This window comes from Subdoligranulum sp. DSM 23681 (assembly GCF_057005535.1).
The window spans coordinates 57672-115342 of record NZ_CM168050.1; the positions used below are offsets into that span (position 1 = coordinate 57672).

A 57671-nucleotide genomic window follows, 5' to 3' on the forward strand; every position below is an offset into this window, starting at 1 on the left:
ATGGCGCGGCCAAAGCCGCGCATGAACGTGGTGATAATTATACTATACCCGAGCGGAAAATCAAGCAGCTGAAAAAATAATTTTTGCTTTGCGGCGAAAACAAAAACAAAAACAAAAAAGCCTGACCAAGATGGTCAGGCTTTTTTGGCAGGGGTAGAAGGATTCGAACCCTCGGCACGCGGTTTTGGAGACCGCTGCTCTACCAACTGAGCTATGCCCCTACATAAAAGACCCACAGTTTTGCAGCTGTGGGTCTTGCGCTGGAGCTGATATCCAGATTCGAACTGGAGACCTCATCCTTACCAAGGATGCGCTCTACCGACTGAGCTATATCAGCAAATGGCGACCCGAATCAGGCTCGAACTGACGACCTCTAGCGTGACAGGCTAGCGTTCTAACCAACTGAACTACCGGGCCATAACCAGCGGTTGCTTTTGCCTTTGGCGCTTGGCCTTGGCGGCTGCAACGTTGATAATTATAGCCGAGGAATACCAAAATGTCAACAGGTTTTTTGCATTTTTTTGAAAAATATTTGGATTTTCTTATTTTTGTCTTTATATCGAAGTTTTATGTTCAAAATAGTTTGAAATTTTCGGTTTTGCAATTCAACCTACAGCATGGTATGATGATAACAGATGCCTTATGGCTGATGGAAGCGCCCTTTTTCCAATCCCCGAGCCATCAAGAACTGCTTCAAGCAAAGGGAAATCGCTGCTCCTAACAGTACAAGTCCTCCTTCCGGACCAAACTGCAGAAGAGCCATCGGTGCGCCCAATACCAATATGGCCAGACCTGCCACAGTTGACTCCCCCGCCGCGAGAACCAGCAGGCTTCCGCCCAGGCAGGCCAGCATTCCGGTAAAGGGTAAATACAGGACAAGCCAGATGCAGATCAAAGGCAAGGATCCTTCCGCCTTTCCGGGCTCCAGGACAATGTGCGCCATTAGTAATCCCAATCCTGCGTATAATATGGGAGAGGGATGCCGGCAATGCTTTCACAGTCACCGCTGCCGCCGCACAGCATACAACCATCTTTGTTACGCCTAGCATCAGGTGCACCAGCTTTCCCAGACCTGTTTCCCGCTGGCACAGAAAACCTTTGATATTCCTATCCGACAGCAGCACCCCAAACAATGCACCAAACGCAAGGCAGCCCAAACGAAGCAAAATCGTACTGCGCTCCATGTCATATCCCCCCTTTGTATATAGTATATCCATTTCCTGACCGGCAACCACTGTCACGGTCGGCAGATTCTGAATATCGAGGTACCTTTTATGGATTTTGAAACATTGAAAGCCGAATGTCTTGCCTGCCGCCGGTGCGGCCTTTGCGAAACACGCAAAAACGTGGTATTCGGACAGGGAGTTCCCAACGCCGAAGTACTGTTTGTGGGAGAAGGGCCCGGTGCCAACGAAGATGAACAAGGTCTTCCCTTCGTCGGACGAAGCGGAAAACTGCTGGATAGTTACCTGGAAGCCATCGATCTGGACCGTAACCGCAACATCTTTATTGCCAACATCGTCAAATGCCGACCGCCGGAAAACCGCGATCCTCTGCCGGAGGAATCCGCCGCCTGCATGCCCTGGCTTCGCCAGCAGTTTCAGCTGCTGCGTCCCAAGATCGTGGTTTGCCTGGGACGCATTGCCGCACAGCAGATGATCGACAAAAATCTGTCGGTCACCAAAGATCACGGAAAATTCTTCAACAAGCAGGGAACCCTGTTCATGGCGACGCTGCATCCGGCTGCGCTTCTGCGCAATCCGCACAGCAAGCCCTCTGCCTTCGAGGACTTCGTCGCCCTGCGGGACAAGATCAGCGAAGTCTGTGAACACACTTATTGAGCCGCTGCTGTTCCCGTATTTTAAGTAAGGTGAACGTCCTTTTTTTCATCTTCCCTGCACCAAACCGCTTCTTTTTGCATAGCATAGCTCAGATTCTTACCCACAAAGGAGGTTTTGAGTTATGCAATGTAAACCTGTCCTGGACTTCTTTTTAGGCGCACTTTCCCCTTCCGGCTTTACCGGATGGTTTGCCGAAGCCGCCGCTGACCCCACTATCACGCCCTGGCTGATCAAAGCCGGCCCGGGATGCGGCAAGTCCACCCTTATGCGTCGGCTGCTGGAACGGGACGCTGCCGACTGTCGTCGTGACGGCAGCTGGATCGAGCGTATCCACTGCTCCAGCGATCCGGAGAGTCTGGACGGTGTTCGGATGAGCGATGTGAAGGCGCTGGTGCTGGATGCTACCGCTCCTCACACGCTGGATTGCAAGTTTCCCGATGCCGCCGAGCGTCTGATCCCGCTGTATGACGCCCTGGATCATGGCTATCTGGTATCGCATCGGGAGGAGGTACTGCAGATTGGCCGGGACCACGCTCGCCTGATGCAGCAGGCTTCCGCCCACTGGGCCTTGGCCTGCGCTGTCCTGCTGCGACGCCGGATGCTGGCAGCCTCCTATCTGGATGAAAAGAAGCTGCGCGCCTTTACCGGCCGCCTTGCTGCACGTACCATGCCGGTCCGCCGCGGCACCAAACCCGGGCTGCAGCATATCCGCGTTCTTTCGGCCCCTACCCCCAAAGGGCTTGTCCTGTTCCGTGAAACCATAGCCCAGCTGGCCTGCAAAAAGTTATACGTCGTCCACGATCCCTATGGAGCTGCGGCGTCCTGCATGATGTGCCAGCTGGCCGATTACGCCCGTCTGAACGGGTATGACGCCTATATTTGCCGCTGTGCCAGTGACCAGCGCGGAAAGATCGATCACCTGTTTATTCCTGCCCTCGGGTTGGGGTTCGTGACCAGCAACCCCTGGCATACCATGGATTTCCCTGGCCAGACCAACATTCACGCCGCACGATTCACCGTCGGCACCCCCGATGCACGGCAAAAAAGGCTGCTGGCTTACCACAAAAAGCTGGCTTTCAGCCTGCTGGAAAAAACCTGTGAGGCCCAGGCAGCTGCTAAAACCATGCATGATGCATTGGAGCGGTATTATGTGCAGGCATCGGATTTCCAAACCGTAGACCGCATCCGCGCCCGGGTGGAGCAGGAATTGTTCGAAGAATAAAAAATATGGAAGGAGCCATAAACCGTTGATGTCTGCCCAACTTTCTGACAACCAGACACCGCTGGCCGTCGCACTGTCCGTGCGGCGGCTTGTTGAATTTCTTTTAAGGACCGGCAGCATTGACAGCCGTTTTTCCGGATTCGACCGCGCCAACGAGGGTGCCCGAATCCACCGTCGGCTGCAGCGCGCTGCCGCTAAAGAGCATGAAGATTACAAAGCCGAAGTGGCACTGCGGCAGGAGTATCTCTGCGACAGCATTGCCTATACCCTGGAAGGTCGTGCCGACGGCATTTTTACCCGAGAGGGCATTCCGGTGATTGAAGAGATCAAATCCACCACTTTGCCTGTGCCGGACATCACAGAAGATCACGCCCCTGAACACTGGGCACAAGGACAGCTGTATGCAGCCATCTATACCCTGCAGAACAACCTGCCCCAAGCCACAGTCCGGCTGACTTATTTCCAGGTAGACGAAGAGCTGACTGTACGTTTTGAGCGCACCTATACAGCTGAAGAGCTGGATGCCATTGTGCACGACTTACTGCATCAATATGCCCCCTGGGCTCGTTTTTCAGCAGACTGGAAGCAGAAAAGCCGCTCGGCGCTGCAGACGCTTGCCTTTCCTTTTGCCGGCTATCGCCCGGGGCAGCGGGCTATGATTACCGAAGTATACAAGATCTGTCAGGATGGCGGCCAGCTGCTGTGTCAGGCGCCTACAGGTATCGGCAAAACCATGAGTGTCCTCTTTCCGGCGCTGAAAGCAATAGGCAATGGTGTGGAAGGCCCCATCTTCTACCTGACAGCCCGCGGGACCACCCGCGCTGCCGCCGAATCTGCCTTGGCATTGCTTCGCGCCGGTGATACGGCGTTGCCCCTGCGCAGTGTGACACTGACGGCCAAAGACAAAATCTGCCTGTGCGAGAGCCGGGAATGCACCCCGGATGCCTGTCCTTATGCCAACGGTTATTTTGATCGGATCAAGGATGCCTTGTGGGATGCATTGCAGGACCCGTCGGGGGCGCTGGGCGCCGCCCTTCTGCAGGAATACGCCCGGAAGCATCGGGTATGTCCTTTTGAGATGGGTCTGGATTTGTCACTGTGGAGCGACGTCATAATCGGCGACTACAACTATCTATTTGACCCGGTGGTACGTCTGCAGCGCTTTTTTGAATCACGGGGAGATTATCTTTTTCTGATCGATGAGGCCCACAATCTGCCGGATCGGGCCAGCGAAATGCACAGTGCCACATTGGAAAAGACCGCTTTTTATCAGGCCAAAAAAGACTTGGGCCAAGGCAAGAGCTCTCTGAAGACAGCACTGAGCAAGGTCAATTCCCATTTCATCGAGTGGCGGCACCGGTGCGAAGAGGAGGCCGCAAAGCCAGGAGCCCAGTTTGGGCAGACAATATTTGAGACAGCGTCGGACCAGACCTTTGACCGCCTGCTGTCCAAACTGTGTGAGCAGTTGGAAATCTGGCTGGACGAACATCGTGAGCCAGATGAGCTGCACGCCGAGTTGCTGCAGCTGTACTTTGATTCCCGAAGCTGGCTCCGGGTGTCCGAAACATTCGATGAACATTTTGTCCTTCAAATCAATTCTTATGGCTCCAAAGTCCGTGCATCCATGCTCTGCCTGGATCCCAGTGACTTCTTGGCCGCCGACTTTTCGCTGGGACGGGCCGCGGTCCTCTTCAGCGCCACGCTGACACCTGCTGCCTATTACAAAGACCTGTGTGGATTAAGGCAGGCACGGGCCGTAGCCCTGCGCAGCCCCTTTTCCCAAGATCATATGACCCTGTTATGCGCACAGAACGTAAGCACCCGGTATCGCGACCGGGAAGGCAGTGCTTCCACTATTGTTTCCTATCTGGCTGCCATGGTACGGGCTCATACAGGCAACTATCTGGCTTTTTTCCCCAGCTATGCCTATATGGAAAAGGTCTATGAAAGTTTCTGCACGGAGCACCCTGATCTTACGGTTTGCAAGCAGGAGAGCACCATGAACGAGGAGCAGCGAAAAGCCTTTCTGGACCAGTTTGTCCCTCATCCTGCCCAAAGCTTGTTGGGGTTTGTGGTCCTGGGCGGGGTGTTCGGAGAGGGCGTGGATCTGACAGGGGACCGACTGGTCGGGGTGGCAGTGATCGGGCCCGGCTTGCCTCAGGTCAATTCCCGACAGGAACAGCTGCGCGACCATTTTGAAAAAACCAGAGGCAGCGGCTTTGATTACGCCTACCGTTTTCCCGGTATGAACAAAGTTTTGCAGGCTGCCGGCCGCCTGATTCGCACCCCGGAAGATCGTGGCGTGGTACTGCTGTTCGACGACCGCTTTCTCTCGCCGGATTACCTGCGTCTGATGCCGCCCCATTGGTCTCACCTGCGCACCGTATACGCAGAACAGGACCTGGAAGACGCGTTACAGGCGTTTTGGCAGGATGGAACCACCGATACTCCCAAATAAAGAAAAGCCGTACAGCCCCCCTTATGCAGGGCCGTACGGCTTTTTGATTTTATTGTTCTGCCTTTTGCATGCGCAGCAGGCTGTAAGGCATCAAAGGTGCTTCGCAGGGGATGGTATAGTGCATCAGCGGATGCGGTGTGGCATCCACATTTTCGCCCTCCTCATTCTTGATCCAGGCAGGAGTCAGCATCACCACCGAACCATCCGGCTGCAGCACTTCCAGGGTATCTCCCAGGTTGAACTTGCTGCGCTGGGTACAGGAGGCCACGCCATTTTCCCAATTGTCCACCGTTCCGACGAAGTCCCAATCCCGCACATAGCTATGGCTGGGAGTCTGCAGGGCTTTTTCCTTGCCGAAATAGAAGCCCGGAGAGTAATGGCGGTGACTTGTACGGTTGAGTTCCTCAATGACCGCATCGGGCAGTTCAAAATTATCACTGCGCGGATCGGCCAGATACGTATCCAAAGCACGGCGATATGCGCTGGTCACCGACGCCACATAATAGAAGGTCTTGGCTCGTCCTTCGATCTTCAGACTATCCACGCCTGCCTTGCAGATCAGGTCAATGAACGGTGCTGTGCAGAGATCGTTCGCATTCAGAATGTAGCTGCCATCCTCGTTTTCGCCGATTTCCATATACTGCCCCGGCCGCCGCTCCTCCATCAGATAGTATTTCCAGCGGCAAGGCTGGGCGCACTCGCCCCGGTTGCCGCTTCGCCCGGTCATATAACTGGACAACAGACAACGGCCGGACACGCTCATGCACATAGCGCCGTGCACGAAAGCTTCCAGTTCCAGCTCCGGCGGTGTGTTATCCCGGATGATGGCAATATCAGTCAGACTCAGTTCCCGGGCAAGAACCACCCGCTTGGCACCCATCTTGTAGGCCTGGGTGGCGGCAGCATAATTGGCAATACCTGCCTGGGTAGAAAAATGTACTTCCACACCGGGGGCATATTTCTGGGCCAGAGCCAGTACGCCAAGATCGGCAATAATAAAGGCATCCACACCGGCATCGGCAGCGTCCTTCATGGCTTGGGGCAACCGGTCCAGTTCTTCATTGGTCGGCAAGGTATTCAGGGTCAGGTATACCCTGCGGCCGCGGGCGTGGGCAAAAATGCAGCCCTCCCGCAGTTCGTCATTGGTCAGATTCGGCGGTGCGGCACGCATGCCGAACTGCGGCAGCGCGCAGTATACGGCATCCGCTCCGTACAGCACCGCATATTTCAGTGTTTCCAGGCTGCCCGCCGGGGACAGCAGTTCAGGCTGTGAAAGCATATACGTTTCCTTTCTGCTTTTTAACTACGCCAGCCAGCCTTAACACAATTTTGTTCGTGTTCGTCGGCGGTTTTGGCGTAGAAATACTGCCCCGCATATTCGGTATCCGGGTGGCCTGTGACAAAGAAGTAATAGCCTTCCGCCATGAATTCCTCATCCGGGTTCAAAGCAGCATCAATGGCATCAATCCCAGGGTTGGAAATAGCCCCGGCCGGCAAGCCGCTGATGCGGTAGGTGTCATACGCGGCCAGTACTTCCTCCGGAATGGCACCGGCTTCCGGCCAGCCCATATACTCCGCCATAGGCGAATTCCACAGATAGTTGTTATCGCCATCCTGCATGATATCACTGCTGGCATTGGATTCCAGCTTGTGTTCCGCCCACAGGGGATCATCCGATTCCAGACGGTTGTGGAAACAGGCGCTGACCTTGTAATCCTCCGAAGGAAGACCGGCTTCTTCCTGAATGAAGGAGGCCAGAATGACCACCTGGTCCAGGGTAGTTCCCTTTTCCTCAATGGTGGACATCAGACCGGAGGTTTTGGAGTCGAAGGTCGAGTACAGTTTGTCTACGATATCATAGACGCTGGCGTCAGAGAAGAATTCATAGGTGTCCGGGAAAAGGTAGCCTTCACATTTGAGCAGGCGGCCCTCATTGTCCGGAATCTGATTCCAGAATTCGTACTGGCTGAAATCAGAGCCGTCTTTGCCTTCGGCGCAGTTCAGGAAGGTTTCCACGCTGTCTACCAGCCCCTGGTCCACAAAAATCTGGGCCACGCCCACAGCTGTGGTGCCCTCGGGGATGGTTACCCGTACCGTCTCACGGAAGACTTTCTGTTCCGACAAGGTCGTGATGATATCGTTGTAGGACATGCCGGCATGTACCTGGAAATCGCCATACTGCAGTCCGCCGGCACGGCCGCTGTACTTGGTGTACAGCTTGAAGAGCCAGTCATATTTGATGACATTGTTCTGCTTCAGCACCTGGGCAATATCCCCCACGCTGGAGCCTTGTTCCACAGTGACGGTCACTTCCTGCCCGACCGTACCGTGACCATCCACTTCTCCATAAAATTGCAGCATGTTCCAGCCTGCAAATGCCACTAAAGCCAGAATGATCACAACTACCAGCAGACCAACCGGGAAGCGGCGTTTTTTGACCACCACTTCCTCTTCTTCCTCCGGTTCCGGATCATCAAAGCCACCGTCCTGGGTCACATCATAGGCACGATGCTGCGGCTGTTCCGGCACAGGTTCACGACGGGTCGGCCGCTGGCTTTCCGGTTTAGGAGAAGAAGACGGTCCCGTTCCACGATTGATTTTCATCTTTTTCGCTCCTTTTCGCCTGTGCATAGGCAGGCATTTTGTACAGGGCCCCGCGATTACTGCAGCAGCCGGAAATATACGTCCGTGATGGGAAACGGCTTTGACAGGAAACGGATCATACCATATCCGCACCGCTTCCCTGCTCCCAGGTATAAGGTCTGGTTTTCTGCCAGAAGGATGCTGGCATATTCGGCGCCGGTCTTCTCCCGTGCTGCCTGCAGCAGGATATCGGCACAGTGATCATTGTCCGCCTGCAGTTCCATCACTTGCAGCACATCCCCCTGCTGACAGAAAAGGCCATATCCCCGATGATTGGAAACAATGGTCATTCCTTTTTGGTACAGCCGGGTCACCATCTCTGCAACAGTCGTTTCCGGCAGGGTGATGCAGGCAGGTTGATACCGCATGCGGGCATCGATCAGCCGGCGCACCGTCATATTATCAAATTCCGCCACGGCGCGCAGATTGTGTTCGATGGGTTTTCGTACCACACGCAGCGGAAAGGCATTCTTGAAATCCAGTTGTTTCAAGGCCTGTCCTGCATGAGGGGATTCCGGAACGGTGACGGCAAAGTCATATCCGCCCGCCGCGTAAGCCCGCAGGCATGTATCCAAAAGATGGCTCATCAGCCCCCGGCCGCGCAGCTCTGGACGGGTGAGCATCCCGCAGAACCAGACCCCCCTTCGGTGTCCGCATTCCACCGGCACAGCCCCCAGCAGGGCAGCTGGAACGCCGGGTTTTCCATCCGTTCCGGCCCGTTCCAGGACCAGCACATTCTCCAACCCGGCCATATTCCGGAGCCACGATCTGGCTTCCTGCATATCAGTGCCAAAGGATTGTGCGCGCAAATCCGCCAATGTATCCACATCCTGCGCAGTGGCTTTGCGCAAAACAGCAGCCATTCCATCTGCCCCCTTTCCCGCCGGCTTTCAGGCCGTCACAGCACGTCTGCCAGCTTGGAAAGCACTTCGGCGTGGATATCTTCCACACTGCGCATGGTCTTGACACCATTTTCTTCCTTGGTACAGACAATGCGCCGCCATCCCAGTTTCCGGGCACAGTATTCAGCCGCCGCCCGTGACCGGGCCAGATACTCCGCATCCTTTTCCTGGATGTCCATCTTGTTTTTGTCTCCGTGGTAGCGCTCGGCAATCAGTTTCTGAGAAATATCCACGTCTACAGACAGGTATACCACCGCATCCGGCGCCGGAATGCCCATCTTTTTATATTCAAAATCGAACAGCCATTCCAGGAAACCATCCCAGTGCATGGGCGGCAGTTTGGAACACTGGTGCACAGCATTGCTCGTGGTATACCGGTCCGAAATGACCAGTCCTCCACGGCGGTAGAAATCGCCCCAGTTGGTCTTGTAGCTGGCAAAGCGGTCCACCGCATAGAAGGTGGAGGAAGCAAATGCATTGACATCATCCGGTTTTTGGCCAAACTTGCCGGACAGGTACATCTTTACCAGCGCAGAAGAATCGCTTTCATAATCCGGAAAAGTGATCTGCCGCAGTTCCTGCCCGCGGTCACGCAGAGTCTTGCACAGCAGGTCGGTCTGCGTGCCTTTGCCGGAACCATCCAGCCCTTCAAAGATGATCAGTTTACCCATGGTTGAGTACCTTCTCTTTCATTTCGGAGTATTGCTGCCGCACCTGCGCCTGTCGGCCGCAGCACATGCGGCCTTCGGGACAGGGACCGGTCAGACAGCGCGGCCCTGCTGCCGCAAAAATGTGCGGTGCCAACGGCAGAACCAGCTCCAGCATCCGGTCTGCCACAGCACGGATTTCCCATTGTGCCCGTTCGCAGCAGCGCAGCTGGAAAAAGTTGATCAGGCTGCGGCAGTTCATGGTCATTACCATTTTTGTCTCGCAGGCATTGGGTAATACAAACCGGGCATCCTCATTTGCCTTTTTGGACGCCTTGGCACGGGCAGCCTTCTCATCCAGCCCCTCCGCCATAAAGGTTTTGGTATGGGCGTCTTCCAGGGTTCTGACCAGTTCCAGATACCGGCGGGCATCCTCGTTCATGGAATCAATAAACTGCGTCTTCGCCTCCGGAATGGCTTCGATCTCCGGCGGAATAACATAGCGGAAATCTTCCAGGCGGACATACCGCTGACTCTGCACGCTGAAAGAAGCGATGCGATGGCGGGTGACCTGTGCCAGGAACGTGCGGCTGACCCCTTCGATGCCAAATGTGAAGGAGGCATGCTCAATGGGGCTGGCATGGCCCACATCATTCAGCCGCTGCAGAAAAGCGGCTGTTTTTTCCGGCGTCAGGCCGTCCAGCAATGTCTCAATATGAGCATCGGAATAGCAAAGTTTGGCCGCTGCGGCCACCGTTTTTTCCGGGTCGTTGGTATGTGCGATCAGGTTGACCAGCATGGTGCATCTCCCCCATTTATTCCTTGGATAGTTTTGTGAGCGGCGCATAATTGGCCATCGTCTTTTTGACCCCCACACGGTCGAACTGAATTTCTACAATGCAGTCTCCCGCCACAGGGGTGACTTTGAGAACCTTGCCGCGGCCAAAGACCTTATGGTCCACAAAATCGCCAGGTTCAAAGCCCACCGCCTTCTTTTTGGATGCAGAGGGCTGGTCCAGCAAGGTAGAAGAACCGGCTCCGGCAGGCGCCGCCGAACGGGAAGAACCGTATCCGGCTCCGAATCCGCTTGCGGGAACCGTATGATGACCGATCCCGCGGGGACTTTCATGGCCTCCGGTGGCTGCAAAACCACTGCGGAAACCGCCGCCGGAGGCATACCGGCTGCCAAAGCCGGCATTGTACTCGTTGTTCAGGTAGCCGCGGGATGTGCCGGAGTATCCGCTGCGGCCGCCGGGTACGTTGGCGGAATACGTGCCGTATCCGGCTCCGAATCCGCTCCCCATGGCGGCAAGCTCAGGACTCTGGGTTTCCTCCAGCAATTCGGGGTCGATCTCATTCAGGAACTCCGACGGCGGATTGCGCCGGGTCTGTCCGAAGATCATCCGGCTGCGGGAAGAAGAAAGATACAGTTCCTTCTTTGCTCGCGTAATGCCCACATAGCAAAGACGCCGTTCTTCCTCCATGTCCTCCTCGTTATAACGGGCCAGGTCTCCGGGAAAAACACCATCCTCCATGCCGATGATAAAGACATACGGAAATTCCAAGCCCTTGGCACTGTGCAGGGTCATCAGCGTAACCGAGTCGGCATCTTCGTCATAGGAATCGATATCAGCAATCAGGGCTACTTCTTCCAGGAATCCGGACAGCGTTGCATCCTCCCCGTTCTGGTCTGCATAGGTCTTGACCGAGTTGACCAACTGACCCAGGTTTTCCAGACGGGTCTCTCCTTCTTCCTTCTGGGCTTTCAGCATGGCTTCATATCCGGTTTTACGGATCACCTCGCCTACAAACTTATCCAAAGGCAAAGTGACGGACAAATCGCACAAGGTACGATACATGTCATAGAACGCGCCCAGCGCGGAAGCGGCGCGGGCCAGTGCAGGATAGGTAGACGCCTCAGAGATGATCTGCAGCATGGGCACCCCGCGGGAGGCCGCCAGTTCGGCGATCTTATCCACTGTGGTGGCACCGATCTTGCGGGCCGGTTCGTTGATGATCCGGCGCAGCCGTACATCATCCCGGGGGTTGACCACAATAGCCAGATAAGAGTTGATATCCTTGACTTCCTTACGGTCAAAGAAGCGCTGGCCGCCCACAATGCGGTACGGAATACCAGCCCGGGCAAAATAAGCTTCCACAGGGCTGGACTGGGCATTCATCCGATACAGCACCGCATGATCCCGCAAGCTGGCGCCGCTGCGCAGATTCTGTCCGATGATATCGGCAATGTGACTGACTTCGTCCTGCTCGCTGGACGCCGTATAATGATGGATTTTGGCCCCGGTACCGTTTTCGGTCCAAAGGGTCTTGCCCTTACGGCCGTTGTTGTTCTTGATAACGCTGTTTGCCGCGTTCAGGATGTTGGAAGTGGAGCGATAATTCTGCTCAAGACGAATGGTCCTGGCCCCGGAAAACACTTTTTCAAAGTTCAGAATATTTTCGATGGTAGCGCCGCGGAATTTATAGATGGACTGATCGTCGTCGCCAACTACGCAGACATTGTTTGTTCCGCCCGCCAGCAGCCGGACGAGATGGAACTGCGCCACGCTGGTATCCTGGTATTCGTCCACCACGATATAGCGGAACTTGTTCTGATAGTATTCCCGCGCCTCCGCGTCCTTCTTCAGCATCTGCACGGTGTGGAAGATCAGGTCATCAAAATCCATGGCGCCTGCCGTCTTCAGACGTTCGGCGTAGGTAGTATAGATCTTGCTGACCAGCGCCGCCTTTGTATCCTTGGGCGGTTCGGAAGCCACATCCCTGGCTGAAAGCAGTTTGTCCTTGAACGCGCTGATCCGTGCGATTGCCTGCTTCGGGGGCAGGAACTTATCATCGATCATCAGTTCCTTGTAGATTTGTTTGACAACCCGCTGCTGGTCGTCGGAGTCATAAATGGTAAAGCTGGTGGGAAATCCGATGCGCTCGGCATCCCGGCGAAGAATCCGCACACAGGCAGAGTGGAACGTGGAGGCATGTACATCACTGCCCACGGTTTCTCCCAGCATAGCCTTCAGGCGATCCTTCAGCTCTCCGGCCGCCTTGTTCGTGAAGGTGATGGCCAGCACATCCCAGGGACGGGCCGGTTCCACCGCCAAAAGTCGGGCCTGATCGGCGGAAGGATTGCGGCCGCTTTCCATGGTATTGCGCAGATAATCCACATCTTCCTGGGTCACCGGCCGGCAGACCTCCCGGCTGCCATGGGCTCTGCCGAACCGGATGATATTGGCAATGCGGTTGACCAGCACGGTGGTCTTTCCGGAACCGGCTCCTGCCAAAATCAGCAGTGGACCTTCAGTGGTAAACACCGCTTGGCGCTGAACCGGGTTCAGACGGGTAAAGCAGGATTCGATATACCGATCCCGCAACTGTAAATATTCATTCAAAATGGCGTCAGGCATAGGTGATTTCTTCCTTCGCTCCTGCAGTCTCTTAAAAGATAAAATTCTGATTTTCCAGTATACCACAAATTTTTATTCATGGAAAGGGTCGCGGGGGCCCATGATCCGACTTTTCCAGATCTTGGGAGTCGCGTCCCGGAAACCGGCCGACAGGTATTTTCCCATGGACAGACTGGCGGCAGTACCACGTGCCACACAGTTGAGTGGATCAGGCGCAATGGCCACATCCACATGCAGTTCCCCGGCCAGATACCCGGCCAGTCCCCGCAGCATGGAACCACCGCCTGTCAGCAAAATGCCGGTCTTGCCCACGTCTGCTGCCAGTTCCGGCGGGGTATTTTGCAGTACATTATGGGCCGCCGCTGCAATGCGGGCAGCCAGTTCCCGTACCGGTGCATACAAATCGCGGGTGTAGATCAGACGGCGCGCCGGCAGATTTGTCTCCCAGGAATGGCCCCGTACTTCCATCACGCCTTCAAATTCGCTCTGGGAACAGCATGCCACCTGCTTTTTGAGTGCTTCGGCGGTCAAAGGCCCGATGGCAATGCTGAACTTTTCCTGCACATACTGCGCAATACAATTGTCAAAAGCGTTGCCGGCCACCGGAAGACTGGCGGCCTGGACACGCCCGCCCATGCTGATGACTGCTATGTCAGTGGAGCCGCCGCCGATGTCAATGACCATACAGCCGCGGGGCGTGCGTATATCCAGCCCCGCACCAAGGGCAGCCGCCACTGGTTCATCCACCAGATAGACCTGTTTGGCTCCCGCAGCCATCACCGATTCCACCACGGCATCAGCTTCAATACCGGTGATGGCCGCCGGCACGCAAACCGCCACCCGGGGTCGGATCAGGCGGGACGGGCATACCTGGTTGATAAACCGTACGATCAGTTCGTTGGTCATCCTGTGGTCCTGAATCACGCCGTCTCGCAACGGGCGCACAATGTCAATATAGCGGGGGGCGCGCCCTACCATGCGCAGAGCGTCCTCCCCCACCGCGATGACCGTATTGGAACGGGTATCCACCGCACCGACACTGGGCTGGCGGAAAATAACCCCCTGCTGTTCGGTAGCAATAATGATGGTGCTTGTTCCTAAATCAATGCCAATATCGTATTGCTTCATTTGCTTTGTTTCTCCTGAGGCTGCTGTTGTTTGGGCACCCGTTTTTCAGGGGGCAACTCCTCTTTGGCGGCAACACTGACTGCAAATACCGAAACTGCGCCGCCCTGCAGCAGGGCCAGCGCACAAGCCGAGACCGTTGAACCGGTGGTGATAATATCATCTACCAGCAAAACACGAGCCCCCGAAAGGTCCGTGCCGGATCGGCAGGCATATGCATCCTTTGTGTTCTGCAATCTTCCGGCCAGATCCAGCCCCTTTTGGGGCTTCATTTCCCGTGTGGTGTGCAACGGGCAGGACAAGGGAATTCCCAAGATCCGGGAAAGTCGTCTGGCCAGCAGATACGGCATCCTTCCGCTTCCGCGTCTTCTCGGCGGGACCGGAACAATCACGGTGTACGGAAGAAGTCCGCCGGGAGCATGGTAAACCGGAGTTCCGGACATATATCCGGACGCTTCGGCTCCAAAAACCATCACTGCCATCATGTCCGCAAATTCCTGTGCATACCAGGGATGGCCGTGCTCTTTGCATCGCAGGATCGCATGGCGTACCCCATCGCTGTAATAAAAGGCACTGGCCGCACCTGAAACGGCATAAAACTCATGTTCCGTATCCGGCAGCCGGGGTGGCTCATGCGTCAGCCGCTTTATTTCCGGAAGACATTCCCGGCAGATACATCTCATAAAGGCATCCTTCGGCAGGACGCGGTCACAGAACGGGCATCGCCGCGGCCAAAGCAGCGCGGCAAGGCGTTCCGGAACCCCCTTCATGATTTATGGCCGACGGCGTCCGCCAGCAGATAGCGCAAACCGCTGTAACGAAGATTTTGGCGCACATTCTGAATCATGGTCTGTACAGTGCGTCCTGTTCCGGTAATAATGCACAGCTTGCGCGCACGGGTCACACCCGTATACAAAAGATTGCGGTAACAAAGGCGGGACGGCACATCCGCCGCCGGGATGATCACTGCCGGGAATTCCGAGCCCTGGCTCTTATGGATCGTAACCGCATAAGCCGGTTCCAGTTCCGCCAGCTGGTCCGCTCCGTATACATACTTGCGGTCATCCATCAGCACGGTGACGCTGCGGGCCGAGGGATCCACCTCGGTTACGATGCCAAGGTCCCCGTTATAAGCCCCCACGCCGGCCTCTGCCCCTGACCGCTCATAGGGAATGTCATAATCGTTTTTGATCTGCATGACCTTATCCCCCAAACGCAGCACCCGACCGGTCTGTTCCCAGACAATCTGGGGCTTATCGGGCGAAGGGGGGTTGAGTACCGCCTGCAAGCGGTGATTCAATTCGGTGCTTCCGGTAGGTCCCTTCTTTGTAGGGCACAGTACCTGGATGTCCCGTACCGGGTCCAGCCCATAGGTGCGCGGCAGCCGGTTGGATACCAGATCACACACCAGGCGCTGGCATGCCAGACCATAGGATTCAATCATGAAGAAATCGTCATCACGGCCACCGGCGCGGGGCATTTCCCCATGAACGATGCGGTGAGCGTTCTGGATGATCAGACTTTTTTGTGCCTGACGAAAGATTTCTGTCAGTCGCACAGTCGGCAATATTCCGGCCCGCAGAATCTCGCTGAGAATATTGCCGGGGCCAACACTGGGCAGCTGATCAGCATCTCCCACCATAATAATGCGGCAATGGGGACGCGCCGCCGCCAGCAGTGCCTGAAACAGCTTGACATCCACCATACTCATCTCGTCCAGGATGATAACATCAAAAGGAAGAAGATTTTTTTCGTTGTGGATAAAGCGCACAGTCCCGGTGGAGTAATCCACTTCCAGCAGACGGTGGATCGTGGAGGCGCTGTGCCTGGTCAGTTCGCTCAGCCGTTTGGCTGCCCGCCCGGTAGGAGCACAGAGGGCCACCCGATCATACATGCCCTCGTACAGAGTGAGAATGGCATTGACCGTGGTCGTCTTGCCGGTACCGGGACCACCCGTCAAAACCATCACACGATTGGACAATGCCATGCGGATGGCTTCTTTCTGCAACGGTGCATAGGAAAAGCCCTGGGCCATTTCCAGTACCCGGATATCGTTATCCAAAGTAGGTGGTGCTTCCGTGGGAAAGGTCGAGATTTCCCCAAGGCGTACCGCAATATCTTCCTCCGCACGAAGCAGGTCCGGCAGATAAATGTATTCTGTCCCGTCATAGGTACGGGCACGCAGCTCATCCCCGGACAGCATTTCCCGCAAGTTTTTCTCCACCAGGTCAGGCTGCTGGCGCAGGAACTGAGCGGTAGCATCCACGAGTTTGGTACAAGGCAGGCAAGTATGACCATTGCCGGAGTTATGGCGCAGTGTATACAAAAGGCCAGCCGCAATACGCAGGCGACTGTCCGCCTCTACCTGCAGGGTGTTGGCAATCCCATCCACCTGAGCAAATTTCAGATTCAAGGGCTCACCACACAGCATATACGGGTTCTGGTTCAGCGCCTCCACCGTGTGCGGTCCAAAAGCCCGGTACGCCGATACCGCACATTGGGCCGAAAGGCCGAACCGGGCCATCCAGGCAATAACTTCCCGTACACCATACAGGCGGCGGAATTCATTGGAGATAGCCGTCGCCTTCTGGGGAGTAATGCCTTTGATTTCACACAGACGATCCGGTTCCTCTGCAATGACGGTCAGTGTTTCCGCCCCAAACTTTGCCACAATCTTTTTGGCTGTGGATGACCCGATATACGGCAGAACGCCGCTGGCCAGATAACTTTGGATGGCTGCCGTGTCCTGCGGCAGGGCGGCCTCGCACGTCTCCGCACGGAACTGTTCCCCGTAGTTGGGGTGGTTGGTCATCTGCCCATACACCACCACCGACATACCATTGTCAATACTGCCCACATTGCCGGAAACAACCACATCGGTGCCACCGGCGTCCACTTCGAACACCGCGTACCCGGTTTCCGGATTTTCAAAAATCACATGTTCCACAATGCCTTCCAGCTTGAGCAGTTCTCCGGCCATGGTCGTTTCCTCCTTTCTTGGATTTGGGGACAGAATCACCCAATATACCTTTATATTATATCCAACTCCCCCTTTTTTGGCAATGGCATTGGCAGTCCTTTTCAGATAGTCTGCTCCGTTGTTTGGCGTTATATCGCTTTCATCTCCGACCCAGACCCGATCATCAAATCGCCTTCGGCGGCCGGCAATCGAAAACGGTCAGTTCCTGAAGCCGTGCGGAATGATACAAGCCTGCAGGATCCCCCGTCGGGAGCCACTGTCCTCCCCTAGCCTCATTTTATAAAAGGAGTCCCCGCTGCTCTGTCAGAGGCAGCGGGGACTCCTTGCACCACAATAATAATTAAAGGATGATTTCCATACCGGTTTTCAGCGGCTTAAATCCGCAGGATTCATAAAAGCCCTGGGCCCTGTCGTTGCCGGCCCACACATTCAGCGTCACATTGTAGCAACCATGTTCCCGGGCGTAGGCCAGGACCGCCTCATACAGTGCACGACCAATATGCTGCCCACGGCAAGCTTCATCCACACACAGATCATCAATATACAGAGTTTTCACATCTGTCATGATATTGTCGTTCAGATATTGCTGGAAAATGCAGAAGGCATAACCAAGCAGATATCCGTTGTCATCCACTGCCACCAGGATGGGGCGCTCATCATCCGCGATGATGGCGGCCAGCTCTTCATCCGTATATTTGCGCCCGCCGTTCTTGAACAGGTCGGGGCGGATGCCGTGATGGACCAGTTCTACCTGCAGAAGCAGGTCATTGATGCGGTCCATATCGCGGGTTTCAGCTCTGCGGATCTTCATGTTTCATGCGCTTCCCTTCTAAATATTTTGCTTGACAAAAAGACTATATATGTAAAATTATACATCCGTTTTCTCATTTTTCAAGTTTTTGCCTTTTCATCAAAAAAGCAGGCTCTGCTTTCCCGTAATGCCGATCGGGCATTGTCCGGGCACAGAGCCTGCTCTATGAATGATCCGATAAAAATTACAGGGAGGCGACTGCGGCTTTCAGTTCTTCCACACGGTCGGTGTTCTCCCATTTGACACCCAGGTCCTCCCGGCCCATATGACCATAGGCCGCCAGTTTGCGGTAAATGGGCTTGCGCAGATCCAGATCGCGGATGATTGCTGCGGGGCGCAGATCAAAGACCTTTTCCACCGCTGCTTCCAGCTTTTCGTCTGCCACCACACCGGTACCGAAGGTATCCACAAAGATGGAAACCGGCTCGGCCACGCCGATGGCATAGGCCAGCTGGACTTCGCACTTGTCGGCCAGACCGGCGGCCACCAGGTTCTTGGCCACCCAGCGGGCTGCATAGGCAGCGGAACGGTCCACCTTGGAGGGATCCTTGCCGCTGAAAGCGCCGCCGCCATGGCGGGCATAGCCGCCGTAGGTATCCACGATGATCTTGCGACCGGTCAGGCCGCTGTCGCCCTGGGGACCACCCACCACAAAACGGCCGGTGGGATTGATGAAGTACTTGGTGTTTTCATCCAGCAGATTGGCGGGAATGGTATCCTTGATGACATGCTCCATCACGTCGGCGTGGAGCTGCTCCTGGCTGACTTCCGGGCTGTGCTGGCTGGAAATGACCACGGTATCCACACGGGCAGGCTTGCCGTCCACATACTCGATGGTGACCTGGCTCTTGCCGTCCGGGCGCAGATATCCCATGGTGCCATCCTTGCGCACCTCGGTCAAACGCTTGGCCAGCTTGTGAGCCAGAGAAATGGGCAGGGGCATCAGTTCGGGGGTCTCATTACAGGCATAGCCGAACATCATACCCTGGTCACCGGCACCGGCCACCTCATCGTTGGTGCCCAATGCGATGTCCGGGCTCTGGCCGTCGATGCTGGTCATCACACCGCAGGTATCACAGTCAAAGCCATACTTGGCACGGTCATAGCCGATATCCTTGATGACGCCGCGGGCAATACCGGGCAGATCCACATAGCAGGTGGTGGTAATTTCACCCATGATGTGGACCAGACCGGTGGTGCAGGTGGTTTCGCAAGCCACGCGGGCGCCGGGGTCCTGTGCCAGGATAGCGTCCAGGATGGCATCGGAAATCTGGTCACAGATCTTGTCGGGATGCCCCTCGGTAACGGATTCGGATGTGAACAGGAATTTGGACATAGTAAGCTGCCTCCTATTGTAGGAAAATATTGCGGGTCAGAAAGGCAACTTGACGAAAACCATGCAACGCATTCCGTCACGGCGGCAAACACAACAAAAAGCGCGTTTCCCACACACGGCGGGAAACGCGCGCAAACGCTTATCTTCCGGTTTCCCGCAGGACTTGGCACCTTACGCATGCGCAGGTTGCCGGGCTTCACAGGGCCTGTTCCCTCAGCCACTCTTGATAAGTCACCTTATTCTGATGTCGAGGAGTATAATAACACAACACCTGGTAGTTGTCAACGATTTTGCGACAACTTTTTCAGGAATTCCGTCAAAGAATCAGCGGCGGCCATGCAGGATTGGAGACAGAGGCTTGTAAATCAGGAAGCAGAGCACCGAATCGAGAAGGCCTTTTACAAAAGTGAAAGGCAGGTTGAACATGACCAGGCAAAACAGCAAGCTGGTGGCATTGGGATTCAGTTCCTGATAGGCCCCCAGAATCAGGTCCATGCCGCCGAACATCTGGGCATACACAGGATAGGTGAAGAAGTAGTTGACCGGCACGCTGATCAGCGCCATGACAACAGCACCCACCAGTGCACCAATAGCCGCCATCTTGCGGCTCTTGTGGTACTTGTAAATCAGTCCGGCCGTAACGGTAAAGGCCGCACCCAACAAAAAGTTGCACACTTCGCCGATCCCGCCGGTGGAGCCATGGAAAATCGCCGCCAGAATGTTTTTGACCAGGCAGACTGCCGCACCATACACGGGGCCCAGGCTGAAGGATGCCAGCAATGCCGGCAGTTCCGAAATATCCATCTTGACAAAGAAAGGGATGAACATGGGCAGGCTGAAATCCACCATCATCAGCACAAAGCCGATGGCTGAAAGCATGGCAGTCACAGTGAGTTCACGAATATGCGTTTTGGTTTTCATAAAAATACCTCCCGGCCTTGCGGCCCTAGCAAAATAGTGAAAGCCGGTTGCCACAGCTGTCGGGAGGCTTGTTTTCCTGCCAAGCAAAAGTGCCCTGCCGCAAGGACGCAGCAGGGCACGGAATGCAAGTCAAATAAAGCGAGCTTCCGTTTCTTCCATCCGGACTATACCGTCGGCCTCGGAATTTCACCGAATCAGCGGCTGCCTTGGCAGCCGGTCGCGGGCTTTACCGCCGGTGGGGAATTTCACCCCGCCCTGAAACAGACTTTCTGTGCAACAGTATAGCACAGTTTACAGAGAATGCAAGCAGTTTTTTTGCAGTATGTCCCGGCCTTGACACGCGCGGTATTTCACGGTATCCTTACCACATACGCAATTGATCGTACACAGGTGCAAATCACCTGTTTTTCTGTCTGTACAGGAGTAACATGCAAAATGGCAATTCGGGAATTCTGGACCCTCTTCATGGGTTTTATCAATACCCATAACGATATTCTCCGTATTCTGCTGACCGCAATTCTGGCCCTGGCTGCCGTATTTGGTACACGTTTGTATCGCAGTCTGATCCAGAGTCTGCGGAAAAAGCTGCTGCGTTTCATGCCGGAATGGCTGCGGATCCTGTACGATGGATTTTACGGCTCACTGGTCTTACTGCTGCGCACCTTTCTGATTTACCTGGCGGTGCTCGCCTTTCCCCTGCCGCTGACGCCCCGGCAAACGGAGCTGTTGGCCGGACCGGTGTTCGGTTCCATCTCCATTGCACTGCTTGGGCTGGGATTCTGGCGCAGTGAAGCTTTGTGCGGTCTTCTGCTGCGCAGCGCACAGAATCGCCTGGATCTGGAAAGCAACAAAACCATGACCCATTTTTTTGAAAAGATTTATCGGGCCATGGTCGTTGTGATCACCATTCTGGCTATGCTGGAACTGTTCGGCGTACCGGTAGCCGGTCTGATGGCCGGTGCCGGCGTAGCCGGTCTGGCGGTGTCTCTGGCAGCACAATCCACCCTCTCCAACCTGATTGCCGGGATTACCCTGGTCATGGAACGTCCCTTTGGCATCGGAGACTATATTGTCCTGGGGAGCTTTGAAGGCACCGTCGAGGAGATCTCTTTCCGCTCTACCAAGCTGCGCACCCCGGACAATTGCCAGATCACGGTAGAAAACTCCAAGGTCAGCGCCGAATACATCCAGAACGTGACCGACCGCAACAGTCGTCTGTGGAATTTCGTCATCGGAGTCACCTACGATACATCCCGTGAAAAAATCGAGGCCTTGTGTGCTGCCCTGACCGAACTGTGCAAAGCCGATCCTGACGCACAGCCGGATACCGTGCAGGTGTGCCTGACAAACTTCGGTGCTTCCAGCATTGATATTGATGTGCGCATGTACGTAACGGCGCTGGGTCTGGCAGATTTCCGCGCTATGAAAAACCGCGTGAACCTGAAAATCATGGATCTGATGGAAAAGGAAGGATGTTCCTTCGCCTTTCCGTCCACCAGCGTGTACCTGGAAAAAACGCCGGAAAAGTAACCAGACAGCCAAGAAGCCCGACCAAAAGAGGTCGGGCTTCTTTATTATATGATTATATGTCACGTCTGGCATCCAGCAGAAAGCGGTCCGTTCCCTGGTCGGTGGTAACCGTGATAATGAAGCTGTACGCTGTGTCAAAACGATACTGAAGTGAATCTTCTCCTGCGTCCTGCGGACAATAGTCTACCTTTTCAATGGGCTTCGAAGTGCTGTATCCCTGATAACCGCCCTCATTGGGCAGGACAAACGCAACTTCCACGTTCTCCGCCGTCACATGATACCATGTCAGCGTAGGCACGTCCGTCACACGGAGAAGGCAAAGTTCCTGCCCCGGCGACCCATCTTCCGGGTACCAAATATCGGTAGACTCGCTGACTTCACAGCCGGACAACTCCACGGACACTCCCGTATTGGGCAGTATCGTCTGCCAGGTCGTTTCCGGCTGCTGCTTTTTGCAGCCACACAGAAGCACCATCACAGCCAGGACGGCGATCATCAGACGTCCCCGGTGTTTCATGGGCAAACATCCTTTCTTACTCATAAGGGTCATAAGGTCCCAGCGGTATTTCCCTGCCCAAATCCAGGACACGAGGGCACAGCCCCGTGGCAGCCTGTACAAATCCCATCAGCATCCCCAGATGAAGGTGCAGATGCCGGTACTGCGCCAGGATCAACGTCATGCGGGTCCATTCGCAGCCTTCCGGACGCTGCAGAAGATCCTCATCATGCAGGGCCGGCAGATACAGCGAAAGTTTTGCCTTGATGGTATGGAAATAATCGTTGATCTGGCGGCGGTTCAGATGGGTGGCCGGATAGATGGCCAGATCCTGCAGCAGCGGCGTATGGATCGGCGGCTCCACAAAATCCCGGTCCCGGGGATTGATGAACCATTGGTCCAGCCCATGCAGCATGTGATAAATGTGCTGCCACATCGGAGCACCGCCATAGGGTTTATCCCACAGATCATCGGGGATACAGTCAATGACGTTCTGTGTCTCCCACAGAGCACGTACCGTCATTTCTGTCAGAATGGCATGATAAGATGATTCCCGCATGAACTGTGCCCCTTTCCCGATCAGGTCGGTCTTTTGGCTAGTATCCGCAGAAACTGGGTCTGTCATTCATCCGCCACGAGCAAGGTCGGCAAGGTCTTTTCGCTGTACTGGGAGGAGATAATCGGGGTGAGCGACACGCGGGAATATACGCCTTGCGCCACACCGTCATAGGTATAGATGCCGGTCAGGTTATAGTACCGATTCAGGCCGAATTTTTCCCCCTTCAGACCATAGTTTTCGGTCACATAAGGGGTATGGAATTCCTGCAGCAGATATCCGGTATAAGGCACAGTGCGAACCACTTCGGCCCAGCGGTCAGCATCGTATTCAACTCCGGCATAGACCCCACGGGAACCGTACGAATCCGTCGGTTTCAGGATCCAGCGATCCTTATCTTCCAGCACCATGGGCAGGTGCTCCGCTGCGAACTCTGCGGTATAAGGCACATGCGCCTGCACGTAGTCCCGCTGCTCGTCTGTGAGCATCTGCATGGTACGCGGCAGATGCAGCACCCGGAACAGCTCCTTGTTGTGCACAATCTGGGTATGAAAATCCCCTACCAGCAAAACAGCATTATCTCTGGCAGCCTGCAGCAGAGCGCCGCTCTCCTCGTAATGATTCAGCACATCACTGGTGACGGCCCGACGGTAAATCATATCGATTTTTGCTCCGGCAGGGCCGGTCAGGACATACCCGTCATACTGCAGCGCCCGCACGTCACAGACCTCCGCCGGGATTCCCGCCTTTTCAAAATGCTGCCGGAAGACCTCAAACTCATTGACCGTTCCGCATTCCATATAGTCCACGATGGCCACCCGCGGGGTTCCATGGCCGCCGGCGCGCTGCCAGATGCGTTCCATGGTCGCGACCCAGCTGTCAAACAATTCGCAGCGGCGTGTTTTGTGGGCTGCCGTGAATTCCCGATACACGGACGAAAGCTGCTGGGCATTGTGCAGTTCCCGGTCTTCGTTCATGGCACTGGCGCCGTCCGTGTTGAACTCACAGAACGTATACGCGCCCGTTTCTTCATTATAAAAGAAGTCGATGCGCGCCATGGGGAGCAGCGAGGGAGCCCTGTTGGCCCGCAGAATCAGTTCTTCGATGCGGGGATCAAATCCGAAAAGAGCTCGATAAGAAGCGTCGGATTCGTACTCCGTCATAACCCGGTCAAAGATGGAATACAACACTTGCATATCCGCCTTGATCTGGGAGAACTGGCTTTCGGTCAGAAGTTTGGGCTTGAAACAGGTACGGACATACTCTCCATGGTGAATTGCCGTAGAATGTTTCATATAATCTACAATGGCATCAAAATTCTGGCGCAGTTCCTGCGGATTCCGACGGGCCATCTCCAGATATTCGGCATCCAATGTCAGGGCATTCTTAAAATGATTCATTTTCAGTCACCGTTTCGCGGATGGTTTTCTTCTGTGCAGCCAGAGCCGCCAGCGGCTCCAGGTTGCGGCGCCCTTCAGGGGTCGTAACACGGCTCTTGGCTTGTGCCATCAGCCACGCGACTTCGTCGGCCACCGGGCGTCCATAAACCTGCGCCTTGTAACCGTTGCAGCAAATTCCCGTCTTGGCCGCTTCAATGTCTTCCACCGTTGCGCCTGCATAATGGCGCAGGATGCCTTCCTGTGCGGCAGGGCTGGACAGAATGGCTTTGACCATTTCCGCATAGCCAGCCACATAAGCGGCCGGCATGCTGTCCGCAACCCGGATCTCTATATAGCTTTTCAGGCGCACGTCAAAAAAGAACATGGACAGCACATGCTCTATCTCGTCCCGCCCCATGGCGGAAGGATATACTTCAAAAGCAGATTTTCGGCCGACGCCTTCGGTTCGAGGACCCCGGCGGGACACCACCAGGGGTTTTTGCAGGATATAGTCAGCGTACTTTTCAAACCCGAAATCCGCATCCATCAAAATCGGCGGAATGCCGCAGCGGTCGGGGTCCACATCGTTCCAGACAGAAGTGCGCACACTGTAGGCATGGTTGGGCTGCCCCTCATAAACGGGCGCATTATCTGTCAGCAGAGCCAGCAGCGGCGCCATCAGGCATGCCACGCGGTACTTGCGTACAAAGTCCTGTTCACTGTAATAATCCACCGAAACCTGGGTAGAGGCGGTAGCACGCATCATCTGGATGCCGTGATGTCCCCGCTTTTGAAAATACCGGTCCATCACTTCATACCGCTTTTTGGGAATCAGCGGCAGCGCTGCGGCCCGCCGGGTGGGATGATACCCCAGATTGTACCCGCGCAAGCCTTGCTGGGCCAAAGCGCGGTGCATACGCGCCGCAAAGCCTTCATACACCGCCATCAGACGACTGACGTTGGGCTGGGGCAAGATGCTGATTTCTAGCTGGCAGGCGGGTTCCAGGGAAACCGCATAAGCATCATTGTAAAACCCAACATATTCGCCGTCCATCACCACAGGCACATCACCGGTCTGCTGCAGTGCCTTCATGACCTGCTGAACTTGCTCGAAATCAATAGGGCTTCCATCTGCCCCGGTAATAAAATGTTCTACTTCCAACCCGACCGTCAATTTTCCCACAGGCTTGCAGCCTGCTTCAAAATAATTGACCAGGGCTTCTTTTTGCTTTCTCAGGTTTGCCAAAATACCCTCCTGTTTCCGCGCACGCCACAGCAGGAGCTTTCCCCTGCCTCATATGGCATGCACATGGGTATTGTACACCCAACCTTTTGCAAAAGCAATGGGCACAAAACAGTTGCACCGGGCCAAACACAGACTTTTACAACAAAGGTAAAACGTACCCCCATGTCAGTTTTGGTATCCGATGCCATGGATATGCCGTTATCTGAAAAGGCATGCAAAAATCCTCCGCCAACCTGTAAAATTTCAGTTATGGCGGAGGATTGATCCTTTATTCAGCCTGCCCAAGGCAGGTACGTATGTATTCCGGTGCGTCCTCACGGTTCATGCCCAGTGCAAAGGCCAGCTCGCCGTACAGCTGGTCTTCTGCCGCATGAAAATAGCGTTCATCCACACTGGTGGCACGCCGCCCCTTTTGCTGCCGCTCGGCACGGCGGCGATGCAGTGCTTTCAGCAGACCGGCCAACGCCCGACAATCGCAGCCGTGCTGAATCTGGCTGTACAATGCTTCGCGGCCTTTTTCATCGGGGATTTCCAGTTCGGGAACCTCCGGGAGTTCCTTGACGATCTGCTCTGCCTGTTCCCTGGTCACCGGCGGCCTAATCACCACGCGCTCGTTGTCAATGGGCGCATAGATGACCAGTTCCGGCTGGTAATACGGACGCAGCGTATAATACAGTCGGTCACCTGGTCCGCCCAGGTTCAGCGGGCCAACCGCTGCCACACGGCAGATGCCATGTTCACCATATACAATGATGTCCCCAACGTTATACATGATACCCCACTTTCTTTCTTCGTCATTGCTTCGTATATTTTTATTATAACACAAAAAATCAGCCCCGACAAAGGCATTTTTTCGTCTGTGCGTGATTTTTGTTGATTTTGCTCCACATGTCCCCGGCAAAATTTATGCGTTTTTGTGTATCACTGAAACTCACGAAAAAGATTTTTTCATTTGCGTTGTTTATGCAACGGCTATTTGGTGTCTTTTCAGATATAATCAATGCAAATCCATATGATCAAAGGAGCTCTTCATGATTCGGAAAATCATTCACATCGACCAAGAAAAGTGCAATGGCTGCGGTGCCTGCGCTCGGGCCTGCCACGAAGGCGCCATCGGAATGGAGAATGGCAAGGCTGTCCTGCTTCGGGATGACTACTGTGATGGACTGGGGGATTGCCTGCCCACCTGCCCCACCGGTGCTATCAGCTTCGTGGAGCGGGAAGCAGCGGCTTACGATGAAGCTGCCGTTGCCCAGCACATGCAGCATAAACAGGTTCCTGCGGGCTGTCCCGGTCAGCGTATGCATCAGATGGCACCTGCAGCGCCGGCAAATCAGCCTATGCGTGCTTCCTGCCTGGGTCAGTGGCCGGTACAAATCAAGCTTGTCCCGGTGAATGCTCCGTTCTTTGCCGGGGCGGATGTACTGGTGGCGGCCGACTGTACTGCGTTTGCCTATGCCCGCATGCACCAGGAATTCATGCACAACCGTGTGACCCTGATCGGATGCCCCAAATTGGATGCTGTGGATTACAGCGAAAAGCTGACCGCCATTCTGCAGGCGAACAAAATCGCTTCGCTGACCGTAGTACGCATGGAAGTTCCCTGCTGCGGTGGATTGGCCAATGCCGTACAGAGGGCCCTGCTTGCCAGTGGCCAGACCGTGCCCTGCCGGGTCGTAACCATCTCCATTGACGGACGGGTATTGGAAAATTGAGTGTGCTGTTTCTGCCCTGACTTTCCAACCTTCTCCAACAGTTTTCTTTCCCGAGGCAATCTGCCTTTGGCTGGAAAACTGTTTTTCTTTTTGTAAAGCAGTTTTACTTGTCATTTCCTGCCATACCGTTTTTCCCGGAATATGAAATTTTCACCGGTCGCCCCTCCTTTTTTGCCGGATTCTCTGCTTTCCGAATCCGTTTTACCGGCAGGCAGAACAAGAAAAATGCTTGACGCCGTTCCTTTATTGCATAAAAAAGAGAAAATAGCCTTCTTGCTTACCTTTTGGTCAAAAGCTGTGGGAGAACGCGCCAATCTCTGTTATAATAATTCTGTTTGCCATATTGTATACCAAACGGGAGGAATAAGATGGAAAAGACACAACAGTACGCGACTCCCTACGAATTTGAGGGGAAGCTGCCGCTGCGGCAGGCCATTCCCCTGGGACTTCAGCATGTGCTGGCCATGTTCGTAGGAAACCTGACCCCCATTTTGATTATCACCAGCCTGTGCGCAGCCGGCGGTGGCGCAGAAGAATTTGCGGCCATCCAGGTATCCCTGCTGCAGAACGCCATGCTGGTAGCCGGCCTTGTAACCTTGGTCCAGCTTTTTGCCATCGGACCTGTCGGCGGCAAAGTTCCTATTATTATGGGTACCAGTTCCGGCTTTATCGGTGTTTTCCAGAGCGTTGTCAAGGTTATGGGCGGCGGTATTGTCGCCTATGCAGCCATTATGGGAGCTTCCATTCTGGGCGGTCTTTTTGAGACGGTCTTGGGAGCTTTCCTGAAGCCGCTTCGCCGTTTTTTCCCCGCCGTGGTTACCGGTACAGTGGTTCTTTCCATCGGTCTGTCCCTGATCAGCGTGGGTGTTGGTTCCTTTGGCGGCGGCACCTCCGCTGCTGACTATGGCTCGGTGGAGAATCTGCTGGTTGCCCTGGCCGTGATGATCATTGTGCTGGCTCTCAAGCATGGAGCCAAAGGTATGGCCAGTTCTTCCTGCATCCTTATCGGAATCATCTGCGGGTACGTGATCTGCGCCATTCTGCCGTTCTTCCTTTCCACCACCGGGGTGACCGCCGACAGCGTTGCGTATACCAAAGCCTGGGTATTGAACTGGGACAAAGTTGCCCAGGCAGATTGGTTTTCCATCCCGCAGCTGATGCCGGTAAAACCGGTCTTTGATCTGCGCGCTATTATTCCTGTAATGATCATGTTCATTGTAACTGCCGTGGAGACTGTCGGCGACATTTCCGGCGTGACTGAAGGTGGTATGGACCGTGAAGCGACCGACCAGGAACTGGCCGGCGGTGTCATGTGTGATGGTCTGGGCTCCACCTTTGCCGCCCTGTTTGGGGTGCTGCCCAACACCTCTTTCAGCCAGAATGTCGGTCTGGTCACCATGACCAAGATTGTAAACCGTACTGCTCTGGCCTGCGGCGCTGTTTTCCTGGTACTCTGTGGTCTGCTGCCCAAGCTGGCAGCGATCGTTTCCATCATGCCGCAAAGCGTGCTGGGTGGTGCTGCCGTTATCATGTTCTCTTCCATTGTCATGAGCGGCATCCAGCTCATCACCCGCGAGCCCCTGACTGCTCGCAGCATGTCCATTGTTTCGGTAGCGCTGGGCCTTGGATACGGCCTTGGCGCCAACAGCGCCGTGCTGGCCGGCCTTCCACAGGCTGTACAGCTGATTTTTGGCGGTTCCGGTATTGTTCCCGCCGCTTTTGTGGCCATCATCATGAATGTGCTGCTGCCTAAGGAAAAGACTGAGGAAAAAGCCTGACGGTAGGTCGTTACATAAAAAAGCCCGTGATGCCTTATGTGGTATCACGGGCTCTTTTATATAGATTCACTCTTCCTGATTTAAAGCAGCTCGTGCCGCTGTATCCAAAAGCCGACGGAAGTTTTGACGGTCTCCTTCCGACATGGTTTGCGTCATTCGACAGAAACAGGCTTCCACTTGCTCTCGTATATGCGGGTAAACCTGCCAAGCCTTTTCTGTTGGATGTATATCATAGGTCCTTTTATCTTTTGGATTGGTGGTACGCTGAAGGAAGCCTCTCTCCTCCAGTTTTGTCACGGTCTTGGCAATAACACTTTTATCCAGGGAAAGCCGTTTGGTGATTTCATCCTGGGTCAACGTGCTGAAGTCGCATACAATCATGATCACAATCGCCTGCGCTGCCGTAAGGTCACAGGGAATACAGCCCTCGTTGAGCCATATATGCGATTTTCGATATAAGATAGAAATTGATTTGAACGGGCTGTCCGCTGCAAAGGACATTTCCGATCACCCCCATTGTTTCGTATTATACTTTATTTTAGTGGCAATTGCAACCATATATTGACGCGCCACGGGTTCCGTGTCACACTAAAAAGGTGGCAATTGCCACCTTATTTTTTGTTAATGACTTTTATAAAAGAAAGGAGTATGTATGCATGGAGAAAAATGAAAAAATCTGATAGCGTATAATCGAGTTCGCAAAAGCAAATAAAAAATAGACAAGCCATTAGGGCTCCTGTAAAATGAAAGTTGTCCAGACAATCACGATACAAAGGAGAAAACCCTAATGGCTCAAAAGAATCATACCACAAATCTGACCGAATTGCTACTGCAATGTGTTGTAGCACAACCGGATCCCATGCTGAGTATGCTGGAATGGCTGTGTGCCCAGCTCATGGAGGCCGAAGTAAGCCAGCAGCTGGGAGCGGAGAAAAGCGAACGCGCCGAAAGCCGCAGCGGGTATCGCTGTGGCTACCGGCCTCGCAGACTAGATACCCGAATGGGCACCATGTATCTCATGGTGCCGAAGGTACGTCAGGGCGGTTGCATACCGTTCTTTGTTACGGAGCGCAAACGCAGTGAAGCGGCACTGATCCAAGTGGTGCAGGAGGCATTTGTGCAGGGCGTATCCACTCGTAAGATGGAAAAACTGGCCAAGAGCCTGGGAATTGAAAGCCTGTCCCGCAGTCAGGTCAGTGAGATGACAAAAGGCTTGAACGAGCAGGTAAATGCTTTCCGCAGCCGCTCTCTTTCCCAAAGCAGTTATCCCATTTTGTGGGTGGATGCTCTGTACGAAAAAGTTCGTATAAACGGCAGAATTGTAAGTATGGCGATACTGGTGGTCTGTGGTGTGGATGAGCATGGCCAGCGAGACATTCTGGCGATAGAGCCCATGTTGGAAGAGTCGGAAGAAGTGTATCTTCAGCTTTTTCGAGGATTGCAGGAACGAGGACTTTGTACGCCTCGACTGGTTGTTTCAGATGCACACGCCGGACTTGTTGCGGCTATCCGTAAAGGCTTCCCAGGAGCAAGCTGGCAACGGTGCAAGGTTCATTTCATGCGTAATATTCTGGCGCATATTCCTCACAAGGACAACGATGCCTTTGCTCAGAATCTCAAGACTATCTGGCTGGCTCCCACCAGAGAACAAGCTCGCAAACTGGCTGAAGAAATCTGCAGGCGGTACGAGCACCGTTTTTCCAAAGCCATTTGCTGCCTGGAAGACGGTTTGGAGGACTCTTTGTCGTTCTATACTTTTCCACAGTTGGATGCAAGAAAGATTTCTTCTACCAACGTGTTGGAACGGCTGAATCGGGAGATCCGTCGCCGTACCAGTGTGGTAGGAATATTTCCCAGTGCAGATGCTTACACCAGACTGGTTACTACTTACCTCATGGAATATGCGGAAGACTGGTCCGTCTCCAGAGCGTACCTCAGCGAACAGTCTGTTCAAGCCATACTGCAACCGGCGGCTTAACTTCTTGTTTTACAGGAACCCTTTTTGCGAACAATACTTGACGCAGCCAAAAATCTGGAACAGAAGATTTATCCTTCTGTTTATCACCAATCTGCTTGTTTTAGCCGCTTTCTACGCATCGATCCCCATAATTCCCATCTACTGTCAGGAGATCGGTATCACCGGGTCCAAAATCGGGATTGTTCTCACCGCTATGTCTGTAGCCACCATTTTGTTCCGCCCTGTAGCCGGGTATCTGCTGGACAACTTCAACCGTTATCGGGTTTATCTGCTGTTCCTTGCTTTGTTTTGCCTTTCTTTCCCGGCTTTCATCGCCTTCCGATCTTCGGGGTTCTGATCATCATTCGGCTGTATATGGGCGCTGTATACTCGGTCTGTGGTTCGGCTACCATGACATTGGCTGGAGATGTTCTGCCCGTTCAGAAAATCACCGAAGGTATCAGCCGCTTTGCCTTCACTGTATCCATCGGCATGGCTGTTGGCCCCTATGTGGGATTGCAGGTACAGAGCCACATGAGCAGCAAGGCCTCTTTTCTGACCATCTTCGGCATCTCGGTGGCCGCACTCATCTGTGTTTCCTGCTGCCGTATTCGGTATCCGAAAGTCGCCCGCAAAAAGTTTTCTATCCGCGATTCCATTTACACGCCCGCACTGCCTTTCATGTTCAACATGATGTTTCTGATGATTCCTTACGGAGCTGTCATTGCCTATTCTTCCATCTTTGCTCAGGAAAAGGGACTTTCCGCCTATCTTCCCTATTTTTACATCTTTCTGGTGCTGGGTATGTTGGTTTCCAAATTGTCCACTCAGAAAATGATCGATGCCGGCCGCCACAAGATTCTGGTTTGCCTGAGTCTGATTGTTTTGATCCTGACCATGCTGAGCTACCTGTTTATGACCACCGGCATTCATCTGCTGGTTTCCGGCTTTCTGTTTGGCCTTGGATATGGAATCCTGCAGCCGCTGTTTCAATCGTTTGTGACCGGCACCACCGACGCCCCCAAACGTGGTGTGGCCAATGCCACATACATGCTTTCCTATGACATCGGAATCGGTATTGGCTCTCTGTTGATGGGCTTTCTGCAGGAGACCTTGGGTTTGCCTGTCGGTTTTGCCTTGACAGCCATTGCTTATATTGTCGGAGCTGCCGTGTATCTGTTCTATGTGGATGGCTATTATCGCCGCCTGAAAAAATCTGATATTCGTGTGTGATATTTTTTGCACCACTAAAACAGCCGGGAGATCTGTGACCAGTTTCGCAGATTTCCCGGCTTATTTGTATCTATATTACCACGTGTTCTTCGTTGTTTCCTAATAGCTCCCTTTTCTGACTTCTGTCCGGTGCAGTTTATTGAGCTCTGCTGCAAGATTGCTCATCACCGGAAGTTTGAATTACCAAAAACTTATAAAAAAGTATCTCCACACTTTGATTTTCGCGCAGTCTTAAAAAGTGCTTTGTCTTTTTTTGTAATGGCCCGCGTCTCAATAGAAGATGATTGCGTGCATAGTTGTAGTGTAATTCTGCCAGATTCAATTACCGGATGCCTTAAGATACGTGATTTTTTCTTTCCGCTCTGCGCCCTCGAAAAAACCAGGTAAGAGTATTTTTCATCTTCAAAAGGTGCTTCGCCGCCTTTGAGAAGTTTATGTAATTTGGTGCGCGATACGCGACTCGTAAAATGGCACCAGTCTCCAGCGGGCAATGGGCATTCCGCGTTATGGGGACAAGGGGCCACCACACTGGCTCCTTGCCTTATCAAGCATTCCCGAATAATTTTCATATGCTCAAATGCGGTAGGTGTCCCCGGCTCAACTATCAGCAGATACTGATTGGTACACGACCATAATTTCTCAATTAGTTTCATACGGTCGGCTTCCGCCAGCTCATTTAAAGAATACGAGGCAATCACCAAATCATACTGACCGCTGAAATCAAACGTGCTCATATCCCCTTGCAGCCAAGTGACCTCGTCCTTAAGTGGCATGCTTTGCATTAAAGTTTTGGCGACTTCAATCATCTCCGGCTCTCTCTCAAGGCAAGTAACCGTCTCAATACCTGGGATGCATTCATACGCGGCCCATACTGCCGTTCCCGTACCGGATCCAACATCGAGCACGGTCTTGATGTTCGCAGAGTCCACCATTTCTAACAGGTAGTTTATTGCGGAAGAGACCGCACCATAAGTGGCTGGCATTCGTACAATTGCGTACACGATAGTTTCGGCCTTCTCTTTTACAAGCCTCTTTCCTTGTCCGCTTTCATTCTTGTATTTGCTCGAGATATCCGCAGATGTCTCAAGTAATTTGCCGTGTGGAACGCCAACGGCCAACTGTTCAATCGAATATTTCAAATCATTAGGTAAATCCATTTTATCCAAACCCCAATTTGCGTTATTATGTTCTGAACAGACATAAACAAGAAACACACCAGAGTGGCAAAGAATATCCGGCAGCGCAAATAGTGTTATAACCTCTGTTCATTGTAATGCTTCCTTGATAATTCCCGATATCAAATAGGATCATTCCAATTTAGGCAATGGGCACAGCATTCTCTGCACATTTATTGCTCTTCTTGAAATATGCCAAATTTAGTTTATCATCTTTTTTCTAAAATGCAATTTCATTTTAGCAAGTAGCAGGCATCACTTCACCCAGGATGTATCCCCTTCAGATTCTGCTCATAGATTTGAGCCACCGATATTCTTTATCCCAGTCAGTTTGGAGCTTTGCTCTCCAAGTCACCACGGTCCGGCTCCTTTCCAGGTCAGGTCGGTCCCGTTGAGTTGTTTTTGATCTATTCCCAGGCTTTGATGCTCCGCTTCTGGGTTTGTATGTGACCACTGTTCCATTTGTTATAACGGCAGCCCACCTGACAGGTCTTCATGTGCTCGCATTTATGTCTCCTCAAGCCCCATCTTGCTGCAATAACACTTCTTTAAGGTCCCTATAAATCTTTAGTTTTAGTGTCTTTCCCATTTTGCTCACTTGCAGGTCACTACAAGACCCGGTTGTTACCTAAAACCACAAAATTCAAAAAGCAGTCAGGCCCCCCGGCTAAGCCGGGGGCTTGTGTAAGCCCTAGAAGGGCATAATACGGACAACGCCCCTCAAGGGGCCACGAATGGGTCGGCCAACTGCATTGCTGACTCATGGCGGCCCCTTAAGGGGCTTATTTTTATGCCTTGGAATTCTTGCTACCCGTAAACGGGTCCACAAACTCTTTCAAACTCATTTGATCCGCTATCTTATCTTCCTCCAGTTGGTGCTTGATGTACTCTTGTATTTGCTTTTTGTTTCTTCCCACAGTATCAACGTAATATCCCCTGGCCTAGAAATGCCGATCTCCATATTTGTATTTGAGATTTGCGTGCCTGTCGAAAATCATCAAGCTGCTTTTTCCTTTGAGATATCCCGTGATTTGTGCTACACTGTATTTTGGAGGGATATTCAACAACATATGAATGTGGTCTGGGCATGCTTGTGCTTCTATGATTTCCACACCCTTTTGTTCGCACAGCTTTCGCAGAATTTGTCCGATATCTTGTTTAATTTGGCCGTATATCACCATCCGACGGTATTTCGGTGCAAATACTATATGATATTGGCATCTCCATGTTGTGTGTTGTAATGTTTCGATGTCCTTCTCTTTCATGTTAAAAGACCTCCTGGTTTTATTGTTGCAGTTGGCCGACCGCAACTTTATTCTACCAGAAGGTCTTTTTCACTATATAATTTCTTTACACTCCCCGGCATAGCCGGGGGTTGTCCTTACGCTTAAGCTAACAAAACGAAAAATGTCTAACTGATCAGCAAAAATCAGTTAGACATTTTCTCTTAGAATAAAAATCCTGCGTATTCGCAAGCCACCCAAATCACCAGAATAACTCTGAATTTGACGGGTGCTATCAATCTGCTATCAAAGGGGAAATCTGAAATCCGAAAACCCAGTGTTTATGCGGGTTTGCGGGCTCTCATATCCACTTTTTACTTATTCGAACTCAATGGTGGCCGGCGGCTTGGTGGTGTAGTCAAACATAACACGGTTCACATGCTTGACTTCATTGACAATGCGGTTGGCCGCGGTGGTCAGAGTTTCGGTGGGCAGCAGAGTGACTTCTGCCGTCATAAAGTCGGTGGTGGTCACCGCGCGCAGTGCAATAGCGTAGTCATAAGTACGCTCATCCCCCATAACGCCCACGCTCTGCATATTGGTCAAGGCAGCAAAGTACTGGCTGGGACGCTGCTCCATAGGCAGCTTGTCCACTTCCTCACGCCAGATAGCGTCGGCATCCTGAACAATGGCAATCTTCTCCGGTGTAACCTCCCCGATAATGCGGATGGCAAGGCCGGGGCCCGGGAAGGGCTGACGGGAAACCAGATACTCAGGCAAACCCAACTCACGGCCGGCCTGCCGCACTTCATCCTTGAACAGGTTCCGCAGGGGCTCTACCAGTTCTTTGAAATCCACGGTATCCGGCAGACCGCCCACGTTATGATGGCTCTTGATGACGGCAGATTCGCCCCCAAGGCCGCTTTCGACCACGTCCGGGTAGATGGTTCCCTGTGCCAGGAAATCCACAGCGCCGATCTTTTTGGCTTCATCCTCAAACACGCGAATGAACTCTTTGCCGATGATCTTGCGTTTGGCCTCCGGCTCAGTCTTACCTGCCAGCTTGTCATAGAAACGCTGACGGGCATCCACACAGATAAAGTTGATGTCGAACGCACCGCCTTCACCAAAGACCTGACAAACTTCTTCCCGTTCGTTCTTGCGCAGCAGACCGTGATCCACGAAAACGCAGGTCAGCTGCTTGCCAACCGCCTTGGCCAGCATAGCCGCACAGACGCTGGAATCCACACCGCCGGACAAAGCGCACAGAACCTTGCCATCGCCAATCTCTTCACGGAGCTGCTGTACGGCATGTTCCACAAAAGAATCCATTTTCCAGGTCCCGGCACAGCCGCAAACCTTGTAAACAAAGTTATGCAGGATCTGAGTACCGTTTTCGGTATGCAGAACTTCCGGGTGGAACTGAACGCAGTACAGACCGCGAGCGGTATCCTGCGCTGCCGCCACCGGACAGTTGGGCGTATGCGCCACAATCGAGAAGCCGGGAGCCGCCTCCTTGATGTAGTCGTTATGACTCATCCAACACACATTCTGATCCGGCAGTCCGGCAAACAGCGGGCTGGTGGTATCCAAGTCAACAACCGTCTTGCCATATTCCCGTTCCGGTGCCTTGCAAACCGTGCCGCCCAGGTTGTGCATCATCAGCTGGCTGCCGTAGCAGATACCCAGGATAGGCACACCCCAGGTATAGATTTCCGGATCAATGGTGGGAGAATCCGAAAGATAAGCACTGTTCGGGCCACCAGTAAAGATGATTCCCTTGGGATTCTTTGCCTTGATAGCGGCCAGGTCGGTACGGTAGGAATAAATTTCGCAATAGACATTGCATTCGCGGACGCGGCGCGCAATCAGCTGATTATACTGCCCGCCGAAATCCAGTACAATGACGGTTTCCTGCTGCATATACTGCTCCTTTCCCCTGTTAACGATAAAATCCTATTTTGTGATTATAGCATACTGTGCAAACTTTCACAAGATATAGCATCCGTTTTCCACTCATCCGAATCACTTTTTATGAAATAAAAAAGTCGGAAAGTTTTCTTGCCAACATAAAAACAAAAAAGCAGAGGCAGACTTTGACATCTGCCTCTGCTTTGTAAGCGTATCAGACTGTGCCGCAAGGGCAACAGCAAACCCGTTCACAGGAAGGAGAAATTACTTCTCGATCTTGGAAACAACGCCGGAACCAACGGTGTGGCCGCCTTCGCGGATAGCGAAACGCATGCCTTCTTCCATGGCAACGGGGGTGATCAGCTCAACATGCATATCGACGTTGTCGCCGGGCATGCACATCTCGGTGCCCTCGGGCAGGGTGATGATGCCGGTAACGTCGGTGGTGCGGAAGTAGAACTGAGGACGATAGTTGTTGAAGAACGGGGTGTGACGGCCGCCTTCTTCCTTCTTCAGGACGTAGACATGGCCATCGAACACGGTGTGGGGATGAACGGAGCCGGGAACAGCGATAACCTGGCCACGCTCGATCTGGTCGCGGTCAATGCCACGCAGCAGAGCGCCGATGTTGTCGCCAGCCTGAGCGTACTCCAGGCTCTTGCGGAACATTTCCAGACCGGTGATGGTGGTGGTCAGCTTCTCTTCCTTCAGGCCAACGATTTCCATCTGGTCGCCGACATGAGCGGTACCACGCTCAACACGACCGGTAGCAACGGTGCCACGGCCAGAAATGGTCATGACGTCCTCAACGGGCATCAGGAAGGGCTTGTCAGCAGCACGGTCCGGAGTGGGGATGTAGCTGTCGACAGCGTCCATCAGTTCCCAAATGCACTTGTACTCGGGAGCGTTGGGATCGGTGGAAGTGCTCTCCAGAGCCTTCAGAGCGGAACCACGGATAATCGGGGCATTGTCGCCGTCGAAGTCCTGGCTGCTCAGCAGCTCACGGATTTCCATCTCGACCAGGTCGAGCAGCTCTTCGTCATCGACCATGTCGCACTTGTTCATGAACACAACGATCTTGGGCACGCCAACCTGACGAGCCAGCAGGATGTGCTCACGGGTCTGGGGCATCGGGCCGTCGGTAGCGGCGACAACCAGGATAGCGCCGTCCATCTGAGCAGCACCGGTGATCATGTTCTTGATATAGTCGGCGTGGCCCGGGCAGTCAACGTGAGCGTAGTGACGCTTCTCGGTGTGGTACTCAACGTGAGCAGTGTTGATCGTGATGCCACGAGCCTTCTCCTCGGGAGCCTTGTCGATGCTGGAGTAGTCCATGAAGTCCGCATCGCCCTTCAGAGCCAGAACCTTGGTGATGGCAGCGGTCAGAGTGGTCTTGCCGTGGTCGACGTGACCGATGGTGCCAATGTTGACGTGCTCCAAAGAGCGGTCAAATTTTTCCTTTTCAGCCATTGGAAGTATCCTCCTTTGTTTAAGACAAATAGATGCCTGTTATAAGGCTATCATACTAAATTGTTTGAGAAAAATCAAGCAATTTTGCATGATTTTTTCCGGTTTGTGCGCAGATATTAGTTGTTCTTCGCACGCTCGGTCATGATCTTGTCCGCGATGTTCTTCGGGACCTGCTGGTAATCGGCAGGCTCCATGGAATACTGACCACGGCCCTGGGTCTTGGAACGCAGGTCGGTGGCGTAACCGAACATTTCGGACAGAGGAACCATTGCGTTGATACGCTGGGTGCCGGCCATAGCCTCCATGCCCTGGATCTGGCCGCGGCGAGAGTTCAGGTCGCCGATAACGTCGCCCATGTATTCATCAGGCACGATAACCGCAACCTTCATGATGGGTTCCATGATGACCGGATCGCACTTCTTCATGGCTTCCTTGAAAGCCATAGAGCCGGCGATGGAGAAGGCCATTTCAGAGGAGTCGACTTCGTGGTAGGAGCCGTCCCACAGAGTGACCTTGCAGTCAACAACCGGGTAACCGGCCAGAACGCCAGCCTTCATAGCGCCCTGGATACCGCTGTCAACAGCGGGAATGAATTCCTTCGGGATCGCGCCGCCAACAATGCCGTTGACGAACTCGTAACCCTTGCCGGGGTTGGGCTCCAGCTTGATCTTGACGTGACCATACTGGCCCTTACCGCCGGACTGGCGGGCGTACTTGGTCTCCTGGTTGGCGGACTTGCGAATAGTTTCACGGTACGCAACCTGAGGAGCACCAACGTTGGCTTCGACCTTGAACTCACGCAGCAGACGGTCGACGATGATCTCCAGATGGAGTTCGCCCATGCCGGCGATGATGGTCTGGCCAGTTTCTTCGTCGGTCCAGGTACGGAAAGTCGGGTCTTCCTCAGCCAGCTTGGACAGAGCAATACCCATCTTCTCGGAACCGGCCTTGGTCTTGGGCTCGATGGCCACGCGGATAACCGGCTCGGGGAAGTTCATGCTTTCCAGAATGATCGGGTGCTTTTCGTCGCACAGGGTGTCACCGGTGGTGGTGTTCTTCAGGCCGACGGCAGCAGCGATATCACCGGCGTAGCAGATGTCAATATCCTTACGGTTATTGGCATGCATCTGCAGGATACGGCCGATACGCTCGTCCTGATCCTTGACAGAGTTGTACACGGTGGTGCCGGCTTCCACGGTACCGGAGTAGACGCGGAAGAAGCACAGCTTGCCGACGTACGGGTCGGTCATGATCTTGAACGCCAGAGCGGAGAACGGAGCGTCATCGCTGGATTCGCGGTGCTCTTCTTCGCCGGTTTCGGGGTTGGTGCCCTTGATGTTCTCGACGTCGGTAGGAGCCGGCATATAGTCGACAATGGCGTCGAGCAGCTTCTGAACACCCTTGTTGCGGTAAGAAGAACCGCAGACAACGGGAACGATCTCGTTGGAGATGGTAGCCTTGCGCAGAGCAGCCTTGATTTCTTCCTTGGTCAGCTCTTCGCCTTCCAGGTACTTCATCATCAGGTCTTCATCGGTCTCAGCAACAGCTTCAATCAGCTTGTCGTGATATTCCTGAGCCTGCTCCTTCATGTCCTCGGGAATGTCTTCCACGCGGACATCGTTGCCCATGTCGTCGTAGTAGACGTCAGCCTTCATATCGATCAGGTCGATAATACCCTTGAAGGTGTCTTCCTGACCGATAGGCAGCTGGATGGGCACACCGTTGGCATGCAGGCGATCATGCAGCATCTGCACGCAGCGGAAGAAGTCGGCACCCATGGTATCCATCTTGTTGACGTAAACCATGCGGGGGACCTTGTACTCGTCAGCCTGACGCCAAACGGTCTCAGACTGAGGCTCAACGCCGCCCTTCGCAGCCAGAACAGTAACGGAACCGTCCAGGACGCGCAGAGAGCGCTGCACTTCGACGGTGAAGTCGACGTGGCCCGGGGTGTCGATGATGTTGATGCGGTGGCGGTTCTTTTTGAAAGCTACGGGATCTTTCTGGGTCTCGGTATGGCTCCAGTAGCAGGTGGTAGCGGCGGAGGTGATGGTGATACCACGCTCCTGCTCCTGCTCCATCCAGTCCATCGTGGCAGCGCCGTCGTGCACCTCACCAATCTTGTGATTGATGCCGGTGTAGTACAGGATACGCTCGGTGGTGGTGGTCTTGCCTGCGTCGATGTGGGCCATGATACCGATATTTCTGGTCATTTGCAGAGAAACATCTCTCGGCGTTGCCATGGCTTTAACCTCCTAGGTCTTGCAAAAAGAATCAATAACGGTAGTGCGCGAAAGCCTTGTTGGCCTCGGCCATCTTGTGGGTATCCTCGCGCTTCTTGACCGCGCCGCCGACATTGTTGGTGGCGTCGATGATCTCGGCTGCCAGACGCTGGGACATGGTCTTTTCACCACGGTTGCGGCTGTACAGAGTCAGCCAGCGCAGGCCGAGGGTCTCGCGGCGGGCAGGGCTGACCTCCAGGGGGACCTGGTAGGTGGAACCGCCGACACGGCGAGCCTTGACTTCGAGGCTGGGCATGATGTTCTCCATGGCCTTCTCGAACATTTCGAGAGGATCATTGCCGGTCTTTTCCTTCACGATGTCGAAAGCATCGTAAACGATCTTCTGAGCAACGCCCTTCTTGCCATCCAGCATGATCGAGTTGACCAGGCGGGTGACGATCTTGGAATTGTAGATAGGATCAGCCAGAACTTCGCGTTTAGCGACATTACCTCTTCTGGGCATCTTTCTTCCCTCCTTCACATAAATGATATCATCGGTACTCGAAAGTTTAGAAACTCCCGTCATGCCACAAAAGGTCAGCTGACCATTTTATGGCGAAAAGATGTTTCCTTACTTCTTGGCACCGGCCTTGGGGCGCTTCGCGCCGTACTTGCTGCGAGCCTGGTTACGGTTCGCAACGCCCTGGGTATCCAGGGTACCACGGATGATGTGGTAACGCACACCGGGCAGGTCCTTAACACGACCGCCGCGGATCAGGACGACGCTGTGCTCTTGCAGGTTATGGCCGATACCAGGAATGTAGGAGGTGACCTCGATACCATTCGTGAGGCGGACACGGGCAACTTTACGCAGAGCAGAGTTCGGCTTCTTGGGGGTCATGGTACGCACAGCAGTGCAGACGCCGCGCTTCTGGGGGCTGTTCAGGTTGGTGTACTGCTTCTTCTGGGAGTTGTAGCTCTTCTGAAGGGCAGGCGCGGTGCTCTTCTGAACCAGGACCTCACGACCTTTGCGCACGAGCTGGTTAAAAGTAGGCATTTCTTTTCTCCTTTCTTTCGTTATTCTGCGTGGCTTGTCCCGGATCATCTGCCGCCAAAAGGCCGCACTGACCCCTTTAGGACATCACGCATTTGTTATTTTAAGGCATAAACAACGGGATGTCAAGACATTTTCCAAAAAAATTCCGGAAGATCTCACTTTCCCAGCTGATCGGCGCAGGCTTCGGCATCATCCAGCAGCCGGCCGAATTTTTCCAGCGCTGCATTCACCGGGGCAGGAGTGGTCAGGTCCACACCGGCATGGCGCAGTTCATCCAGAGGCCAGACGCTGCCGCCCATGGAAAGGAATTCCAGATACCGCTTGCGGGCGCTCTCCCCTTCTTTCAGGATGCCTTCGGACAAAGCAACCGCCGTAGAATACCCCGTGGCATACTTATAGACGTAGAAGGGGCGGTAGAAATGAGGAATGCGGGCCCATTCCAGTTGGACCTCCTCATCCATGACCAGCTCCGGTCCGAAGTAATCCCGGACCAGATTGCCGTACAGCTGGTTCAGCGCGGCCGGACTCAGGGCCTCTCCCCGCTCCCGCATGGCATGAGCTTCCCGCTCGAACTCCGCAAACATGGTCTGACGGAAGACGGTACCTTTGAAGTTTTCCAGATACTGGTTCAGCAGGAACAGCCGTGTATCGGGACGTTGTTCAGTCTTGAGCAGCTGTTCGATCATCAGGTTTTCATTGACGGTGGAAGCCACTTCCGCCACAAAAAGAGTGTAGTCGGCATACTGGGCGGGCTGGGTACGGCGGGACAGCAGACTGTGCATGCTGTGTCCCATCTCATGGGCCAGGGTGGAAACACTGTCCAGCGTACCGGTAAAGTTGGTCATGATATAAGGTTCGGAATCATAGGTGCCGGTGGAGTAGGCGCCCCCGCTCTTGCCCTTGTTGGGATAAACATCCACCCAGCGCTGGGCAAAGCCCCGGCGCACCTCGGCGCAGTATTCCTCCCCCAACGGCGCCACCGCGTCCAGAACCATCTGCTTGGCCTGATCGTAGGTGTAGCGGGCGGTGGACTCCCCGGTAAGCGGCGCATACACATCATAATAGTGCAGCTCCTGAATCCCCAGCAGCCGTTTACGCAGTTTTACATAGCGGTACATCAGGGGCAGATGGGCCCGCACCGACGCCACCAGATTATCATACACTTCCGCAGGAATGTTCTCCCCTGCCATGGACATGGCCCGGGAGGATTCATAGTGCCGCGCGGCCGCTTCGGCGGTGGCGGCTTTCACCGCACCGGCATAGGTAGCGGCAAAGGTGTTGATATGGTTGCGATAAGTCTTGTAGAAGCTGCGGAAGGAATTTTCCCGCAAAGTACGGTCGGAGGAAGTCTGCAGCAGAATGTAGTTGGAACCGGTGACTTCATGCTCCTCCCCCACCCCGTCTTTCACGCTGTCGAAGGTCAGGTCGGCATCCTGCAGACTGTCGGCAATGTCGGCCGGGGCCCCCATCACTTCACTGAGGGATGCCAGCAGTTTTTCTTCCGGGGCAGACAGGGTATGGGGCTTCTGGCGGACCAGATTTTCCAGCACAAAACGGTATTCCTGCAGGCAATCATCTTCCTGGATTTCCCGCAAGGTTTCCTCCGGCAGAGCCAGAATTTCCGGCTCCGCAAAGGACAGGGCAGCCACTGCCCCGGCGTATGCTGCCGAGATACGGGCGTACATACTCTGGGCCGCCTCAGCGCGGGTGTCTTCACTGCGGCGCATGGAAGCGTAGCAATAAAGATTGGACAAGGTACGGGACAGCGTCACCGACGCATCCAGATACTCCCGGATGGTCTTTGCCTCCTTCAGGCGTCCGGCAAATGCCGCCACCGTCTGCACCTGCCGGTTCAGGCCGGCCAGTTCCTGTTCCCATGCGGCATCATCCTTGTACAGTCGGGTCAGATCCCATTTGTACTGCGAGTCGATCTCGCTGCGGTCTTTCAATGTATCGGGCATGGATTTCCCTCCTTGGTCTTCTTTCTAGTATGGGCGGAAAATCCGCCCTCATTCTCCCCTGCCGACGATCGGCAGCACACCGACCAACAGGGCACTTTCTTATTATACACGCATCAGGCTCCACATACAAACAGCCCCGCCGCAGAAACCTGCAACGGGGCTGTTTTACTTATCAGATGGGATTACTCCACGTCGTCATAGGCGGCGTTTTCAGCGTCGCGTTCCGCTTCGGCGCGGACCAGCTCGGCTTCCACTTCCGGCAGACCGGTGCCGGCGGGGATCAGCTTACCGATGATGACGTTCTCCTTCAGACCGGCCAGCGGGTCAACCTTGCCCTTGATGGCGGCTTCGGTCAGAACGCGGGTGGTCTCCTGGAAGGAGGCGGCAGACAGGAAGCTGTCGGTGGCCAGACTGGACTTGGTGATACCCAGCAGCACCTGGCTGGCCTGGATCAGCTTCAGGTCGGTCTCACCGGCGTCAATGCGGGCCTGGATGTTCTCGTTTTCGATCATGACATCGCGGCGGTTGACCACGCTGCCCACGATAAAGTCGCTGGAGCCGGCGTCCTCGATGCGGACCTTGCGCATCATCTGGCGGACAATGACTTCGATGTGCTTATCGTTGATTTCCACGCCCTGCAGACGATAGACCTTCTGGACTTCGCTGATCAGGTAGTTCTGGGTGGCGATGCGGCCCTTGACGGCCAGAATATCCTGGGGATAGGCATGGCCTTCGGTCAGCAGAGCACCCTTGGCGATGACATCGCCTTCCATCACCTTCAGGCGCTGGCCGAAGGGAATGATGTAGCTCTTGGTGACCGGGGCGCCGTTGTCGTCCTGGCCCAGCACTTCCACGTGGCGGGTCTTCTTGGTGTCGTCGATATGGACGGTGCCGGCGATCTCGGACATGATAGCCATGGCCTTGGGACGGCGGCTTTCGAACAGTTCTTCAACGCGGGGAAGACCCTGGGTGATATCTTCAGCAGATGCAATACCGCCGGTATGGAAGGTACGCATGGTCAGCTGAGTACCGGGTTCGCCGATGGACTGCGCAGCAATGATACCAACGGACTCACCGACCTTGACGCGCTGGCCGTTGGACATGTTGGAGCCGTAGCAGCGAGCGCAGACGCCCACATGAGCACGGCAGGTCATGACGCTGCGGATCTCCAGCTCGGTGATGCCGGCCTTTTCGATCTTTTCGGCATCGAACATATCCATCATCTTGTCCTTGGACACGATGACTTCGCCGGTCTTGGGATCCAGCACGTCATGCAGGGCATAACGGCCGATCAGACGCTCGGCAAAGGATTCGATGGAGGCATTGCCTTCGCTGATCTCGCTGACCAAAATGCCCTCGGTGGCATGGCAGTCATCCTCACGGATGATGACTTCCTGGGAAACGTCGACCAGACGGCGGGTCAGGTAACCGGAGTCGGCAGTACGCAGAGCGGTATCGGTCAGGCCCTTACGAGCGCCTCGAGAAGAGATGAAGTACTCCAAGATGTTCAGGCCTTCACGGTAGTTGGCGCGAATGGGCATTTCCAGGGTCTTACCGGCGGTGTTAGCCAGCAGACCGCGCATGCCGGCCAGCTGCTTGATCTGGTCCATAGAACCACGGGCACCGGAGTCAGACATCATATAGATGGGGTTGCGCTGGTGGTGGGTCTTCAGGTTGGTGGACAGGGCGGTGGAGACCTCCTCCGTGGCCTGCTGCCAAACTTCAACGGTCTTCTTGTAGCGCTCCTCGTCGGAGATCAGACCACGGTTGAAGTTCTTCATGACCTTCTCGATCTTCTTGTCGGCCGCAGCCAGGATGTCCGCCTTCTCATCGGGGATGATGGCGTCGGGCACGGCAACGGTGATGGCCGACAGAGTGGAGTACTTGTAGCCTTGGGCCTTGATGGCGTCCAGCATGATGGCGCAGCGCTTGGTGCCGTGCTTGGTCAGGCAGCGGCTGATGATGTCGGGCAGCTTCTTCTTGGTGACCTGGAAGTCGACTTCGTAGTCAAACTTGTGTTCCGGATCGGTGCGGTCCACATAGCCCAGATCCTGCGGGATGGGCGTGTTGAAGATGATCTTGCCCACGGTGGTGGTGACCAGAGCGCTCTGCTCCACGCCGTCGAAGGTCATGGTGCGGCGCACCTTGATGGGCGCCTGCAGGGTGACCACATGCTCGGCGTAAGCCATGAGGGCTTCGGCTTCATCACGGAAGACCTTGTCATGGCCGGGATCCTCGGGATTGACCATAGTCAGGTAGTAGGAGCCCAGGATCATATCCTGCGTAGGCACGGTGACGGGTTCACCGTCGGAGGGCTTCAGCAGGTTGCCGGAAGCCAGCATCAGCATCTTGGCTTCACGGCGGGCTTCGGTAGACAAGGGCAGGTGCACGGCCATCTGGTCGCCGTCAAAGTCGGCGTTGAAGGGGGTGCAGACCAGGGGGTGCAGCTTGATGGCGCGGCCCTCGACCAGAACGGGCTCGAAAGCCTGGATGCCCAGACGGTGCAGCGTAGGTGCACGGTTCAGCAGGACCGGATGGCCCTTGATGACGGTCTCCAGAGAATCCCAGACCTCAGGAGAGGAACGCTCCACCTTCTTGCGGGCGGCCTTGATGTTGGAAGCGATGCCCTTTTCCACCAGGTCCTTCATGACGAAGGGCTTGAACAGCTCCAGGGCCATTTCCTTGGGCAGACCGCACTGATACATCTTCAGTTCGGGGCCGACAACGATAACCGAACGGCCGGAGTAGTCGACACGCTTGCCCAGCAGGTTCTGACGGAAACGGCCCTGCTTGCCCTTCAGCATGTCGGACAGGCTCTTGAGGGCGCGGTTGTTGGGGCCGGTGACCGGACGGCCGCGGCGGCCGTTATCGATCAGGGCGTCCACCGCTTCCTGCAGCATGCGCTTTTCGTTGCGCACGATGATGTCGGGAGCGCCCAGCTCCAGCAGGCGCTTCAGACGGTTGTTGCGGTTGATCACGCGGCGGTACAGATCGTTCAGGTCGGAAGTGGCGAAGCGGCCACCGTCCAGCTGAACCATGGGGCGGATATCCGGCGGGATAACCGGCACCACATTGAGGATCATCCATTCCGGACGCTGGCCGGACAGACGGAAGGCATCCACGCACTCCAGACGCTTGAGCAGGCGCACACGCTTCTGGCCGTTGGCCTTTTCCAGTTCCTCATGCAGCTCGTTGGACAGTTTGTCCAGGTCGATCTCGGCCAGCAGCTTCTGGATGGCCTCGGCGCCCATGCCGGCCTCAAAGGTATCCTCGTACTTTTCGCGCATTTCCTTGTACTCGCGCTCGGTCAGCAGCTGCTTCTTCTCCAGCGGCGTAAAGCCGGGATCGGTCACGATGTAGTTGGCGAAGTACAGGACCTTGTCCAGCTGGCGGGGACCGATGTCCAGCATCAGGCCGATGCGGCTGGGGATGCCCTTGAAATACCAGATGTGGGAAACGGGCGCGGCCAGTTCAATATGGCCCATACGCTCGCGGCGGACCTTGGCGCGGGTCACTTCGACGCCGCACTTGTCGCAGATCTTGCCCTTGTAACGGATGCGCTTATATTTGCCGCAGTGGCATTCCCAGTCCTTGGTAGGTCCAAAAATGCGCTCGCAGAACAAGCCGTCGCGCTCCGGCTTCAGGGTGCGGTAGTTGATGGTTTCAGGTTTTTTGACCTCGCCGTAGCTCCAGGCACGGATCTGATCCGGAGACGCAAGGCCGATCTTAATAGAATCGAACTCTTTATTTTCCATTCAGCGAACCCTCTCATTCACTCAGGTGTGGCAGGCGGTCAGGACACAGCTGCGGCATCATTCGCCGTCAAACAGATCTTCGCTCTCGATGCTGGCCAGGTCCTCGGCATTGGGTTCCTGGTCTTCGTCCAGGTCATTGTCAAAGCCTTCGTCAGCGTCCTTCACGCTGTAGTCGTCCTGCAATTCGCTTTCCAGCAGAACATTCTCGCCCAGATCACCGTTTTCGAAGCCGGTCTCATCATCGTCGTATTCCTGACGGATGTCAACTTCGTTGCCGTCAACGTCCTGCACAACAATGTTCAGGCCCAGGCTCTGCAGTTCCTTGAGCATAACGCGGAAGCTTTCGGGGATGCCGGGCTTCGGCACGTCCTCGCCCTTGACGATGGCTTCGTAGGTCTTGACACGGCCCACCACGTCGTCGGACTTGACGGTCAGGATTTCCTGCAGGGTGTAAGCGGCACCGTACGCTTCCAGAGCCCAGACTTCCATTTCGCCAAAACGCTGGCCGCCGAACTGGGCCTTGCCGCCCAGAGGCTGCTGGGTAACCAGGCTGTAGGGACCGGTGGAACGGGCATGGATCTTATCGTCGACCAGGTGATGCAGCTTGAGGTAGTACATATAACCGACAGTGACCTTGGAGGGGAACTTTTCACCGGTACGGCCATCGTAAACGGTGGTCTTGCCGTCATCGGTCAGGTCGATCTTGCTGAAGTCGATGATGTGCCCCTTGGTGCCCATCAGACGGTCCAGCTTGGTGGGATACTCAGGCGCGTTCTCGCCGTGCCACTTTTCACGGGCTTCGGCAAAGCAGTCGCGCAGGTCGCTCTCGTGGGCGCCGTCAAAGACGGGGGTCTGCACCTTCCAGCCCAGAGCCTTGGCCACATAGCCCAGGTTGACTTCCAGCACCTGACCGATGTTCATACGGGACGGAACGCCCAGGGGGTTCAGCACGATGTCCAGCGGGGTGCCGTCGGGCAGGAAAGGCATATCCTCCTGCGGCAGGATGCGGGACACAACACCCTTGTTGCCGTGACGGCCGGCCATCTTGTCGCCCACGCTGATCTTGCGCTTCTGGGCGATGTAGCAGCGCACGCACTGACGCACACCGGGCTGCAGCTCATCGCTGTTTTCGGGGGTGAAGACCTTGACATCCACGACGATGCCATACTCACCATGGGGCACGCGCAGAGAGGTGTCGCGGACTTCGCGGGCCTTCTCGCCGAAGATGGCGCGCAGCAGGCGCTCTTCAGCGGTCAGCTCGGTCTCGCCCTTCGGGGTGACCTTGCCGACCAGAATATCGCCGGTCTTGACCTCGGCGCCGATGCGGATGATGCCGCGCTCGTCCAGATCCTTCAGGGAGTCATCGCCCACGTTGGGGATATCACGGGTGATCTCTTCGGGTCCAAGCTTGGTCTCACGGGCTTCGGATTCATATTCTTCGATATGGATAGAGGTGTACACGTCCTCACGAACCAGCTTTTCGTTCAGCAGGACGGCGTCCTCGTAGTTGTAGCCTTCCCAGGTCATGAAGCCGACCAGGGCGTTCTTGCCCAGGCTGATCTCGCCGTTCTTGGTGGCGGGGCCGTCGGCAATGACTTCGCCGGCCTCAATGTGATCGCCCAGTTCCACAATGGGACGCTGGTTGACGCAGGTGCCCTGGTTGGAGCGCATGAACTTGATGAGTTCATAGGTGTCGGTGGTGCCGTCGTCGCAGCGGACCACGATCTTGTCGGCATCCACGGACTCGACGGTGCCCGCATGGGCAGCCAGAACGCAGACGCCGGAGTCGGTGGCAGCCTTGTATTCCATACCGGTGGCGACGATGGGCTGCTGGGTGACCATCAGAGGCACCGCCTGACGCTGCATGTTGGAGCCCATCAGAGCACGGTTACAGTCATCGTTTTCCAGGAAGGGAATGGAGGCGGTAGCGACAGAAACCATCATCCGGGGAGAAACATCCATGAAGTCGACCAGTTCGCGGGGGAATTCCTGGATGTCGTTGCGGTGACGGCAGGAAACGCGGGAACGGACAAAGCAGCCGTTCTCATCCAGCTTTTCGTTGGCCTGGGCGACGATGTACTCGTCTTCCACGTCAGCGGGCATATAAACCACTTCGTCGGTCACATGGCCGGTGCCCTTGTCCACCTTGCGGTAGGGGGCTTCGATAAAGCCATACTTGTTGATCTTGGCAAAAGATGCCAGATAGGAGATCAGACCGATGTTGGAACCTTCGGGGGTCTCAATGGGGCACAGACGGCCGTAGTGGGTGTAATGAACGTCGCGGACTTCAAAGCCTGCGCGGTCACGGGACAGACCGCCGGGGCCCAGAGCGGACAGACGACGCTTGTGGGTCAGTTCGGCCAGAGGGTTGTTCTGGTCCATGAACTGAGACAGCGGGCTGGAGCCGATGAACTCACGGATAGCGGAAACCACGGGGCGGATGTTGACCAGGCTCTGCGGGGTGATCTTTTCGGCAGACTCCTGATTCTGCAGGGTCATGCGCTCACGCACAACACGCTCCATACGGGCAAAGCCGATACGGAACTGGTTCTGCAGCAGCTCGCCCACGCTGCGCACGCGGCGGTTGCCCAGGTGGTCGATCTCGTCGGTGGTGCCGATGCCGTGGTCCAGGCCGATCAGGTAGCTGACCGAAGCGAAGATGTCGTCCACGGTGACGGTGCGGCTGATCAGCACATCATGGTTGCGGCGCAGCAGTTCCTTCTGCTCCTCGGGATCGGAAGTAGCATCCAGGATCTTGCGGATCTCAGCAAAGGAAGCGCGCTCGTTGATGCCGCACTCTTCCACGTTGAAGCTGAAGAAGGGCTGGGCATCCACACAGCCGTTGGAGATGACGATGACCGGCACCGGATCTTCATTCTTGCGCTCCACCCAGACGGTGACGCGGGTAACGCCGGCGGCATCGATCTCAGCGGCCTTCTCGTTGGAGATCTTCTCGCCCTTGGCGGCCAGCAGTTCGCCGGTCAGGGGGGCGACGATGTCCTCGGCAGCACGGTAGCCGGCAATACGGCGGGCCAGAGCCAGCTTCTTGTTCATCTTGAAGCGGCCGAACCGCGCCAGATCATAGCGGCGAGGATCAAAGAACAGCGCATTGATGTGGCTGCGGGAGTTCTCCACCGTCGGGGGCTCGCCGGGACGCAACTTGCGGTAGCATTCCAGCAGGCCGTCTTCGGTGTTGTGGGTGGTATCCTTTTCCAGAGTGGCCACAATCTTGGGCTCACTCTCGCCGAAAAACTGACGGATCTGGTCATCACTGCCCAGGCCCAGAGCACGCAGGAAGGTGGTGATGGGCAGCTTGCGGTTCTTGTCGATGCGGACGTAGAACACGTCGGAGGAATCGGTCTCATATTCCAGCCAGGCGCCGCGGTTGGGGTTCATGGTCGCGGTGAACAGGTCCTTGCCGGCACGGTCTTTGGTGGAGGAATAGAACACACCGGGGGAACGGACGAGCTGAGAAACAATGACACGCTCGGCGCCGTTGGAGATGAAGGTGCCGGAGTCGGTCATGAGTGGGAAATCGCCCATGAAGATCTCCTGGTCCTGCACTTCGCCAGTCTGCTTGTTGATCAGACGGGCAGTGACATACAGGGGCGCGGCGTAAGTGGCATCGCGCTCCTTGCATTCCTTAATAGTATATTTGGGGTGCTTGTCCAGACGGTAATCGATAAATTCCAGGACCAGGTTGCCGGTATAATCCTCAATGGCGGCAATGTCATGGAAGACCTCGTGCAGGCCCTCTTCCAGGAACCAGTTGTACGAGTTTTTCTGGATTTCGATCAGATTGGGCATCCCGATCACTTCATTGATGCGGGAAAAGCTCATTCTGGTCGTGCGGCCATTGTGTACGGGCTTGACCTTTACCATAAAATGCGACCACTCCTATTCCGTTGAATTAGACAAAGCTGACCACACAAAGGGCTCGCTTGTGGGTCATCTTCGTCATTTTTAACAAAGTTTTTGTTTAGACCCGAACCGCGCGGTTCCTTCAGGGCGCTCTATTCCATTTTTGTGATACTGAATTAGTATATAAGATACCGATGAGTTTGTCAAGCATTTTCTGGAAATTGTGGCCGTTCCTTCGTGTTTTTTACAATATGACGACAAATCGCTTCATTGTATTGAACGCCCGGGTCAGTGTTATCAATTTCGTCAATTTGCTGTTTTTCCACACCGTTTTGCCGCTTGACAAATATCCTCTCCCCTGCTTCCCCGTCATTTTGACCATTGGTACAACATCCGATTTGTGTATCCTGGCTCTTGACATTTGGAATCGGCAAACAAAAAGCCCGCAGGCCGGACAGCCCACGGACTTGGGAAAAACAATCCAATCAATCCAGGAAATCACGCAGTTTCTTGCTGCGGCTGGGATGGCGCAGCTTGCGCAGCGCCTTGGCCTCAATCTGGCGGATACGTTCACGGGTGACGTTGAACTCCTTGCCCACTTCTTCCAGGGTACGGGGGCGACCGTCTTCCAGGCCAAAGCGCAGACGCAGGACCTTTTCCTCCCGGGGAGTCAGGGTCTTGAGTACATCCGCCAGTTGTTCCTTCAGCAGAGTCTGGCTGGCAGCTTCCGCCGGCACCGGAGCATCATCATCGGGGATGAAATCTCCCAGATGGCTGTCCTCCTCTTCGCCAATGGGCGTTTCCAGGCTGACGGGCTCCTGCGCCACACGCATAATTTCCCGGACCTTGTCCACCGGCATGTCCAGGCGCTCGGCGATTTCTTCCGCGCTGGGCTCATGGCCGTTCTCATGCAGCAGCTGGCTGGAGACCTTCTTGACCTTGTTGATGGTTTCTACCATATGCACCGGAATGCGAATGGTCCGGGCCTGATCCGCAATTGCGCGGGTGATGGCCTGACGGATCCACCAGGTCGCATAGGTGGAGAACTTGAAGCCCTTGGTGTGGTCGAATTTTTCCACCGCCTTGATCAGGCCCAGGTTTCCTTCCTGGATCAGATCCAGGAACTGCATGCCACGCCCCACATAGCGCTTGGCGATAGAAACGACCAGACGCAGGTTGGCCTCGCTCAGACGCTGCTTGGCACGCTCCCCTTCCTTGCCGCCATTCTGGATGGCCAGGGCCAGATTGACCTCCTCTTCGGGAGTCAGCAGCGGCACGCGGCCGATCTCTTTCAGATAAACCTTCACAGGGTCATCGATGGCAACGCCCTCCGTGGCCAGGGCATCCTCAAAATCATCCACGTTATCTTCGGTCAGAGACGAATCGGCACCGTCGGCAACGGGATCGTCGTCCACAACCTCAATGCCGTGGCTTTCCAGCTCTTCATAGAGCTTCTCCATCTGTTCCACGTCCAGACCGTGACCGCTTTCCTCCATCGCATCCCCGATCTCGCTGTTGGTCAGCTTGCCGGCACGGCGGCCCTGTTCGATCAATGCGCGGATAGGATCTTTCTTTTCTGCCATAAGTAAATCTCCTTTTTACCGGACCGTGCCATAGCCGGCACGGCCTGTTTTCTGCCCGTCAAGGAACGGGATTTATTCAAAAGCCCTCTGCCGCAGGCACACTTCACGGTGCACCGGTTGGCGGGTCGTGGACTTTTTCCTGGGTGATGGAAGCAAACAGCTTGCGGAAATCCTCATCGCTGGTCTGGGCCGCCTGCTTGCTTTTGGGTACTGCATGCCGCAGCCTCTCCAAGAACATGTCAATATCTTTGCGGGTAAGCCGCTGGATACTGTTTTGCGCCTGCACCTTCATAACCAGAGAATAAGCCTTTTCTTCCAGGCAGGAGACCAGAGAGGTCGCGTTTACGGGAATGCCCTTGTCGGCACAGTCATAGATGGCGCGGGCAGCTGCCTGGATTTCGGGTTCAGGAACCTCGTCCAGATTCAGGTTGCTGCGCACATAGGGGATCTGGTCCGGGTCCTGGAGCATGGCCGCCACCAGCTGACGGGCCGCAGCTGCGGCCCCCATGGCTTCCCGGCCGCCGCGGTCATAAGGGACCCGTATATCGGCCCCATTTCCCTGGGCAGCCATGTCTTGCTGCTCCTTGCGGCGGGCACGGCGGGCCGCGCCTTTAACGGCCCCCTCCATTTGGGAGAGAATCGCCTGTTTGGCAACACCGGTCTCCCCTGCAATGCGTCCGGCATACACATCCCGGGCCGTGGGTGAGACACTTCCCGATGCCAGTATGTCGATGGCTTCCCGGATATATTCCAGACGGCCATCATCCGTACGCAGATCGTATTTCGTTTTGCTCTTGGCCAGCCGAAACTCCGTGGGGTTGGCAGCACCGTTCAGAATCATTTCAAAGCGGTCCTTGCCGTAATGCCGGATAAACTCATCCGGGTCCTTGGCCCCGGGAATGGACAACACCGACACCTTGATCGGTGTGTTGGCAAACAAAGCCAAACTGCGGGCCGTGGCCTTCTGCCCCGCTTCGTCCGAGTCATAGCTGAGCACCGCCTCTTCCGCATACTCGCTGAGCAGCTTCACCTGTTCGGGCGTCAGGGCGGTACCGCAGGCGCACACGGCCGTATCAAATCCGGCCTCATGCATGCTGATCACGTCCATGTATCCTTCGCACAGGATAAACCGCTTGGAGGCGGACTTTTTGGCCAGATTCAGGGCAAAGAGCGTACGGGACTTTTTGTAGACCAGCGTTTCGGGGCTGTTGATGTATTTGGGCTTGGAATCGTCCATCACGCGGCCGCCAAAAGCAATGATGTTGCCCCGCACATCAATAATGGGAACCATGACCCGGTGGCGGAACAAATCGTACAGGTTCCCTTTGGCGCTGCGCTTTGCCAGACCGCCCTCCTCAATTTCGGATTCGGAAAAGCCGCGGCGGCGCAGATAGTGCAGAAGGCCGCCAAACTCGTCCGGTGCGTACCCAAGGCCAAAGCGGCGGATGGCCCCATCGGACAGGCCCCGCTTTTCCCGCCAGTAGCGGCGGGCTTCCTCGGCCTGGGGCGTTCTGGCGTTGAGCTGCTCATAAAAATAGCGGGCGGCGCAACGATTCATTTCCAGCATGCGGCTGCGCCGGCGGCTCTCTTTGTCGTCTTCTTCCGGCATAGGCATACCGGCACGGGCCGCCAGCTGCTTGACCGCCTCCACATACCCCAGATTGTTGATCTTGCGCACAAAGGTAATGGCATCGCCGGCCGCTCCGCAGCCAAAGCAATAGAAGCTCTGTGTATCCGGATACACGGTAAAGGAAGGTGTCTTTTCATTATGAAAAGGACACAATCCCGTCAGGGTACGCCCACGACGGCGCAGCTGCACATACTGACCGATCAGCTCCTCGATATCGTTGCGCCGAGCGACTTCCTGTACATATTCCTGCGGAATCATCGTGAACACACCTCCTCATTTTTTATAATCAAAGAATCTCTTACAGTACCTGCCATTTTTGGGGGACAAACAAGTCCTCAAACAGGCGGATGGCAAAATGGTCACTCATGCCGGAAATATAATCCACCACCGCACGGTCTATCCCTTCTTTATAGGCGATCTGCATATAAAAATTGGGCATGAGGGAAGGATTGTCACAGAGTCGGGCGTAAAGCTCTTCCACCACTTTGTCCACCTTTTTCTCTTCCCTCTTGGCCTGCTTGTCCACATAGACAGTAGAATACATAAAGTCCTTCAGCAGATGGTAAGCATCCTCCACGTCCGGCGAAAAATGCATTTCCCCCGCCGAACTGTTCTCCACCAGATCGGTGATCATAGTGGTGATGCGCTGGCTTTTGGTGCTGCCCAAAATCCGCACCGCATCCGGCGGCAGGGCCGAGTTGGAAAGCACACCGGCAGTTATCGCATCCTCAATGTCATGGTTGAGAAAGGCAATGTGATCCGCATAGCGCACAGTACAGCCTTCCAGGGTGCGGGCCCACTCTCCGGTGGTGTGGGTAACGATACCGTTGCGCACCTCCCAGGTCAGGTTCAGGCCTTTCCCGTCCTTTTCCAGATATTCCACCACCCGCAGGCTTTGCTGGTAATGGGTGAATCCCCCCGGGCACAGACGGTTGAGCGCCCGCTCTCCTGCATGACCAAAGGGTGTATGTCCCAGATCATGCCCAAGTGCAATTGCTTCTGTCAGATCCTCATTCAAGCGCAGTGCCCGGGCAATGGTCCGGGCGATCTGGCTGACCTCCAGCGTGTGGGTCAGGCGGGTACGGTAATGATCGCCTTCCGGGGAAAGAAAGACCTGCGTTTTCTGCTTCAGACGACGGAACGCCTTGCAATGCAGAATGCGGTCCCTGTCCCGCTGGTAGCACGGGCGCAAGGGGTCCTCCGGTTCAGGTCGGGTACGACCGCGGGAATTCTCACTCAGCGCCGCATACCGGCTGAGCGTCAATCGCTCGATGGTCTGTGTCTGTTCACGCACAGTCATGTCACGTCCCCCTTTTTTCGCCTCGCTTACGGCAGATTGGCCGCCAATATTGCTTTCTATAATATAAATACGATAAAAAAGTTCCAAACGCTTCTTGAATCTGTGAATTTTCCGTGTTTTTTGTGAGGAAAGACTGATTTTTCAGTAAGCGTCATAGTGTGCAGGCCCCACCACAGGTTCCGCGGACCCCCTGGTCAATTCACGAAGCGCCGCGCACAGAGACGCTTCCTCACCTGCCGGCATACGCCATCTCAGGGTGACGGCATCGTCAAAGACCGGTTCTTCCGATCTGGTGTCGGCCTGTTCGATCATGCGGCGGGCGGTTTCAAACAGCGGATACGGAACGCGCAGTTCACAGTCCACCACGCTGCGCATGCTCACTTTTTCTGCAGCTTGCAAAGCCCCCGACGCCGCCGCCGTATAAGCACGCACCAGCCCGCCCGTTCCCAGCAGGATCCCGCCAAAATACCGGGTGACCACCACAATCACGTCGGATATCCCTGCATGCTGAATGCATTCAAGCACCGGTGTTCCCGCTGTTTTGGCAGGTTCCCCGTCGTCAGAATACCGCATCCGGCCATTTTGCAGCACATAGGCGTACACATTATGACGGGCAGTCCGGTTTCCGGCACGCACCGATTCCAGAAATGCCAGGGCAGCTTCCTCCGTATCTGCAAAGGAAGCGGCGCCGATGAACCGACTGCGTTTTTCCTCGTATTCATAGCGGGCAATACCGCGGATCGTCTGATAATCAGGCATGGATGCGCTCCTTCTTGTTCCTGCTTACAAGCAAAAAATACCCCAGATGTTGCCATCTGGGGTAAAACAAAACATGATTACTTGCCAACCTTGGCGTAACGGCGCTTGAAGCGCTCGACGCGTCCGCCGGTATCAACCAGCTTCTGCTTGCCGGTGTAGAAGGGATGGCACTTGCTGCAGACTTCGACGCGGATCTCCGGACGGGTAGAACGAGTCTGGATAACGTTGCCGCAGGCGCAGGTGATGGTGCAATCCACATACTTCGGATGGATGCCTTCCTTCATTGCGATTCACCTCTTTCTCGATCATGACTAAAGGGAGCCATACTTAATATATGTGCTCATCACAATCTTGACTTATCGGCTACCAGCATACGCCATCCTGTGCGAACGGAGCAGCCTTTCAAACGATTGCCGTAAAAGTATACCAAAGTCCTTGCATTTTGTCAAGGGATCTCCATCGCCTTTTTTCAAAGTGTTCCGGCAAAAGCGCGCACCCGCCGTGCAAATTCCCGGGCGGCGGGCGACAGCCCGTTTTTGTCCAGACATGCCAGACCGATGCTGCGTCCGGCCGCCGGTTCCAACGCCAGCACCTGCACGCCTGTTTCCTTGCTGGGTCTGGTCAAAAGCAGCTGCGGCATGATAGCCACCCCCTGCCCGCAAGCCACCATCCCCACCATGGACTCATCGTCGATCACATAGCAGGCGGTATGTACGCGCAGATCGTTCCGTTTCAGATAATTCTGAATATCCGCGTCCGTGTCAGCACGCTGGCTGACGAAAGGTACGTTTCTCAGTTCATCGGCACTGACACGCCCGGGACGCTTTGTAACAAAGTCTGGCGGCGCAATGCAGACAAGCGGATCAGTATACAATGGCTGAAAGTCCAGATCCTGGGAACAGGAATCCGAAAGGAACCCCAGTTCCGCCGTTCCATTCTTCAGCCAGACCGCAATGTCAGCATAGCTGCCCTGGTAGACTTCCACTTTGATTCCGGGATAGTCCTTCTCGAAGTCCGGAACCAGGCGCGGCATCCATACCACACAAGCGCTGTTGAATACCCCTACACGCAGGACTCCTTTGTGGAGCCCATTGACCTGGGCTATAGACTGGTCCAACGATTCGCTGCTGGCCAGTACCCGCCGCACGGCCGGCATCAGACTTTCGGCTGCAGCCGTCATAGTCACGCCACTTTTGGTGCGGGTGAACAGCGGGAATCCGCATTCCGATTCCATGCCAGCCACCGCATGGCTGATGGCGGAAGGCGTCAGGTGCAGCTGCTCCGCTGCGCGGGCAAAGGACCCTTCCTGGGCAATGGTGGAAAAAATCAGACAGCTGAGCAGCGTCATACCGCGTTCTCCTTGTGTTGAGCTTTTTTCAGGTTTCATGTGAAAAAAATGAATTTTACTTATCACGCATACTGTACTATGATTAGTTGAGAAAGTCAAGGGTGCCGCACACACCCGTGACTGACACGATTCATTTTCCTTCCTCTTAATAGCCTCTTCGGTCCGCACAACCGATGAGGCTGTTTTTTTATTGTGCGGAAGTGCCGCTTGTAGGAAAGTTG

Annotated in this window: 43 protein-coding genes, 3 tRNA genes, 2 pseudogenes and 2 riboswitches; of the genes and pseudogenes, 9 read left to right on the plus strand and 39 right to left on the minus strand. The window is 54.9% G+C overall.

What is annotated here, in order from left to right; all coding sequences use genetic code 11:
- Positions 1-145: 145 nt before the first annotated feature.
- The 4 genes from AC127K_RS00255 to AC127K_RS00270 all read right to left on the minus strand — a co-directional run bounded on the left by AC127K_RS00255 (position 146) and on the right by AC127K_RS00270 (position 943).
- Positions 146-221: transfer RNA gene (locus tag AC127K_RS00255), tRNA-Trp, on the minus strand.
- Between the two features lie 40 nt (positions 222-261).
- Positions 262-337 (minus strand) — tRNA-Thr (locus tag AC127K_RS00260).
- Between the two features lie 3 nt (positions 338-340).
- Positions 341-417, minus strand: a tRNA-Asp gene (locus AC127K_RS00265).
- 223 nt (positions 418-640) lie between these two features.
- Positions 641-943, minus strand: a complete 303-nt coding sequence (locus AC127K_RS00270) for a hypothetical protein (protein ID WP_483721149.1) — start codon at positions 941-943, stop codon at positions 641-643.
- A 331-nt stretch (positions 944-1274) separates the two neighbouring features.
- On the opposite strand from AC127K_RS00270, the gene AC127K_RS00275 reads away from it, so the two are divergent.
- The 3 genes from AC127K_RS00275 (at position 1275) to AC127K_RS00285 (ending at position 5521) form a co-directional block, all read left to right on the plus strand.
- Positions 1275-1841, plus strand: a complete 567-nt coding sequence (locus AC127K_RS00275) for a uracil-DNA glycosylase (RefSeq protein WP_483721150.1) — start codon at positions 1275-1277, stop codon at positions 1839-1841.
- Positions 1842-1962: 121 nt separating this feature from the next.
- Positions 1963-3063 carry a hypothetical protein gene (locus AC127K_RS00280; RefSeq protein WP_483721151.1) on the plus strand — a complete coding sequence of 367 codons (1101 nt, stop codon included), beginning with the start codon at positions 1963-1965 and terminating at the stop codon, positions 3061-3063.
- Between the two features lie 28 nt (positions 3064-3091).
- The gene (locus AC127K_RS00285) at positions 3092-5521 is read left to right on the plus strand and encodes an ATP-dependent DNA helicase (protein ID WP_483721152.1); all 2430 of its coding nucleotides are present in this window, start codon (positions 3092-3094) and stop codon (positions 5519-5521) included.
- 49 nt (positions 5522-5570) lie between these two features.
- On the opposite strand, the gene AC127K_RS00290 is transcribed toward AC127K_RS00285, so the two are convergent.
- The 12 genes from AC127K_RS00290 to AC127K_RS00345 form a co-directional block, all read right to left on the minus strand.
- Complete coding sequence (locus AC127K_RS00290; protein WP_483721153.1) at positions 5571-6800, minus strand: peptidase U32 family protein; 1230 nt, start codon at positions 6798-6800, stop codon at positions 5571-5573.
- 20 nt (positions 6801-6820) lie between these two features.
- Positions 6821-8125: an endolytic transglycosylase MltG gene (mltG, locus tag AC127K_RS00295; protein ID WP_483721154.1), complete on the minus strand. Its 1305-nt coding sequence runs from the start codon at positions 8123-8125 to the stop codon at positions 6821-6823.
- A 56-nt stretch (positions 8126-8181) separates the two neighbouring features.
- The gene (locus AC127K_RS00300) at positions 8182-9027 is read right to left on the minus strand and encodes a GNAT family N-acetyltransferase (RefSeq protein WP_483721155.1); all 846 of its coding nucleotides are present in this window, start codon (positions 9025-9027) and stop codon (positions 8182-8184) included.
- A gap of 35 nt (positions 9028-9062) precedes the next feature.
- Positions 9063-9737 (minus strand): dTMP kinase, encoded by a 675-nt coding sequence (locus AC127K_RS00305; RefSeq protein WP_294541216.1) that lies wholly within the window; start codon positions 9735-9737, stop codon positions 9063-9065.
- Entirely contained in the window at positions 9730-10512 is a 783-nt protein-coding gene (thyX, locus tag AC127K_RS00310) for an FAD-dependent thymidylate synthase (protein WP_483721156.1), read from the minus strand. The genes AC127K_RS00305 and thyX overlap by 8 nt, the downstream gene beginning before the upstream one ends.
- A 16-nt stretch (positions 10513-10528) precedes the next feature.
- Positions 10529-13132 (minus strand): ATP-dependent helicase, encoded by a 2604-nt coding sequence (locus AC127K_RS00315; protein WP_483721157.1) that lies wholly within the window; start codon positions 13130-13132, stop codon positions 10529-10531.
- Positions 13133-13204: 72 nt separating this feature from the next.
- Complete coding sequence (mreB, locus tag AC127K_RS00320; protein WP_294541222.1) at positions 13205-14260, minus strand: rod shape-determining protein; 1056 nt, start codon at positions 14258-14260, stop codon at positions 13205-13207.
- Positions 14257-14940 carry a ComF family protein gene (locus AC127K_RS00325; RefSeq protein WP_483721158.1) on the minus strand — a complete coding sequence of 228 codons (684 nt, stop codon included), beginning with the start codon at positions 14938-14940 and terminating at the stop codon, positions 14257-14259. The genes mreB and AC127K_RS00325 overlap by 4 nt, the downstream gene beginning before the upstream one ends.
- 83 nt (positions 14941-15023) lie before the next feature.
- The gene (gene recD2 / locus AC127K_RS00330) at positions 15024-17237 is read right to left on the minus strand and encodes an SF1B family DNA helicase RecD2 (RefSeq protein WP_483721159.1); all 2214 of its coding nucleotides are present in this window, start codon (positions 17235-17237) and stop codon (positions 15024-15026) included.
- A gap of 340 nt (positions 17238-17577) precedes the next feature.
- Positions 17578-18048, minus strand: coding sequence for an N-acetyltransferase family protein (locus AC127K_RS00335; RefSeq protein ID WP_483721160.1), 471 nt, complete (start codon positions 18046-18048; stop codon positions 17578-17580).
- A gap of 184 nt (positions 18049-18232) precedes the next feature.
- Complete coding sequence (metK, locus tag AC127K_RS00340; protein WP_483721161.1) at positions 18233-19384, minus strand: methionine adenosyltransferase; 1152 nt, start codon at positions 19382-19384, stop codon at positions 18233-18235.
- 136 nt (positions 19385-19520) lie between these two features.
- Positions 19521-19617: riboswitch (SAM riboswitch) on the minus strand.
- Between the two features lie 91 nt (positions 19618-19708).
- Entirely contained in the window at positions 19709-20305 is a 597-nt protein-coding gene (locus tag AC127K_RS00345) for an ECF transporter S component (protein WP_483721162.1), read from the minus strand.
- Positions 20306-20448: 143 nt separating this feature from the next.
- A riboswitch (FMN riboswitch) is annotated at positions 20449-20572 on the minus strand.
- Between the two features lie 168 nt (positions 20573-20740).
- On the opposite strand from AC127K_RS00345, the gene AC127K_RS00350 reads away from it, so the two are divergent.
- Complete coding sequence (locus AC127K_RS00350; protein ID WP_294541234.1) at positions 20741-21835, plus strand: mechanosensitive ion channel family protein; 1095 nt, start codon at positions 20741-20743, stop codon at positions 21833-21835.
- Between the two features lie 52 nt (positions 21836-21887).
- Here AC127K_RS00350 and AC127K_RS00355 read toward each other — a convergent pair whose 3' ends face one another.
- The 5 genes from AC127K_RS00355 to AC127K_RS00375 form a co-directional block, all read right to left on the minus strand.
- Positions 21888-22352, minus strand: coding sequence for a hypothetical protein (locus AC127K_RS00355; RefSeq protein ID WP_483721163.1), 465 nt, complete (start codon positions 22350-22352; stop codon positions 21888-21890).
- A 16-nt stretch (positions 22353-22368) separates the two neighbouring features.
- Entirely contained in the window at positions 22369-22890 is a 522-nt protein-coding gene (locus AC127K_RS00360; RefSeq protein ID WP_294541238.1) for a hypothetical protein, read from the minus strand.
- A gap of 62 nt (positions 22891-22952) precedes the next feature.
- Entirely contained in the window at positions 22953-24287 is a 1335-nt protein-coding gene (locus AC127K_RS00365) for an ATP-grasp domain-containing protein (RefSeq protein WP_483721164.1), read from the minus strand.
- Positions 24274-25512, minus strand: a complete 1239-nt coding sequence (locus AC127K_RS00370) for a glutamate-cysteine ligase family protein (protein ID WP_483721165.1) — start codon at positions 25510-25512, stop codon at positions 24274-24276. Before AC127K_RS00370 ends, AC127K_RS00365 begins: the two co-directional genes overlap by 14 nt.
- Before the next feature lie 268 nt (positions 25513-25780).
- The gene (locus AC127K_RS00375) at positions 25781-26284 is read right to left on the minus strand and encodes a CarD family transcriptional regulator (protein WP_294542856.1); all 504 of its coding nucleotides are present in this window, start codon (positions 26282-26284) and stop codon (positions 25781-25783) included.
- Between the two features lie 259 nt (positions 26285-26543).
- On the opposite strand from AC127K_RS00375, the gene AC127K_RS00380 reads away from it, so the two are divergent.
- Positions 26544-27227: an ATP-binding protein gene (locus AC127K_RS00380; protein ID WP_294542854.1), complete on the plus strand. Its 684-nt coding sequence runs from the start codon at positions 26544-26546 to the stop codon at positions 27225-27227.
- A gap of 368 nt (positions 27228-27595) precedes the next feature.
- Entirely contained in the window at positions 27596-29005 is a 1410-nt protein-coding gene (locus tag AC127K_RS00385) for a uracil-xanthine permease family protein (RefSeq protein ID WP_483721166.1), read from the plus strand.
- A 66-nt stretch (positions 29006-29071) separates the two neighbouring features.
- Here the strand turns inward: AC127K_RS00385 and AC127K_RS00390 are convergent, their stop codons facing one another.
- Entirely contained in the window at positions 29072-29506 is a 435-nt protein-coding gene (locus AC127K_RS00390) for a MarR family winged helix-turn-helix transcriptional regulator (protein WP_483721167.1), read from the minus strand.
- 286 nt (positions 29507-29792) lie between these two features.
- Here AC127K_RS00390 and AC127K_RS00395 point away from each other — a divergent pair, with 286 nt between their 5' ends.
- The 3 genes and pseudogenes from AC127K_RS00395 to AC127K_RS00405 all read left to right on the plus strand — a co-directional run bounded on the left by AC127K_RS00395 (position 29793) and on the right by AC127K_RS00405 (position 32195).
- The gene (locus AC127K_RS00395; protein WP_483721168.1) at positions 29793-30983 is read left to right on the plus strand and encodes an IS256 family transposase; all 1191 of its coding nucleotides are present in this window, start codon (positions 29793-29795) and stop codon (positions 30981-30983) included.
- Positions 30907-31718 (plus strand): annotated as a pseudogene (locus tag AC127K_RS00400) (MFS transporter); the annotation flags it as partial. The gene AC127K_RS00395 and the pseudogene AC127K_RS00400, both read left to right, overlap by 77 nt.
- 78 nt (positions 31719-31796) lie before the next feature.
- Positions 31797-32195 (plus strand): MFS transporter, encoded by a 399-nt coding sequence (locus tag AC127K_RS00405; RefSeq protein ID WP_483722155.1) that lies wholly within the window; start codon positions 31797-31799, stop codon positions 32193-32195.
- A gap of 191 nt (positions 32196-32386) precedes the next feature.
- Here AC127K_RS00405 and AC127K_RS00410 read toward each other — a convergent pair whose 3' ends face one another.
- The 17 genes and pseudogenes from AC127K_RS00410 to AC127K_RS00490 all read right to left on the minus strand — a co-directional run bounded on the left by AC127K_RS00410 (position 32387) and on the right by AC127K_RS00490 (position 57450).
- A complete protein-coding gene (locus tag AC127K_RS00410) occupies positions 32387-33352 on the minus strand; it encodes a small ribosomal subunit Rsm22 family protein (protein WP_483721169.1) in 966 nt (321 codons plus the stop codon).
- A gap of 806 nt (positions 33353-34158) precedes the next feature.
- Positions 34159-34635: pseudogene (gene tnpA, locus AC127K_RS00415) on the minus strand (IS200/IS605 family transposase).
- A 336-nt stretch (positions 34636-34971) separates the two neighbouring features.
- Positions 34972-36516 (minus strand): glutamine-hydrolyzing GMP synthase, encoded by a 1545-nt coding sequence (gene guaA / locus AC127K_RS00420; RefSeq protein WP_483721170.1) that lies wholly within the window; start codon positions 36514-36516, stop codon positions 34972-34974.
- Positions 36517-36768: 252 nt separating this feature from the next.
- A complete protein-coding gene (gene tuf / locus AC127K_RS00425) occupies positions 36769-37974 on the minus strand; it encodes an elongation factor Tu (protein WP_483721171.1) in 1206 nt (401 codons plus the stop codon).
- Positions 37975-38090: 116 nt separating this feature from the next.
- Positions 38091-40187: an elongation factor G gene (gene fusA / locus AC127K_RS00430; protein WP_483722156.1), complete on the minus strand. Its 2097-nt coding sequence runs from the start codon at positions 40185-40187 to the stop codon at positions 38091-38093.
- A 61-nt stretch (positions 40188-40248) separates the two neighbouring features.
- On the minus strand, positions 40249-40719 hold the full coding sequence (rpsG, locus tag AC127K_RS00435) for a 30S ribosomal protein S7 (protein ID WP_317402323.1): 471 nt from the start codon (positions 40717-40719) through the stop codon (positions 40249-40251).
- 108 nt (positions 40720-40827) lie between these two features.
- Positions 40828-41253: a 30S ribosomal protein S12 gene (gene rpsL, locus AC127K_RS00440; RefSeq protein ID WP_204644816.1), complete on the minus strand. Its 426-nt coding sequence runs from the start codon at positions 41251-41253 to the stop codon at positions 40828-40830.
- Between the two features lie 155 nt (positions 41254-41408).
- A complete protein-coding gene (gene pepF, locus AC127K_RS00445; RefSeq protein ID WP_483721172.1) occupies positions 41409-43214 on the minus strand; it encodes an oligoendopeptidase F in 1806 nt (601 codons plus the stop codon).
- A gap of 182 nt (positions 43215-43396) precedes the next feature.
- Positions 43397-46969 carry a DNA-directed RNA polymerase subunit beta' gene (rpoC, locus tag AC127K_RS00450; RefSeq protein ID WP_483721173.1) on the minus strand — a complete coding sequence of 1191 codons (3573 nt, stop codon included), beginning with the start codon at positions 46967-46969 and terminating at the stop codon, positions 43397-43399.
- Positions 46970-47026: 57 nt separating this feature from the next.
- Entirely contained in the window at positions 47027-50851 is a 3825-nt protein-coding gene (gene rpoB / locus AC127K_RS00455) for a DNA-directed RNA polymerase subunit beta (RefSeq protein WP_294541522.1), read from the minus strand.
- A gap of 182 nt (positions 50852-51033) precedes the next feature.
- A complete protein-coding gene (locus tag AC127K_RS00460; protein WP_483721174.1) occupies positions 51034-51264 on the minus strand; it encodes a hypothetical protein in 231 nt (76 codons plus the stop codon).
- Positions 51265-51315: 51 nt separating this feature from the next.
- Positions 51316-52413 (minus strand): RNA polymerase sigma factor RpoD, encoded by a 1098-nt coding sequence (rpoD, locus tag AC127K_RS00465; RefSeq protein WP_294541528.1) that lies wholly within the window; start codon positions 52411-52413, stop codon positions 51316-51318.
- A gap of 103 nt (positions 52414-52516) precedes the next feature.
- A complete protein-coding gene (gene dnaG, locus AC127K_RS00470) occupies positions 52517-54301 on the minus strand; it encodes a DNA primase (protein WP_483721175.1) in 1785 nt (594 codons plus the stop codon).
- A 40-nt stretch (positions 54302-54341) separates the two neighbouring features.
- The gene (locus AC127K_RS00475; RefSeq protein WP_483721176.1) at positions 54342-55343 is read right to left on the minus strand and encodes a deoxyguanosinetriphosphate triphosphohydrolase; all 1002 of its coding nucleotides are present in this window, start codon (positions 55341-55343) and stop codon (positions 54342-54344) included.
- A 141-nt stretch (positions 55344-55484) separates the two neighbouring features.
- On the minus strand, positions 55485-56102 hold the full coding sequence (locus AC127K_RS00480; protein WP_294541537.1) for an IMPACT family protein: 618 nt from the start codon (positions 56100-56102) through the stop codon (positions 55485-55487).
- A gap of 77 nt (positions 56103-56179) precedes the next feature.
- Entirely contained in the window at positions 56180-56386 is a 207-nt protein-coding gene (rpmE, locus tag AC127K_RS00485) for a 50S ribosomal protein L31 (protein WP_294541540.1), read from the minus strand.
- A gap of 185 nt (positions 56387-56571) precedes the next feature.
- Positions 56572-57450: a LysR family transcriptional regulator gene (locus AC127K_RS00490; protein ID WP_294541542.1), complete on the minus strand. Its 879-nt coding sequence runs from the start codon at positions 57448-57450 to the stop codon at positions 56572-56574.
- Positions 57451-57671 lie beyond the last annotated feature (221 nt).

Coding starts and splice junctions, on each gene's coding strand:
- AC127K_RS00270 (WP_483721149.1), bottom strand. CDS start 943: ATGGCGCACATTGTCCTGGAGCCCGGAAAGGCGGAAGGATCCTTGCCT.
- AC127K_RS00275 (WP_483721150.1), top strand. CDS start 1,275: ATGGATTTTGAAACATTGAAAGCCGAATGTCTTGCCTGCCGCCGGTGC.
- AC127K_RS00280 (WP_483721151.1), top strand. CDS start 1,963: ATGCAATGTAAACCTGTCCTGGACTTCTTTTTAGGCGCACTTTCCCCT.
- AC127K_RS00285 (WP_483721152.1), top strand. CDS start 3,092: ATGTCTGCCCAACTTTCTGACAACCAGACACCGCTGGCCGTCGCACTG.
- AC127K_RS00290 (WP_483721153.1), bottom strand. CDS start 6,800: ATGCTTTCACAGCCTGAACTGCTGTCCCCGGCGGGCAGCCTGGAAACA.
- mltG (WP_483721154.1), bottom strand. CDS start 8,125: ATGAAAATCAATCGTGGAACGGGACCGTCTTCTTCTCCTAAACCGGAA.
- AC127K_RS00300 (WP_483721155.1), bottom strand. CDS start 9,027: ATGGCTGCTGTTTTGCGCAAAGCCACTGCGCAGGATGTGGATACATTG.
- AC127K_RS00305 (WP_294541216.1), bottom strand. CDS start 9,737: ATGGGTAAACTGATCATCTTTGAAGGGCTGGATGGTTCCGGCAAAGGC.
- thyX (WP_483721156.1), bottom strand. CDS start 10,512: ATGCTGGTCAACCTGATCGCACATACCAACGACCCGGAAAAAACGGTG.
- AC127K_RS00315 (WP_483721157.1), bottom strand. CDS start 13,132: ATGCCTGACGCCATTTTGAATGAATATTTACAGTTGCGGGATCGGTAT.
- mreB (WP_294541222.1), bottom strand. CDS start 14,260: ATGAAGCAATACGATATTGGCATTGATTTAGGAACAAGCACCATCATT.
- AC127K_RS00325 (WP_483721158.1), bottom strand. CDS start 14,940: ATGAGATGTATCTGCCGGGAATGTCTTCCGGAAATAAAGCGGCTGACG.
- recD2 (WP_483721159.1), bottom strand. CDS start 17,237: ATGGCCGGAGAACTGCTCAAGCTGGAAGGCATTGTGGAACATGTGATT.
- AC127K_RS00335 (WP_483721160.1), bottom strand. CDS start 18,048: ATGAAGATCCGCAGAGCTGAAACCCGCGATATGGACCGCATCAATGAC.
- metK (WP_483721161.1), bottom strand. CDS start 19,384: ATGTCCAAATTCCTGTTCACATCCGAATCCGTTACCGAGGGGCATCCC.
- AC127K_RS00345 (WP_483721162.1), bottom strand. CDS start 20,305: ATGAAAACCAAAACGCATATTCGTGAACTCACTGTGACTGCCATGCTT.
- AC127K_RS00350 (WP_294541234.1), top strand. CDS start 20,741: ATGGCAATTCGGGAATTCTGGACCCTCTTCATGGGTTTTATCAATACC.
- AC127K_RS00355 (WP_483721163.1), bottom strand. CDS start 22,352: ATGAAACACCGGGGACGTCTGATGATCGCCGTCCTGGCTGTGATGGTG.
- AC127K_RS00360 (WP_294541238.1), bottom strand. CDS start 22,890: ATGCGGGAATCATCTTATCATGCCATTCTGACAGAAATGACGGTACGT.
- AC127K_RS00365 (WP_483721164.1), bottom strand. CDS start 24,287: ATGAATCATTTTAAGAATGCCCTGACATTGGATGCCGAATATCTGGAG.
- AC127K_RS00375 (WP_294542856.1), bottom strand. CDS start 26,284: ATGTATAACGTTGGGGACATCATTGTATATGGTGAACATGGCATCTGC.
- AC127K_RS00380 (WP_294542854.1), top strand. CDS start 26,544: ATGATTCGGAAAATCATTCACATCGACCAAGAAAAGTGCAATGGCTGC.
- AC127K_RS00385 (WP_483721166.1), top strand. CDS start 27,596: ATGGAAAAGACACAACAGTACGCGACTCCCTACGAATTTGAGGGGAAG.
- AC127K_RS00390 (WP_483721167.1), bottom strand. CDS start 29,506: ATGTCCTTTGCAGCGGACAGCCCGTTCAAATCAATTTCTATCTTATAT.
- AC127K_RS00395 (WP_483721168.1), top strand. CDS start 29,793: ATGGCTCAAAAGAATCATACCACAAATCTGACCGAATTGCTACTGCAA.
- AC127K_RS00405 (WP_483722155.1), top strand. CDS start 31,797: ATGATCGATGCCGGCCGCCACAAGATTCTGGTTTGCCTGAGTCTGATT.
- AC127K_RS00410 (WP_483721169.1), bottom strand. CDS start 33,352: ATGGATTTACCTAATGATTTGAAATATTCGATTGAACAGTTGGCCGTT.
- guaA (WP_483721170.1), bottom strand. CDS start 36,516: ATGCAGCAGGAAACCGTCATTGTACTGGATTTCGGCGGGCAGTATAAT.
- tuf (WP_483721171.1), bottom strand. CDS start 37,974: ATGGCTGAAAAGGAAAAATTTGACCGCTCTTTGGAGCACGTCAACATT.
- fusA (WP_483722156.1), bottom strand. CDS start 40,187: ATGACCAGAAATATCGGTATCATGGCCCACATCGACGCAGGCAAGACC.
- rpsG (WP_317402323.1), bottom strand. CDS start 40,719: ATGCCCAGAAGAGGTAATGTCGCTAAACGCGAAGTTCTGGCTGATCCT.
- rpsL (WP_204644816.1), bottom strand. CDS start 41,253: ATGCCTACTTTTAACCAGCTCGTGCGCAAAGGTCGTGAGGTCCTGGTT.
- pepF (WP_483721172.1), bottom strand. CDS start 43,214: ATGCCCGATACATTGAAAGACCGCAGCGAGATCGACTCGCAGTACAAA.
- rpoC (WP_483721173.1), bottom strand. CDS start 46,969: ATGGAAAATAAAGAGTTCGATTCTATTAAGATCGGCCTTGCGTCTCCG.
- rpoB (WP_294541522.1), bottom strand. CDS start 50,851: ATGGTAAAGGTCAAGCCCGTACACAATGGCCGCACGACCAGAATGAGC.
- rpoD (WP_294541528.1), bottom strand. CDS start 52,413: ATGGCAGAAAAGAAAGATCCTATCCGCGCATTGATCGAACAGGGCCGC.
- dnaG (WP_483721175.1), bottom strand. CDS start 54,301: ATGATTCCGCAGGAATATGTACAGGAAGTCGCTCGGCGCAACGATATC.
- AC127K_RS00475 (WP_483721176.1), bottom strand. CDS start 55,343: ATGACTGTGCGTGAACAGACACAGACCATCGAGCGATTGACGCTCAGC.
- AC127K_RS00480 (WP_294541537.1), bottom strand. CDS start 56,102: ATGCCTGATTATCAGACGATCCGCGGTATTGCCCGCTATGAATACGAG.
- rpmE (WP_294541540.1), bottom strand. CDS start 56,386: ATGAAGGAAGGCATCCATCCGAAGTATGTGGATTGCACCATCACCTGC.
- AC127K_RS00490 (WP_294541542.1), bottom strand. CDS start 57,450: ATGACGCTGCTCAGCTGTCTGATTTTTTCCACCATTGCCCAGGAAGGG.